Origin of the sequence: Methanobacterium formicicum DSM 3637 (genome assembly GCF_000302455.1) — an archaeon.
Taxonomy (GTDB): domain Archaea; phylum Methanobacteriota; class Methanobacteria; order Methanobacteriales; family Methanobacteriaceae; genus Methanobacterium; species Methanobacterium formicicum_A.
The window spans coordinates 411,029-468,699 of record NZ_AMPO01000001.1; the positions used below are offsets into that span (position 1 = coordinate 411,029).

Annotated in this window: 57 protein-coding genes and 2 tRNA genes (2 of these 59 running past the window's edge); 25 read left to right on the plus strand and 34 right to left on the minus strand. The window is 39.5% G+C overall.

Features of this window, described 5'->3' with window-relative positions; translation table 11 throughout:
- Positions 1–643 carry the start of an O-phosphoserine--tRNA ligase gene (sepS, locus tag A994_RS01950; RefSeq protein ID WP_004029580.1) on the minus strand. The gene continues 1,013 nt to the left of window position 1, outside the view, so the window shows 643 of its 1,656 coding nt (coding positions 1–643); its start codon is at positions 641–643; its stop codon lies beyond the left edge, outside the window.
- Positions 644–771: 128 nt separating this feature from the next.
- Between sepS and tfrA the strand changes: the two genes are divergently transcribed.
- Positions 772–2,418, plus strand: coding sequence for a fumarate reductase (CoM/CoB) subunit TfrA (tfrA, locus tag A994_RS01955; RefSeq protein ID WP_004029581.1), 1,647 nt, complete (start codon positions 772–774; stop codon positions 2,416–2,418).
- Between the two features lie 243 nt (positions 2,419–2,661).
- Here tfrA and A994_RS01960 read toward each other — a convergent pair.
- The 8 genes from A994_RS01960 to cfbD form a co-directional block, all read right to left on the minus strand.
- Positions 2,662–2,733, minus strand: a tRNA-Arg gene (locus tag A994_RS01960).
- 181 nt (positions 2,734–2,914) lie between these two features.
- Positions 2,915–3,382 carry an HIT family protein gene (locus tag A994_RS01965; protein WP_048204032.1) on the minus strand — a complete coding sequence of 156 codons (468 nt, stop codon included), beginning with the start codon at positions 3,380–3,382 and terminating at the stop codon, positions 2,915–2,917.
- 32 nt (positions 3,383–3,414) lie between these two features.
- Positions 3,415–4,020: a phosphatase PAP2 family protein gene (locus tag A994_RS01970; protein WP_004029583.1), complete on the minus strand. Its 606-nt coding sequence runs from the start codon at positions 4,018–4,020 to the stop codon at positions 3,415–3,417.
- 139 nt (positions 4,021–4,159) lie between these two features.
- Entirely contained in the window at positions 4,160–4,591 is a 432-nt protein-coding gene (locus A994_RS01975; RefSeq protein ID WP_004029584.1) for a hypothetical protein, read from the minus strand.
- Positions 4,592–4,800: 209 nt separating this feature from the next.
- On the minus strand, positions 4,801–6,171 hold the full coding sequence (locus A994_RS01980; protein WP_004029585.1) for an AIR synthase-related protein: 1,371 nt from the start codon (positions 6,169–6,171) through the stop codon (positions 4,801–4,803).
- A gap of 70 nt (positions 6,172–6,241) precedes the next feature.
- Positions 6,242–6,853, minus strand: a complete 612-nt coding sequence (hisH, locus tag A994_RS01985) for an imidazole glycerol phosphate synthase subunit HisH (protein ID WP_004029586.1) — start codon at positions 6,851–6,853, stop codon at positions 6,242–6,244.
- Between the two features lie 143 nt (positions 6,854–6,996).
- Positions 6,997–8,004: a sugar phosphate nucleotidyltransferase gene (locus tag A994_RS01990; RefSeq protein ID WP_004029587.1), complete on the minus strand. Its 1,008-nt coding sequence runs from the start codon at positions 8,002–8,004 to the stop codon at positions 6,997–6,999.
- A gap of 197 nt (positions 8,005–8,201) precedes the next feature.
- Complete coding sequence (cfbD, locus tag A994_RS01995) at positions 8,202–9,281, minus strand: Ni-sirohydrochlorin a,c-diamide reductive cyclase catalytic subunit (RefSeq protein WP_004029588.1); 1,080 nt, start codon at positions 9,279–9,281, stop codon at positions 8,202–8,204.
- Between the two features lie 246 nt (positions 9,282–9,527).
- Here cfbD and A994_RS02000 point away from each other — a divergent pair, with 246 nt between their 5' ends.
- Together A994_RS02000 and A994_RS02005 are read left to right on the plus strand one after the other, a co-directional pair.
- Positions 9,528–10,271: a hypothetical protein gene (locus A994_RS02000; protein ID WP_004029589.1), complete on the plus strand. Its 744-nt coding sequence runs from the start codon at positions 9,528–9,530 to the stop codon at positions 10,269–10,271.
- Between the two features lie 156 nt (positions 10,272–10,427).
- On the plus strand, positions 10,428–11,210 hold the full coding sequence (locus tag A994_RS02005; protein ID WP_004029590.1) for a DNA/RNA nuclease SfsA: 783 nt from the start codon (positions 10,428–10,430) through the stop codon (positions 11,208–11,210).
- 128 nt (positions 11,211–11,338) lie between these two features.
- Here A994_RS02005 and A994_RS02010 read toward each other — a convergent pair whose 3' ends face one another.
- The 3 genes from A994_RS02010 to A994_RS02020 all read right to left on the minus strand — a co-directional run bounded on the left by A994_RS02010 (position 11,339) and on the right by A994_RS02020 (position 15,691).
- Entirely contained in the window at positions 11,339–12,352 is a 1,014-nt protein-coding gene (locus A994_RS02010; protein ID WP_004029591.1) for a potassium channel family protein, read from the minus strand.
- Positions 12,353–12,411: 59 nt separating this feature from the next.
- Positions 12,412–12,741, minus strand: a complete 330-nt coding sequence (locus A994_RS02015; protein WP_004029592.1) for a hypothetical protein — start codon at positions 12,739–12,741, stop codon at positions 12,412–12,414.
- 208 nt (positions 12,742–12,949) lie between these two features.
- Positions 12,950–15,691 (minus strand): cation-translocating P-type ATPase, encoded by a 2,742-nt coding sequence (locus A994_RS02020; protein ID WP_004029593.1) that lies wholly within the window; start codon positions 15,689–15,691, stop codon positions 12,950–12,952.
- A 475-nt stretch (positions 15,692–16,166) separates the two neighbouring features.
- Between A994_RS02020 and A994_RS02025 the strand changes: the two genes are divergently transcribed.
- The 4 genes from A994_RS02025 (at position 16,167) to A994_RS02040 (ending at position 20,890) form a co-directional block, all read left to right on the plus strand.
- The gene (locus A994_RS02025; protein ID WP_004029594.1) at positions 16,167–16,718 is read left to right on the plus strand and encodes a LemA family protein; all 552 of its coding nucleotides are present in this window, start codon (positions 16,167–16,169) and stop codon (positions 16,716–16,718) included.
- A gap of 21 nt (positions 16,719–16,739) precedes the next feature.
- On the plus strand, positions 16,740–18,551 hold the full coding sequence (locus tag A994_RS02030) for a DUF2207 domain-containing protein (protein WP_004029595.1): 1,812 nt from the start codon (positions 16,740–16,742) through the stop codon (positions 18,549–18,551).
- A gap of 219 nt (positions 18,552–18,770) precedes the next feature.
- Entirely contained in the window at positions 18,771–20,561 is a 1,791-nt protein-coding gene (locus A994_RS02035; protein WP_237739678.1) for a DUF2207 domain-containing protein, read from the plus strand.
- Between the two features lie 255 nt (positions 20,562–20,816).
- Positions 20,817–20,890: transfer RNA gene (locus A994_RS02040), tRNA-Gly, on the plus strand.
- A 223-nt stretch (positions 20,891–21,113) separates the two neighbouring features.
- Here A994_RS02040 and A994_RS02045 read toward each other — a convergent pair.
- Positions 21,114–22,301 carry a redox-regulated ATPase YchF gene (locus A994_RS02045; RefSeq protein WP_004029597.1) on the minus strand — a complete coding sequence of 396 codons (1,188 nt, stop codon included), beginning with the start codon at positions 22,299–22,301 and terminating at the stop codon, positions 21,114–21,116.
- 241 nt (positions 22,302–22,542) lie between these two features.
- On the opposite strand from A994_RS02045, the gene cbiE reads away from it, so the two are divergent.
- Positions 22,543–23,175, plus strand: a complete 633-nt coding sequence (gene cbiE / locus A994_RS02050; protein WP_004029598.1) for a precorrin-6y C5,15-methyltransferase (decarboxylating) subunit CbiE — start codon at positions 22,543–22,545, stop codon at positions 23,173–23,175.
- Between the two features lie 186 nt (positions 23,176–23,361).
- Here cbiE and A994_RS02055 read toward each other — a convergent pair whose 3' ends face one another.
- The 3 genes from A994_RS02055 to A994_RS02060 all read right to left on the minus strand — a co-directional run bounded on the left by A994_RS02055 (position 23,362) and on the right by A994_RS02060 (position 24,801).
- The gene (locus A994_RS02055; RefSeq protein ID WP_048203995.1) at positions 23,362–23,730 is read right to left on the minus strand and encodes a cupin domain-containing protein; all 369 of its coding nucleotides are present in this window, start codon (positions 23,728–23,730) and stop codon (positions 23,362–23,364) included.
- 118 nt (positions 23,731–23,848) lie between these two features.
- Positions 23,849–23,989: a hypothetical protein gene (locus tag A994_RS13215; RefSeq protein ID WP_157787246.1), complete on the minus strand. Its 141-nt coding sequence runs from the start codon at positions 23,987–23,989 to the stop codon at positions 23,849–23,851.
- A gap of 83 nt (positions 23,990–24,072) precedes the next feature.
- Complete coding sequence (locus tag A994_RS02060; protein WP_004029600.1) at positions 24,073–24,801, minus strand: hypothetical protein; 729 nt, start codon at positions 24,799–24,801, stop codon at positions 24,073–24,075.
- 271 nt (positions 24,802–25,072) lie between these two features.
- Between A994_RS02060 and A994_RS02065 the strand changes: the two genes are divergently transcribed.
- The 3 genes from A994_RS02065 (at position 25,073) to A994_RS02075 (ending at position 26,597) form a co-directional block, all read left to right on the plus strand.
- Complete coding sequence (locus tag A994_RS02065) at positions 25,073–25,663, plus strand: zinc dependent phospholipase C family protein (protein WP_004029601.1); 591 nt, start codon at positions 25,073–25,075, stop codon at positions 25,661–25,663.
- A 387-nt stretch (positions 25,664–26,050) separates the two neighbouring features.
- Positions 26,051–26,317 carry a TetR/AcrR family transcriptional regulator gene (locus A994_RS02070; RefSeq protein WP_004029602.1) on the plus strand — a complete coding sequence of 89 codons (267 nt, stop codon included), beginning with the start codon at positions 26,051–26,053 and terminating at the stop codon, positions 26,315–26,317.
- Positions 26,289–26,597, plus strand: a complete 309-nt coding sequence (locus A994_RS02075) for a hypothetical protein (protein WP_004029603.1) — start codon at positions 26,289–26,291, stop codon at positions 26,595–26,597. The genes A994_RS02070 and A994_RS02075 overlap by 29 nt, the downstream gene beginning before the upstream one ends.
- A 170-nt stretch (positions 26,598–26,767) precedes the next feature.
- Here A994_RS02075 and A994_RS02080 read toward each other — a convergent pair whose 3' ends face one another.
- On the minus strand, positions 26,768–27,745 hold the full coding sequence (locus A994_RS02080) for a TRC40/GET3/ArsA family transport-energizing ATPase (protein WP_004029604.1): 978 nt from the start codon (positions 27,743–27,745) through the stop codon (positions 26,768–26,770).
- A gap of 340 nt (positions 27,746–28,085) precedes the next feature.
- Between A994_RS02080 and A994_RS02085 the strand changes: the two genes are divergently transcribed.
- The 3 genes from A994_RS02085 (at position 28,086) to leuS (ending at position 32,410) form a co-directional block, all read left to right on the plus strand.
- Positions 28,086–28,895 carry an NAD+ synthase gene (locus A994_RS02085; protein ID WP_004029605.1) on the plus strand — a complete coding sequence of 270 codons (810 nt, stop codon included), beginning with the start codon at positions 28,086–28,088 and terminating at the stop codon, positions 28,893–28,895.
- 142 nt (positions 28,896–29,037) lie between these two features.
- Positions 29,038–29,355 carry a divalent-cation tolerance protein CutA gene (gene cutA / locus A994_RS02090; RefSeq protein WP_004029606.1) on the plus strand — a complete coding sequence of 106 codons (318 nt, stop codon included), beginning with the start codon at positions 29,038–29,040 and terminating at the stop codon, positions 29,353–29,355.
- Between the two features lie 199 nt (positions 29,356–29,554).
- On the plus strand, positions 29,555–32,410 hold the full coding sequence (gene leuS / locus A994_RS02095; protein WP_004029607.1) for a leucine--tRNA ligase: 2,856 nt from the start codon (positions 29,555–29,557) through the stop codon (positions 32,408–32,410).
- A 320-nt stretch (positions 32,411–32,730) separates the two neighbouring features.
- Here the strand turns inward: leuS and A994_RS02100 are convergent, their stop codons facing one another.
- Both A994_RS02100 and hisG read right to left on the minus strand, forming a co-directional pair.
- Positions 32,731–33,507 carry a fumarylacetoacetate hydrolase family protein gene (locus A994_RS02100; protein WP_004029608.1) on the minus strand — a complete coding sequence of 259 codons (777 nt, stop codon included), beginning with the start codon at positions 33,505–33,507 and terminating at the stop codon, positions 32,731–32,733.
- Positions 33,508–33,616: 109 nt separating this feature from the next.
- Positions 33,617–34,477 (minus strand): ATP phosphoribosyltransferase, encoded by an 861-nt coding sequence (hisG, locus tag A994_RS02105; protein ID WP_004029609.1) that lies wholly within the window; start codon positions 34,475–34,477, stop codon positions 33,617–33,619.
- Between the two features lie 173 nt (positions 34,478–34,650).
- Between hisG and A994_RS02110 the strand changes: the two genes are divergently transcribed.
- Together A994_RS02110 and A994_RS02115 are read left to right on the plus strand one after the other, a co-directional pair.
- Complete coding sequence (locus tag A994_RS02110; protein ID WP_004029610.1) at positions 34,651–35,943, plus strand: amidohydrolase family protein; 1,293 nt, start codon at positions 34,651–34,653, stop codon at positions 35,941–35,943.
- Between the two features lie 118 nt (positions 35,944–36,061).
- Entirely contained in the window at positions 36,062–36,748 is a 687-nt protein-coding gene (locus A994_RS02115; RefSeq protein WP_004029612.1) for an HAD family hydrolase, read from the plus strand.
- 48 nt (positions 36,749–36,796) lie between these two features.
- On the opposite strand, the gene A994_RS02120 is transcribed toward A994_RS02115, so the two are convergent.
- The 4 genes from A994_RS02120 to A994_RS02135 form a co-directional block, all read right to left on the minus strand.
- The gene (locus tag A994_RS02120; RefSeq protein WP_004029613.1) at positions 36,797–37,000 is read right to left on the minus strand and encodes a hypothetical protein; all 204 of its coding nucleotides are present in this window, start codon (positions 36,998–37,000) and stop codon (positions 36,797–36,799) included.
- A gap of 353 nt (positions 37,001–37,353) precedes the next feature.
- A complete protein-coding gene (locus A994_RS02125) occupies positions 37,354–38,100 on the minus strand; it encodes an ABC transporter ATP-binding protein (RefSeq protein ID WP_048203996.1) in 747 nt (248 codons plus the stop codon).
- The gene (locus tag A994_RS02130) at positions 38,094–38,831 is read right to left on the minus strand and encodes an ABC transporter permease (RefSeq protein ID WP_004029615.1); all 738 of its coding nucleotides are present in this window, start codon (positions 38,829–38,831) and stop codon (positions 38,094–38,096) included. Before A994_RS02130 ends, A994_RS02125 begins: the two co-directional genes overlap by 7 nt.
- 19 nt (positions 38,832–38,850) lie before the next feature.
- Complete coding sequence (locus A994_RS02135) at positions 38,851–39,810, minus strand: ABC transporter substrate-binding protein (protein ID WP_004029616.1); 960 nt, start codon at positions 39,808–39,810, stop codon at positions 38,851–38,853.
- A gap of 277 nt (positions 39,811–40,087) precedes the next feature.
- Here A994_RS02135 and A994_RS13515 point away from each other — a divergent pair, with 277 nt between their 5' ends.
- Positions 40,088–40,411 carry a hypothetical protein gene (locus tag A994_RS13515; RefSeq protein ID WP_237739679.1) on the plus strand — a complete coding sequence of 108 codons (324 nt, stop codon included), beginning with the start codon at positions 40,088–40,090 and terminating at the stop codon, positions 40,409–40,411.
- Complete coding sequence (gene ftsA / locus A994_RS02140) at positions 40,399–41,427, plus strand: coenzyme F390 synthetase (RefSeq protein WP_237739685.1); 1,029 nt, start codon at positions 40,399–40,401, stop codon at positions 41,425–41,427. Before A994_RS13515 ends, ftsA begins: the two co-directional genes overlap by 13 nt.
- Positions 41,428–41,702: 275 nt before the next feature.
- Here the strand turns inward: ftsA and A994_RS02145 are convergent, their stop codons facing one another.
- Together A994_RS02145 and A994_RS02150 are read right to left on the minus strand one after the other, a co-directional pair.
- Complete coding sequence (locus tag A994_RS02145) at positions 41,703–42,167, minus strand: helix-turn-helix domain-containing protein (protein ID WP_004029617.1); 465 nt, start codon at positions 42,165–42,167, stop codon at positions 41,703–41,705.
- Between the two features lie 90 nt (positions 42,168–42,257).
- Positions 42,258–43,040, minus strand: a complete 783-nt coding sequence (locus A994_RS02150; protein ID WP_004029618.1) for a hypothetical protein — start codon at positions 43,038–43,040, stop codon at positions 42,258–42,260.
- A 375-nt stretch (positions 43,041–43,415) separates the two neighbouring features.
- On the opposite strand from A994_RS02150, the gene truD reads away from it, so the two are divergent.
- On the plus strand, positions 43,416–44,669 hold the full coding sequence (gene truD, locus A994_RS02155; RefSeq protein ID WP_004029619.1) for a tRNA pseudouridine(13) synthase TruD: 1,254 nt from the start codon (positions 43,416–43,418) through the stop codon (positions 44,667–44,669).
- A gap of 643 nt (positions 44,670–45,312) precedes the next feature.
- Here truD and A994_RS13600 read toward each other — a convergent pair.
- The 4 genes from A994_RS13600 to A994_RS02165 form a co-directional block, all read right to left on the minus strand.
- Complete coding sequence (locus tag A994_RS13600) at positions 45,313–45,438, minus strand: hypothetical protein (protein WP_272942726.1); 126 nt, start codon at positions 45,436–45,438, stop codon at positions 45,313–45,315.
- A 59-nt stretch (positions 45,439–45,497) separates the two neighbouring features.
- Positions 45,498–45,644: a YHS domain-containing protein gene (locus tag A994_RS13015; RefSeq protein ID WP_004029620.1), complete on the minus strand. Its 147-nt coding sequence runs from the start codon at positions 45,642–45,644 to the stop codon at positions 45,498–45,500.
- A gap of 159 nt (positions 45,645–45,803) precedes the next feature.
- Complete coding sequence (locus tag A994_RS02160; RefSeq protein WP_004029621.1) at positions 45,804–48,266, minus strand: heavy metal translocating P-type ATPase; 2,463 nt, start codon at positions 48,264–48,266, stop codon at positions 45,804–45,806.
- Positions 48,267–48,288: 22 nt separating this feature from the next.
- The gene (locus A994_RS02165) at positions 48,289–49,527 is read right to left on the minus strand and encodes a metal-dependent hydrolase family protein (protein ID WP_004029622.1); all 1,239 of its coding nucleotides are present in this window, start codon (positions 49,525–49,527) and stop codon (positions 48,289–48,291) included.
- A 344-nt stretch (positions 49,528–49,871) separates the two neighbouring features.
- Between A994_RS02165 and A994_RS02170 the strand changes: the two genes are divergently transcribed.
- The 5 genes from A994_RS02170 to A994_RS02190 all read left to right on the plus strand — a co-directional run bounded on the left by A994_RS02170 (position 49,872) and on the right by A994_RS02190 (position 52,086).
- Positions 49,872–50,090, plus strand: a complete 219-nt coding sequence (locus tag A994_RS02170) for a hypothetical protein (RefSeq protein ID WP_004029623.1) — start codon at positions 49,872–49,874, stop codon at positions 50,088–50,090.
- Between the two features lie 25 nt (positions 50,091–50,115).
- Positions 50,116–50,466, plus strand: coding sequence for a DUF5518 domain-containing protein (locus A994_RS02175; RefSeq protein ID WP_237739680.1), 351 nt, complete (start codon positions 50,116–50,118; stop codon positions 50,464–50,466).
- A 43-nt stretch (positions 50,467–50,509) separates the two neighbouring features.
- Positions 50,510–50,872, plus strand: coding sequence for a DUF5518 domain-containing protein (locus A994_RS02180; RefSeq protein WP_004029625.1), 363 nt, complete (start codon positions 50,510–50,512; stop codon positions 50,870–50,872).
- A gap of 172 nt (positions 50,873–51,044) precedes the next feature.
- Positions 51,045–51,458, plus strand: coding sequence for a DUF5518 domain-containing protein (locus tag A994_RS02185; protein ID WP_004029626.1), 414 nt, complete (start codon positions 51,045–51,047; stop codon positions 51,456–51,458).
- A gap of 235 nt (positions 51,459–51,693) precedes the next feature.
- Positions 51,694–52,086 (plus strand): DUF5518 domain-containing protein, encoded by a 393-nt coding sequence (locus A994_RS02190; RefSeq protein WP_004029627.1) that lies wholly within the window; start codon positions 51,694–51,696, stop codon positions 52,084–52,086.
- A 183-nt stretch (positions 52,087–52,269) separates the two neighbouring features.
- Here A994_RS02190 and A994_RS02195 read toward each other — a convergent pair whose 3' ends face one another.
- The 5 genes from A994_RS02195 to A994_RS02215 form a co-directional block, all read right to left on the minus strand.
- Positions 52,270–52,680: a DUF126 domain-containing protein gene (locus A994_RS02195; RefSeq protein WP_004029628.1), complete on the minus strand. Its 411-nt coding sequence runs from the start codon at positions 52,678–52,680 to the stop codon at positions 52,270–52,272.
- 111 nt (positions 52,681–52,791) lie between these two features.
- Positions 52,792–53,694 (minus strand): hypothetical protein, encoded by a 903-nt coding sequence (locus A994_RS02200; RefSeq protein WP_048203997.1) that lies wholly within the window; start codon positions 53,692–53,694, stop codon positions 52,792–52,794.
- A gap of 315 nt (positions 53,695–54,009) precedes the next feature.
- Complete coding sequence (locus tag A994_RS02205) at positions 54,010–54,927, minus strand: hypothetical protein (protein ID WP_048203998.1); 918 nt, start codon at positions 54,925–54,927, stop codon at positions 54,010–54,012.
- 157 nt (positions 54,928–55,084) lie between these two features.
- A complete protein-coding gene (purB, locus tag A994_RS02210; protein ID WP_004029631.1) occupies positions 55,085–56,434 on the minus strand; it encodes an adenylosuccinate lyase in 1,350 nt (449 codons plus the stop codon).
- Positions 56,435–56,764: 330 nt separating this feature from the next.
- Positions 56,765–56,926 (minus strand): preprotein translocase subunit Sec61beta, encoded by a 162-nt coding sequence (locus A994_RS02215; RefSeq protein WP_004029632.1) that lies wholly within the window; start codon positions 56,924–56,926, stop codon positions 56,765–56,767.
- A gap of 428 nt (positions 56,927–57,354) precedes the next feature.
- Here A994_RS02215 and polC point away from each other — a divergent pair, with 428 nt between their 5' ends.
- A protein-coding gene (polC, locus tag A994_RS02220; protein WP_004029633.1) for a DNA polymerase II large subunit crosses the window boundary here: on the plus strand, positions 57,355–57,671 show its 5' end (the start). The gene runs 3,007 nt beyond the window's last position; 317 of the gene's 3,324 nt are visible here — the first part of the coding sequence; it begins with the start codon at positions 57,355–57,357; the stop codon falls past the right edge of the window.

The window sequence follows — 57,671 nt, forward strand, 5'->3', positions numbered from 1 at the left end:
AGCAGCGATCAATGGAGAATAATTTAACAGGTAATGGGCTATTTTGGTGCAGGGATTCCAGGGTTATGAACCATCCTGAGGTCATATGTGAACGTAAAGTGGTTTTACTGGAGATGGGAGTTAATTCTTTGAGTTCAGGGAATACTCTCTCCATCACTCGCAGCCCAGTTTCATCAAGTACTTCCAGTGCACTGGATACATCGTGCACCAGGTCATCTCCACTGGTATCTCCCTTTTTGTAACTTCTGAAAACATCTTTAATGCCTCTGATTTTATCCTCGTCAAGTGAAACACCCATACTCTCAATCTGGGCGATTTTCTCCATACTGATTCCTATATCTGGTCGGGGGAGTCCTGCCAGGTAGAAGCAACGGTCCAGAACTGCAGGGGCCTCTGGTCCAAACTGGCGGTAAACATGTTCTTCCTCTATAAACAGAGGATTAAGTGTTTCCTCAAATCCCAGGAGTAAGTAGGCCTGCCTGAGCTGGGCCATTGTGTCTGAAAGTGGATGGGTCCTGCCGGGCTGGAAGTGCAGGCGGGGATACTCATCATCGTGGTGTGGATTTTTCAAGCTTTTACCTGTTTCCACCCAGGCCTTTTCAAAATCCCTTTTTGCCAGTTTTAATATCTCCTTTTTCTTCACTGCACATCCTCCTATAGGTTAAAGATAATCTTGAATTGTTTTACCATATTTTTATATTTGTTCATACCCTTAAACTTCTCTCCACCCTACTTAAAAAACTTAAATAAAACCATGTTCAATTTTATACCATGGAAAGGGAGACTTACCAGGCTGATGTACTGGTCATTGGATCCGGAGGAGCCGGATCAAGAGCAGCCATAGAGGCCAAAAAGCATGGTTTAGATGTAATTATAGTATCCAAAGGATTATCATTCAAATCAGGGTGCACCACCCTGGCAGAGGGAGGTTACAATGCTGCCTTTGCCTATGTGGATGTTGATGACAGCACCCAGGCGCACCTGGAGGACACACTCAAAGGAGGAGGCTACCTCAACGACCCGGAACTGGCACGTATACTGGTGGAAGAAGCACCAGAAAGACTCACAGAACTGGAAAGTTACGGTGCCCTCTTTGACAGGCAGGAATCTGGGAAACTCAACCAGCGGCCATTTGGGGGTCAGACCTATCGTCGGACCTGTTTCCAGGGGGACCGCACCGGTCATGAGATGATGACTGCCCTTAAAGAGGAGATCATCCGACAGGATATTCAGACTGTGGATGAAGTCATGATCACTACACTCTTAAAGGATTCTGAAGGCAGGATTGGAGGGGCCTGTGGAATATCATTATCTGATACAAAATTCATGGTCTTTCTGGCTAAATCAACCATTGTAACCACTGGGGGGGCAGGATGGATTTACCCGGTAACCTCCAATGTCCTGCAAAAAACAGGGGATGGTTATGCAATGGCCTGGAAGGCTGGAGCAGACCTCCTGGACATGGAACAGGTTCAATTTCACCCAACTGGGATGCTGTACCCTGACTCCCGTCGGGGGGTTCTGGTGACTGAGGCTGTTCGTGGAGAAGGAGGAAGACTCATAAACTCTCAGGGGGAACGTTTCATGGCTAACTACGACCTCAGGGGGGAACTAGCCACCCGGGATGTTGTAGCCCGGGCCATTTACAATGAAATCATGGAAGGAAGGGGTACTCCAAGTGGTGGGGTTTACCTGGACGTAACTCACCTTCCTCCAGAGGTAATTGAGGAAAAATTGGAAACCATGCTCCTGCAATTCCAGGACGTGGGAGTGGATATCCGAAAAGAACCAATGGAAGTAGCACCCACTGCCCATCACTTTATGGGAGGAGCCAGGATAAACCCACAGTGTGAAACTAGCATCCCAAATCTCTATGTGGCCGGTGAAGCTGCAGGCGGAGTTCACGGGGCGAACCGTCTTGGAGGAAATGCCCTGGCTGAAACTCAGGTTTTTGGAAGGCGTGCTGGTGAATCAGCTGCTAAAAACGTGTTTAAATCTAATTTTGAACTGGAATCTGCCTCTTTGGATAGAGAAGAGGAAAGAATTGGAAAACTATTCCAAGATGGGGATTACCCTCCATTCCAACTTAAAAAAGAGTTACAGGAAGTCATGTGGAATAATGTGGCTATTATTCGCCGGGAAAAACGCCTTAAATCGGCATTAAAAGAAATAGCTGCTATTAAAGATAAAATGGAAAGAATGATAGTGCCTGATGGTAGTGGTTATAATCAGCACCTACTGGATGCTCTGGAACTGGAGAACATGGTTTTAATAGCAGAATTAGTTACTAAATCTGCCCTCATACGGGAGGAAAGCAGGGGAGCTCACTACCGTGCAGACTATCCTGATACAAAGGATGAATGGAAGAAGAGTATTGTTTTGAATAAGGATAAGAGAATGGGTTATGTGCAAAGATAAAATCGTAAGCAGTGCATCTGATTTTATAAATCCATATTCTTTATTTAAATAGCTCTTTTTTAACTTTTTTTAACTTTTTTAATATTTTTCAAAAATTTTTAAAATAAAAATTGGAGTTTCCATTTTTCTGGAAGTGTCGATCTTAGGAGAATACTATTTCAGTTACAGAAATTAATACCATTCATTTCTTAGAACTACTATCCAATTTAATAAGAGGTAAATAAGTCAAAAAGTAGTAAAATATGCCCTGACCGGGACTTGAACCCGGGTTATAGGATCCGCAATCCTAAGTGATATCCACTACACTATCAGGGCAATAATAAAACAGTAGTTTTTATTCCCAACACATTTGTTGGAACTTATACTCAATTGATTTTTTATCTATTTAAGTTTTGTTTTAGATTTTCATTGAAGATACTCTTGAAAGTCAGTTTATGTTATGTAAATGTGAAGGTCATCCATTCCAGTGATGGGATGTATTATACTTTAGAAAGATTTAAATTTCCAGGTTTTCCCGAATTTTGTCTTTAATATGCTTTTTCAGTTCATCTGGAATTGGAATTGATTTCCTGCGATCATGCATGGTGCTCATTCCGAAACAAGGATCATCAAATGTTCTATCTTCAAATTCAACCGAGTCCCTGTAACGGGGGATGAAATGCCAGTGCAGATGGGGGCAGGGAGGCACTTCACGGTAGGAAGAGTTCATCAAACAGCCCCAGTTGAACATGGTGGCATGGAAGGACTTTCTAATTGCAGATTCTAATTTTTTAACCACCAGTGCTAGGTCGGCCCATTCTTCACAACTTAAAGCAGAAAGCTCTGTTTCATCTCTTTTAAGGGCCACAACACAGGTTCCCAGGTTTCTCTGATCAGGGGCCAGGATGATGAGCCAGTGTTCAGTTTCAGCCAGCAACTCACCGAACTGGTGATCCTTTAACCTTTCAAAATATTCACATTCCATGGGAATTCCATCCATATACTAATCCTTAAAAATTAGATTAACAGGTAAATCTGTACTGCTGTTAAAAAGTAACCCAACACTGTGCCTACAATTAACTGTGCCGGGGTGTGTCTTTTAAGGTACAATCTACTCCACAGTACCAGGGGCACCAGTAAACTGAATAAAACCCCATACCACCCGAAAAGGTAGATGATCGCAGTTGCTGGACCGGCAATGCCCATGGCGTGTATACTGATCTTCCAGTAAAGGCTGAATAAGAGAACGATAATGGTGTTGTTAAGATAGCAGATCATTAAAACCGTGGTGAGTGGGGGTGCTCCCAGAATATAGAGTACAGCAACACCAGTAATATATGATGCAATTACCAGTAAAAGAGGATAAATCCTATCCTGCCTTCGGGGCATGTCTACTTCCAGGTTTTTCTTTTTTATCCATAATGAACTGGTAATTATGGGTAAAATACTCACAAAAAAGATGCTAATTGCTGAAAACCATAACCAGTCCCCTCCATAAAGTAAGGTGTAATTAATAATCAAAAAAACTGGAATGGCAACAAAAGGGGGATTGCTGACCGTGGATATGAAATTGGCCAGTGTTTCGTGGGAAGAAGTGTTTTGATTAGGGAGATTAATGGGCATTTATGTCCATCCAGCACATTTTTATAAGAAGATGAGAAGTTTTAGCGGCTATATTCTCTTTAAAAATAATAGCTAATAAAATCTTTCATTTAAATGAGTTGGGATCAGTATTTCAAGAGTCAGGTAAGAATTTATGGTTTTATCTCACGTAAATACGGAAAGTGTAGTTACCACAGTTGCGGGAGGCGGTGGCTATATTGTCTGTATTTTTCAGTTCCATCTTCCCGGCCAGTTTCTTCCCACCCAACTGTTTTTCTTCGATTAGGAGATATTCACTTCCCGCCATGTTTTTATCCAGAAAATTAGAGGCAATTTCTCCTGCGCTATCGATACTGGTCTGGCTATGGTTACCCTGGGTAAGAATGGTTGAAACACGCTCTAAAACAGACTGGTCATTTCCGTCACAGTAGTTGACCATTAAATCCATGGTATCATGGGCTTTATGGGATGAATGGATCCCCAGGGGTAATTCAGGGGATGCAGAAAAATTACTAATTCCAAAAAGAACGATTATAATTGGAATCAGGGCTAGCACCGCATCCATTGTGTAAGCAAATCCTTTTTCATCCATATGAATTCACATAGATTCGTTAACCCCATCCTTCAATCATGGTAAATCTTCTAATATGGTAATTCGATTGATTAGGCGTTTGGCTTGATTTTATACCATTAAACTTAATTTATTAAGATTTTCCTCGCTTATACTTTTGATCTTAAAGTTTATTTAATGCTAAGATGGATTGGATCCCGTTTGGTTAGTTAAATGTTTAATTCAATTATTTAATTATCATATTTTTCCTTTATCCGGGCCACCACTTCGTCTTTCTTGGCAATGGCTTCCAGTGCTGATCTTTCCACTTTCTGCTTCATTTCGTCAAAATCTTCTGGCTGCAGATCCCCAACCATCTTTTTGACCTTGGTATACGCTGCCTCACGGAATAAGGGTTTAAGTTCTTTTTCTCCTTGATCGGTGATTAGACGAGGAATTCCAGTATCATCCACTTCTCCTATTCTACCAATCCTGACTCCAGCACCTGAAACAGCCTTCTCCACCTGGCTTGCCACATCTTCAGTGGCTATTATCATGAGTGAATCCACTGAAACACCCAGATGGTCAATATCCAGGCTTTCCAGCATATTCAGTACTTTAGGGTTAACCAGTTGTCTGATTTCCTCTTCCCAGAATGCAAGTCCCAACCCTGTGGTCTGTGATATCTCATGGGCATCCCCTCTGAGTCCTCCGTTGGTCACATCGGTCATGGCGTGTACTTTGGGGAGGAGTCCGGCCTTTAGTATGGCCTCCGATGCCTGGATGAAGCTGATGTCCATGGTCTCCCACACCACATCGAAGAGTCCGTGATAGAGGGCGGTGGTGGTTATGGTCCCTCCACCTGATCCTTCAGTTAGGAGGATCACATCTCCGGGTTCGGCTCGTTTACGGGCGGTGGGGGGATGGGGGGATATTCCCACCGCACCCACGGCGCTGACCAGCCGGTCTCCCAAGACCATATCTCCTCCCACACGTAGGGTACTACCGGCTACTAAGGGGACTCCAGTGAGTTCTGAAACCGCGCATACTCCTGCAGTGTAGTCGAAGAGCTTAGCTACTTCTCCATCGTCTGCCAGGTGAAGGTCGCTTAAGAGTGCTACTGGCTGGGAACCCATAACACAAACGTCCCGCATGGATGCCCTGGCCACGTGGAAACCGCCCAGGAATGGGTATTCACTTAGACGGGAGTGTATTCCATCCACGGCTGTGGTGATGTACACTTCATCAGCTCCGGCCGCTGCTTTTACCACGCCTCCGTCGTCCTGGGCGGTGGGGTTGATGAATGCGTTGGTGTGGCTGCTTTTAACGATTTCTGCGATTTGACGATGTACAAAGAAGTCCCCTGCACCACGGGAACCTACACCCATCTGGCCCATTCCTACTCCTGATTTGGGGTATTCTATTAACTTTTTAAGGGATTCATCAGGGTGGTCTTCGATTTTTAGGGTGTATTTGACTTCTTCCAGGACTGCTTCTGCCATCTGGTTGGCCTGTTCTGGGCTGATGTCTTTAAATTCCAGGATCTTTTCCTGGAGACTTTTTTGTACAGATTCTTCGTCATGATCTACCAGGGCGCGCCTGGCGAAACCTTCTATATCCACACTAACACCTTCTATAGTATTACTAATATTTAAATTTTTCTTACTTCATTGATGTGGGATTTAAAAATAATCATAAAACATTTCTAAGGAAGTTTTTGAGTATTTCCAGACCAATTTCTCCACTTTTTTCAGGGTGAAACTGGGTGGCGTATACATTGTCCTGGGCCACCACTGCTGGAACTTCCACACCATAATCCACAGTGGCCATTACTACTTCCTCATTATCCGGACGAACGTAGTAAGAGTGGACAAAGTACATGTAATCACTGCCTATTCCTTCAAGTAATGGAGAATTCTGCTTGATATTTAGGTTGTTCCATCCCATATGGGGGATTTTAAGACCATCATTTAGCAGGGTATCTGGGAAACGAACCACTTTACCTGAAAAAACGTCCAGTCCCCTGATCATGGGACTTTCTTCACTCTCACTGAACAATACTTGCAAACCTAAACAGACACCCAGAAAGGGTTTATCATCTTTGATGTGCTGATGGATGATATCCTCATATTTTTTGAGGTTTTCCATTGCAGTTCCAAAGGCACCTACACCCGGGAGGATCATCACATCTGCCTTTTTTAACTCTTCTTTATCCCGAGTTACCAGTACTTCCGCACCAACATGATGGAATCCGTTTCTGATGCTTTTTAGGTTCCCGCTGCCGTAATCAATAATGGTTATCATGATCTTATAGGTAATGAACACTTTCGGTTAGTAATAAACACGTTTTGCTATAAATTTAAAATTCAATTTACTTGAATTAAATTTTTATCTCATAACCTGTATTTTTTTAAATTATAATTCCTTTTTTATAAAAAAGAAATTAATCACCTGACATCGTAGTAGTCTTTGACTCTTACGGTATCGTTAGGGTGTGGTGTTGATATTTCATGGAGAACAGTATTTTCCATGGCTACGATAGTGTGGTTTTCCATAGGTTTAATACGGATAGTGTCATTTTTCCCGAAGTACTCTTTGTGGTCTTCAAATTCTATGTATCCGGCTCCACTTAGGATGTACATGGTTTCATCCTTTTGGGGGTGGTGGTGATATGAGGTCTGGTATCCTTCCCTGATGAATAACTCTTTGGTTAAGTATTTTTCAGTGTTTATCAGGATTTTTTCGTATCCCCATGGTTTATCTTCCCGGTTCTGGTACTCTTTACGGATTTCCTCCAGTTCTTTGGAGGTGTCAATTGCCATCCAGAACAGACCGTCTTCCTGGTAGTAACCTAACTGGTTATTCTTGGCGTACATGGGGAACACGGTTTTTTCAATATCTCCCACATCAAAGTCACCGAAATCAATTTCTCCCTTGGAGAAGTAAACTCCTCCGTTAATATAATAATCCAGGACTGGTTTTTCCTTGAATGAAACCAGACGATCTCCGCTGATCTCTACTATACCATAGGGGGAGACCATCCTGGTAATGAAGAGTGATAGGGGGTGGTCTGATTTTTCACCATTTTCCACCATTTTTTTAATATTTAAATCAGCCACAACATCTCCGTTACGTATAATGCACTGTTTGCCTGGACCAACAGCTTCCATTCCTAGTTTTATGGCGTTAAGGGTCCCCAGTGGTTTGTCTTCTTCCACGTATTCTATTTTCACACCCATGTAATTATCGCCGAATCTTTCCCTGATCTTGTCACTTAAAAATCCGGTTAAGAGGAAAACCTGGTTAATACCTGCATTTTTAAAGTCAAAGAGCTGTTTATCCAGAATGGTGTAATCATCCTTAATTTCAATGAGGGGCTTGGGCACTCTTTCAGTGAGGGGCCTTAATCGTTTTCCAAATCCTCCGCAGAGTATCATACCTACTGTACTGGTCATAGTTATCACCACTATTTTTTATCTATTTAACTCAAGTTTCTGTTATCTTAATCAAATTCATCGGAATGTTACAATACTTCTCGATCATTATCTCAATATAAATCCGTTTATTTATTGCCTATATTATAAGCCAGTTATATATAAAATTCACCAACAGGATATGATCCATGAAAGTAAACCTATGGGCTACTGGTTTGTTATCTTTTTTCATCAATTTTTACCCTTAAAACAGTTCCAAAATCAGATTCAACTATTTTATCAGTTCCTAGTGTTTTCGCATGGGCATCCAGCTCGGTAACCACCCAATTATATCCTAGTTTTTTCAGTGGCTCCACCAGGCGGGGACCATCAGTAATGGCAACAGATTGAATGTTTAATTTTTCAATGGGCAGAGCATGGGGCACTCCAGCCACCACTACTAGATCGTAATCTTCTTTTTCCAGATATTCAACTGCATTATCGCCAGTTATTGGATATTCATCCAGTCCTCCTGTTATAAAATCTATCTGTAATCTGTTTTCATTCAACTCTTCCTGGATATTCTGGGCATGTTGCCGGATACGGGGAAGACCAGTTTCCAGATCAAGGTTGGCAATGATTAAGGGTTTATTTTCAGGGTAAATCTCCTGGAAAGGTATTTTTAGAAGGTCAGCGAAGAGGTATGATGTCTCCTTCTTAGCGTTGAGTACAAATGCAATTTTATCTCCCTTTTCAAAGGCTTCAAGGAGTAAGCTGGCTACTTTTTCTTTATCATCCCCGTAGGATGGAGCTATATATTTTCCCTGAGCCATACCCCTGGTTTTTTCAATCTCTGTAGCTTTTTTAAGCATTCTACTCTGTCTTTCAGTTTCTTCAGGTGGGATTACTCCTTCAAGCTGGGCAGCTTCTAAGACAGCAATGGCTCCTTCAGTGTTATCACCTTCACTCAAACCACCATGGGACTCCACAGTCAGAACCTTGGCAGGGATTCCTGCGTTGTTAACTGCTTCCCTCATGTCTTCACCGATGATCATGCTGGCACAGGTTCCCACCACACCTACCAGTTGGGGATGGAACAGTTCATCTGCTTCACGCAGTGTTTCCTCCAGTTTGGCTGATGCACCAAATATGAAGTCATTTTCAGACATGGCAGTGGTTACCACCCTCACTCCATCATTTTCAAGAAGACGACCAGTACGGAAACAACAACCGTGGGGTCCGTGGAGGATAATAACATCGGCGTTTAAATCTCGGAGAGTGTAAAGGGATGCGGCAATGGGACTGGGTCTGGGATGCAAGATATTTCACCTCTATTTTTTTCAGATGATTATTTGGTATAGATATTATTATTTAGTATAAGATCATTATTGGGGTTTCATTAAATCATTATCGACTTTTCATTAACATTAACCATTATAACTAATGTCACTATAATAAACTTAAATCTGGGTATGATCTTTTTCTATAGTTTTTCTATAGATGTGTTGATTTCTATAAATTTGTTAATTTATAAGATAAACAATTATGTATTGCGGAGACAGGATATGGGCAGTATGAGTAGAGAACAATGGTTTTTAATGGTTTTAATATTAATTGTGATAGTTTTGGGAATAGTTACCAGTTTCAACGCTTTCAATTATAATTTTAACAGTACTGATAATTCTACTCCGGTTGTGGCTAATAATACTATACCCACAGTTAAATTTCTGGGTGAATGTGATCATGGGTTTGTGGTTCGTTACGGGCCTTATGGTAATATTAACTCTCCAGTTAAGGTGGCCTACGTGGTGGGGGTTCATCCCATGGAAATTCAGGCACATCAGGCAATGATGACTGAAATAACAAGTGATCAATCTTTAAAGCACTGTTATTATATTTATCAAATCACTGTAACCAAAAATAGAGATGATTATACTCAGGGAAGGATCAATGGTCAAGAATTAGCTCGTGATTATGCAGTACCGGATATTAAAAAGGGAAAATATAATATGGTGGTTGATGTGCACTCCACCAAAGGAGACTACCCTGAAACACGTTTCATATCGGTACCCTCAGATGATGCTCGCTCTCTACTTCTGGCCCATTTAATTGTCCAAAAGATCCCATGGCTTGTTTTCTATGTTCCTCCATTTGATGGTGGTCCTACCAGTGGCCCCTATGTGACTATACCAATTATACAGTCTGGAACACCTGCAATGGTCTACGAAACCTACACTTATGCTCCGTTTAACGAAACACTGGAACATGCAATGGAATTTGCCCGAGTGGTTGATGGACTATCTTTATAACGATTTAAGTTTCTGGAAGTAGGTTATTAAAAGAACGATGATGAATTTAAGGATGATAATGGATATTGAATTAGAATTTAAATCAAATTATCTAAGCTGGCTTTGATTTATTTGATTTAGATATTTTAAACTTTATTATCTGTTAGTGGAACTAAAATGAAAATATTAAATTTAATGGAAGGAATATTCCGAGATAGGCCCAATCGTTTCACAGTAGAGTTTGAAACATCTTCCGGGATCGAAAAAGCACATTTAAGAGACCCGGGTAGATTAAAGGAACTCTTAATCCCCGGGGTGGAACTACTTTTGCGCCCGGCCCTTAACCCGGAATCACGTAAAACCAAATATGATGTAATCGCAGTTTGGAGTGAAGGAATCTGGGTGCTCATCAATTCTGGTTTTCACAGTGATCTTGCAGCTGAAATGATTAAATCTAAAATTGTACTTGAATTATCAGATTACACTGTAAAAAAAAGAGAATACACCTTTGGGAAGAGTAGGCTTGATTTTCTTTTAACTAAAATGGATAAATTAATTAAAATGGATAAAAGAGGAAAAAAAGAGTCTAAAAGGGTCAGTAAAAAAAATTCACTGGAAGTGGATCATGACCTGCTAATGGAAGTAAAAGGATGCACCCTGGTTGAAGAGGGTCATGCCAGGTTTCCTGATGCGCCTACCATCCGGGGAAAAAGACACCTGGAAGAACTTATAAAAGCTAAAAAAGAGGGAATGGAATCTGCAGTGCTTTTTTTGATTCCAAGAGAGGATGCTAAAGTATTTTCACCCAACTGGGAGATGGATCCTGATTTTTCCAAGACACTAAAACAGGCAGAACACGAAAATGTCAAGATAATTGCCTATTCTTTCACACTCGACTACCATAAAAAAGAATTGGAATTAAAACCATTAAAAAAGATAAAAGTAAAAGTTAAACCTTAATTTAGCTTGAATTCACTTTTTAACTTTAATCATTTCTTTAGCTTGAATCCCTTTTTAACTTATTCATTCTTTAACTTGAATTCACTCTAATTTAATTTTGATTCTTTATTTTAAATTGGATTCATGTATCAGGTTAACTTAATGTTTTCCAGTTTTTCGAACTCTTCCACTTTTCCAATGCCCAGAATTACATCTCCAGTTTTTAGGATGTAATCACGTGGTGGATCAATGATAAGGTCTCCGTCACGGCCCACTCCAACAACCACTACTCCAGTTCTTTCGTGAATATCAGCCTCTAAAAGACTTAAACCGTTGAATTGGCTTTCAGGGTTGATTTTAACTTCCCTCATTTCTCTGCTGGTGTGTTCTGCCAGAACATCCTGAACGAACATGGCCTCGTATCCATCGTCGATACTTTTATGCATGAGACGTCCGGATATTACGAAGGGTGAGACTACCTGGTTGGCACCAGCCAGCTTAATCTGTTCAATATTTTCATAACGCTGGACTTCAGCTACCACTCTAACCTTCTTGTCTACTTTACGTATGCTCAGGATGGCATGGATGGTTCTAGAATCAGATTCCATATCTACAATAACTGCCTGAGCTCCTTTAACATTAGCCTTCTCCAGGTCTTTGATGCGAGTGGGATCCCCATGAACGAAGTTAGCACCATTTTTTAGGGCATTTTTCTGCACCTGTTCATTTTCATCAAGAACGAAAATTTCTGCTGTTTTCCCAATTTCCTTAATGCATTCCACTGTACTTTCGGTCCATCCACATATAACCACGTGTTTTGATCTTTCCACGTTTATCAGCCCCATAAGTTTCATTTGTTGTCTTTTGAAGATTAGGTTTACCAGGGACTCTACTGCCAGGGCAAAGGTTCCAATACCTAAAATAATTAGGCTGATGGTGAAAAACATTCCTAAAGGGCTTTTAGGACTGTAATCTCCATATCCGACTGTTCCTATGGTTACGAAGGTCCAGTAAAAAGACACGATCCATGATTGTCCTTCAATGAAGTGAAACCCAATAGTTCCATAGGCAATTATACAGAGAACCAGGATTAAAATCCAGGTCAATCTCTGTTTAGCAACCATAGGTAAGCTTTTCCTGAGTACCCTTAAAATTACAAACATTTGGGCCTCCAATTCTTACTTTAATATCATGCTTTCCTCAGTAAGCGAGGAAATGGTTCCTATCGAAGGAAAAGATACCAGATTATCAATCCTATTACTCCCAGAATGATTACTACTATAATAATGATCAGCCACCATGGGAACCCCCCACTGGAATCATCAGTAGTGTTATCCTCATCATCATCTCCATCTTTTACTTTAGTTTTACTGGAAGAGCTGGAACTGCTACTTTTACTACTGCTACTTTTCATTAATGGGGTGATACTGGCGGCACTTGATGTGCTTATCTGAGAATTAGATTCTCCTGCAGGATTTTCATTTGCCCAAACCGCCGAAAATGACATAGAAATAAAAACTATTAATGAAAACATTATAATTTGCCATTTCACTTTTATTCCTCCTTTTAGCATTTCAAATTTGAAAATATTATGTTGTTGTAATTCGTTTTTTTATTTCTATTTAATATGATTTATCATGAAGTATTCTCATCATGGGGTATTCTCATCATGGGGTATTCTCATATTACTAACGTGATAATCACTCTTACAAATGAGCTGTTTGATGATTGATTGAGTATATTCTGGGCTTAAAGGCTTTTTATGGGATGGTCCTGTTTTTTCGAACCATGTACTTGCGAAGTTCATCTGCCAGGAACATTATGGGCACAAATGTGAGTAAATATAGCCATTCATAAAGTCCAAGGGCGATGGTGCCGAATATTCCCTGCAATGGTGGAATGTAAATAATGGCCAGGAGCACTGCCACTGAGAATGCAATCCCCCTTATAATCCACCTGTTTTTAAAGATTCCCACTTCCAGTACCGAGGTTCTGTTGGTCTGACAGCCCAGGAGGTTGCCCATCTGGGCCAGAACAATTCCTGCAAAAACCATACTGGTTGCCTTCAAGTAAACCGGATCAGTGAATGAAAGCTGCTGGCCCCAGGTCCATCCGCTGCTTAGTAAGACCCAGAAAAAGCCAGACATCACCAAGGCAGCTTCAATTATCCCTAAAAAAATATAACCTCTGAATATAACTCCAAAGTTCAGGAGGCGTTCTTTACGTGGACGTGGGGGTCTGTTCATCACATCTGACTCAGAAGGGCCGACCCCCAGGGCCAGGGCAGGCACAGTATCTGTTCCCAGATCAATGGCCAGGATCTGCATAACTGTAATTGGTAGAGGGATCCTGAAAAGAACCATCATAACAAAAGGGACGATTTCGGCGGTTTCGTGGGAGAAAATGTAGGTGATGAATTTACGAATGTTTTCGTAGATGGTACGACCTTCTTTAATGGCTTCCACAATGGTAGCGAAGTTATCATCGGTTAAAATCATATCTGCGGCTTCTTTAGCAACATCAGTGCCAGTAATGCCCATAGCCACACCTATGTCTGCTTTACGGAGGGCAGGGGCATCGTTAACCCCATCACCAGTCATGGCCACAATTTCATCCATACTCTCCAGGATGCTGGCAATACGCATCTTGTGCTCGGGCACGGCCCTTGCAAAAATAACGTTGCATTCTCCCTTCAGAACTTCCTTCACTTCTTCATCACTCATCTGGTCAAGTTCATTACCCTTAACAATGCGACAATCCTCACTCACTATTCCTACTTCCTTGGCTATGGCCTGAGCTGTCAAACCATAGTCACCGGTAATCATAATAATACGTATACCAGCTTTATGGCAGTCACCAACAGCAGGTTTCACTTCTGGACGTGGAGGATCCTGCATGGCCATCATACCCAGAAATACCAGATCTCGTTCAACATTCTCGGTCTGGTAATCATCAAAATCAGGGGGTAAGTCACGATATGCCATGGCCAGTATACGCAACCCAGAAGCCGCCAGTTTATCATGGATCTTAATCACTTTCACCTTTTCCTCATCAGTGAAGGGTCTTACAACACCATCATCAGAGATCATGGGGGAAAGGCTGATGATTTTTTTAGGAGCACCTTTAACATAGGCCACCTGTCCATGGTTTTCCTGGTGGATGCTGGTCATGGATTTCCGCTGGGAATCAAAGGGAAGTTCTAATATTCGTGGATTCTTTTCTATCTCTTCTTCCCAGTTGAAACCATTTTTCCGGGCAGCTACCAGGAGGGAAGCTTCAGTGGGGTCGCCAATTATTTTCCATTTATCTTGCGGGGTTTCAGCTTCAATAAGTTTGGAATCATTACAGAAGGTTGCTGATCTTAAGAGTAACTTGAGTTCCCGGATTTCTCGATGATCAATTGGTGATCCTTTATGTAGAAATTCTCCCTCTGGAGAGTAACCTGCACCTGTAACCTCAATGATCTCACAGGGAAGCCAGACTTTACGTACAGTCATCTCATTTTGGGTTATGGTTCCTGTCTTGTCGGTGCAGATGATATTGGTTGATCCCAGGGTTTCCACACTGGACAAACGTTTTATAAGGGCATTCTTCCGGACCATCTTCTGCACCGAGGCAGCCAGTGCCAGTGTAACTGTTGGTAGCAGTCCTTCAGGGACATTGGCAACTGTAAGTCCAATAGCAAAAATGAAAGCAACTTGTAATGGAAGTTTAACCACCCACAGGTTCACTGCAAAAAGGGTTACTCCCAGTAGTATGGCGATAAGTGCTATGATACGGGTTACCCTTGCCAGCTCCTTTTGTAGGGGACTGGGCTCCTGACTCACTTCCTGGGTTAAACTGGCTATCTGGTTGAACTCAGTTTCTCGGCCAGTGGCAAATACCACAGCCTTTCCAGACCCAGAAGCCACACTGGTCCCTGCAAATACCAGGTTACCCATCTCTACAAAGGCATGTTCTGCTTCTGGAACCTCATGGGCAAATTTACGGACCGGTTTAGACTCACCAGTAAGGGTTGAACTGTCCACTTTCATCTGACTGGTTTCCACCAGCCGAGCATCGGCAGAGATGTTGTCCCCCTCGTCCAGCACTAAAAAATCCCCTGGAACTAACTGGGAGGATAATACCTCTTTCTTCTCATTATCGCGGATTACTTTGGCCCTGGAAGGAAGTATCTTCTTTAAAGCTTCCAGGGCCTGTTCTGCCTTGTACTCCTGCCAGAAACTGAAAATTGCATTTATAATTATAACTGCAATAATGGCAAACCCTAACTGGGGTGTACCACTTAAAAAAGCAAGTCCACTGGCTGCCCAGAGTAATAATGCCAGAAGCTGGTAAAGATTTGCTAAAAACTTAAAAATAACCGGTTTTTTCTTAACTTCCTCAATCTGATTGGGCCCATATTTTTCAAGCCTCTTTTTGGCCTTTACATTGGTTAATCCCGTTTCAGAAGTTTTTAATTCATCATAAACTTCTTCAGGAGGGAGTTCATTGATCTTCATTTTTACACTTGAAACTTACCTCTGTCTGTGGGGTGTTTTCCAATGATCTTAAGATCAGAAAGTTTGAGTAGATAAACATCAATTACCAATTAATTTAATCATATAGAATTTTCATTAATTTTAAACCAGATAAAATTCTCAATTTACATTTAATCCATAATTTTTTTCTTGAAGTTCATATTAATATTTAATGTAAGTGGCATAAATGTGATTCTATTATTTTCATACAATTTCAAGGGATTAATGGTCATTTATGGGCTTTTCAAAGTGTTTAATTTGTTATTATGGTATTTTTATAAATAACGATTATTCCTATGTTTTTTTTAGATTTTACATGGTTTGGATTGGTCCACGCATATTTTGAAACTATGATTTAGCTAATTATATTAATGATAATTGTACAGGAATTAATAGGAATAATCTGAAATAGGATTAATTTGAATAGAGAATATTTGAATTTAAACAGGTGAATGGAATGCTAATCGAACTAATAATATTAATTATCATAATTCTGGTAGTAATAGTATTTGTATACCTTTATAACAGTCTGATTCAGCTTAGGAACAGGGTTAAAAATGCATGGTCTCAGATTGATGTTCAGCTGAACCGTCGTGCTGACCTCATACCTAACTTGGTGGAAACTGTGAAGGGATATGCTAAACACGAAAAAACCGTCTTTGAAAAGGTAACTGAAGCAAGATCGGGGTTAATGAATGCTAAAACAGTTCAAGAAACTGCAGAAGCAAATAACATGTTAACTGATACCTTAAAAAGTCTATTTGCAGTGGCGGAGAATTACCCCGAGCTGAAGGCCAATGAAAACTTTTTAAAGTTACAAAGCCAGTTAGAGGAAACTGAAAATAAAATAGCATACTCCAGACAGTTTTACAATGACACAGTGTTGATGTACAACAACAAATGCCAGATGTTTCCCAGCAATCTCTTAGCAAACTCCTTTAACTTCAAGGAAGCAGAGTTCTTTGAAATAGAAGAAACCAAAAGGGAAGTCCCTAAAGTTGAGTTTTAATATTTGGATAGGGGACTAACAATGGACAAAAAGCGTTCTATTCTTTTAATAGTTACACTATCCATTTTCCTACTTTCATTTATGGGATCAGCTTGTGCTGAAGAAGATAGGAGCTATTCAATACCCTCCATCAATATGGATATGTTCCTTCAAAATGATGGTTCAATCCATGTTACAGAAACCATTCATTACTCCTTTTCAGGAACCTACAATGGAGTATACCGGGATATACCATTAAAAAATGGTCAAATTCTGGAAAATGTGAAGGTTTCAACTCAGGGGGCTTATTCCAGTCAGGAAGTGATTGATCAAGGTACCAACCAGCGGGTTAAAATATATTTATACTCCGATGCAGCAAAAACCAATCCCATATCCAATAAAGATGTGGCTGTGACCATTGAATATGACTTAGTTCATGTGCTGCGGTTTTACAATGATATAGTTCAATTACAGTATAAACTGGTGGGTGAAGGATGGGATGTGCCCATTGAACAGCTTAATGCCAAAATCCATGTCCCCTCCAGTGATGGTGTGAAGTACTGGTTGAATCCACCATACTACGCTAAAAATTCCAGCTGGCAGGGTAACACCCTGGAGGTAAACAGCGAAAGTATTCCTTCAGGTGATTACTTCGAAATCAGGATGGTTCTACCTAAAAGTCAATTCTCATCCAATCCCACCAACGGGACAATCATAAATCAAGACGCCTTAAATCAGATAGAACAGATTCAAACTGCTTACCAAAATCAACTGAACTTTAACAGCATGTTATATTCAATTTTGGCAGTATTAATGATCCTATCTCTCTTTGTGCCTTTAATTATTTATTACAGGTACGGAAGGGAGCCAAAAATAGATTACCGGGCAGAATACGAACGGGATATTCCTACCGATGATCCACCGGCCCTGGTAAATGCCATCTGTGGTCCAGGATTCTCCAAAAAAATAGGAGAACCAGATATGGATGGATTTAAAGCCACCATAATGGACTTAATCGACAGAAAATATCTTTTAATGGAAAAAGAACCATCAGAAAAACAGGGCTATGGGATAGATGATTCAATGTTCCTTAAAATAAACCCTGAAAAGGATAAATCAGCCCTCAAAGAATTTGAACTGGACATATTAAACTTCCTGGGAGAATTCGAACAGGATGGATTAATATCTCTGGACCAGATCTCCGCGGATTTATCGGATCGGGAAACTGCAAAATCCTTCCGAGACACCTACAACAACTGGAAAGATGATATAAAGGACAGATTCCTCAGTGATGACCAGATGGATAAGATCTTCATCAAGAAGGGAGACACCTACTTAAAGATTTTCGGAGTGGCTGGAATCATAGTGGCTGCAATTGTGTTCTTTGTAACCATCACAGACTCTTTACCTGCTGCTAAGTTCGCATTAGTTGCATCAATAGCCCTGGGAGTGGTATCTGTCATTTCCCTTATTCTCCCCCAGAAGATCGCAGGCCAGTGGACCACCTATGGTGAAGAGTACGATGCCAAATGGCATAACTTCAAGAAGTACATCCAGGATTTCAGTCTCATAAAAGAATATCCTCCTGAGTCGGTTACCATCTGGAACAAGTACCTGGTGTACGCCACAGCATTAGGGGCAGCTGAAGCAGTAAGAAAGGCAATGGAGCTCTATGTGCCCAACGAGCAACTGGAAGGCAGTGATATCTACATGTTCCATTATTACGGGGGATACGCCCTTCTTGCTTCATCCCTGGACAATGGTATTTCCACAGCTTCTGCAGGATCTGGTGATTTTGGAGGAGTGGGGGATATTGGTGGAGGAGATATTGGAGGTGGAGGAGGTGCTTTTTAATCAAAAACCTCTCCCTTTTTTTATTTTTACAGTTCAAAGAAATTTACAGACATAAAAATTAAACACGCGTGTATATTCATGAAATAACAATGATTTAAGGTATAAATAGGATTTATATGCATAAAAAATCGTATAAATCCATTAAACTGGGATATGAACTGAATATCAGGGCTTAATAAATAACAGGTTTTGATAGGTTAATAAAATTCTGGTGGTCCGGTGGAAAATAAACTTTGTTTGGGCATTATAACAATTATAATATCTTTATTTCTTTTCACAGGAATAACAACATCTTCTGCTGTTGATAGAACTTATTCAATTCCTTCTATAGGCATAGATCTTTTCCTGATGGATGATGGAACTGTTCATGTTACCGAAACATTACACTACTCATTCAGTGGAACTTCAAATGAAATTTACAGGAATATCCCCATAAAAGACCCGGTTAAACTTGAAAAGCTTAAAATTTCCACTCCAGGTGCTTATTCTAATTACACAATCAATGATAAAGCAAGTTCCAAGCATATTACTATTGACTTATACTCTAATCCATCTAAAACAATCCCTATTTCTGGTAGAGATGTTGATGTTATCATTGAATACGATCTTTTAGATTTGGTAAAATTTTACAATGATCTGGCCCAACTCCACTATGATGTGGTGGATGGGGGATTGGCTGATGATGTAGGTCAGGTAAATGCCAGGATACATCTTGCATCGAGTGAGGGAGTGAAATACGTGTTTAAATCTCAGGATAATAGTTTAAATTCCACCTGGGATGGGAATACGCTGGAATTTACCGGCAAAAATGTCATCCCTGGCCGCTTGGAGTTAATGATGGTTATCCCTAAATCTCAATTCACAGAAGATCCTCCCAACGTGGTTAAAGTCAATCAGGATATTTTACCAGAATTAGATAAAATGCAGAAGGAATACCAGGACCTGGTGAATTATAAAACAAATGCTTATTCCATGATAGCAATACTATTGCTTTTGGCTTGTTTTACTCCATTAATCATTTACCTAATCTATGGTAGAGATCCTGAAATTGATTACAACGATGAATACGAAATGGACCTTCCTACTGATGATCCTCCTGCAATTGTAAATGCCATATCTGGGAATTTGTGGGGTAAAGAAGTGGGAGAACCAGATATGGATGGTTTCAGGGCAACAATAATGGATTTAATATATCGTGGCTACCTGGTCATGGATGATATCTCCCCTGAAAATGCTGATGTTAATTTGCGATCTATTACATTCCGAATTAATGAGGATAAAGATTTAAACGAGCTTCAAACTTTCGAAAGTGACATCATTAACATGTTCAGTTACTTTGAAGGAGAGGATGGTTTAATCTATCTGGATGACATTAAAAAGAATTTAAACAGTGGAATTGTCATATCTGGAAATACCGGAAGCCTGAAAGATGATGAATTCATAACATTCAGGGAAGTTTATAACGGGTGGAAGAATGATTTAATAAGCAAATTTTTAGATGAAGATGCCATGTCTCGTGTTTTTCAAAAAAGAGGAGATAAATACCTTAAAATTTTTGCAGTAATCTCAATTGTCACAGGCATTGTCGGTGCATTTACTGCAGTGGTGGATCCATTACCTGCTGCCAGATATGTCTCATATTCATCATTTATTCTTTTAATGGTAGGCCTGGTTTCATTTATAATGCCTCAAAAAATAGCTGGACAGTGGACTACTTATGGTGAGGAATATGATGCAAAATGGCATAATTTTGCAAAATATATCCAGGATTTCAGCCTCATAAAGGACCAACCACCTGAATCCATTGAAATATGGGACAAATACCTGGTATATGCCAGTGCACTGGGAATTGCCACTAAAGTCCGTAAATCCATGGAAATGATACTTCCCCCTGATGTAACAGGGGGTAAGGCTTATCAGTTCCATTCTTCAGGTGGGTACTGTGAGCTTTCCAAAAGTCTGGATGCGGGTATTGCTGGTAATAACCAAAAAAATTCGCGGTCACGTTAAAAAATATAATAATATATTTAGAAATCTTTATTTTCGAGAATTAATAACTTAAACACATTTATTTTACAGTTTAAGAGTATTTTAGCAGTTAAAAGCTATTTTAGCACTTTAAGATATATTTTAACAGTTCATAGATTTATTATAACAGTTTATGTATTTGATCATTAAATGTAATTTACAGTGTGAATTAAATTACTCAAACCATAAAAATTTTAAAATAATAAGAAATGAAAATCATAAGTGAAATCTTGCTTAGCGACGTTAGTCCAGCCTGGTTAAGACTTGGGCTTCCCAAGCCTACAACCCGGGTTCGAATCCCGGACGTCGCATTATTTTTATTAGAGATTAAAGTGTTATTTGTTATTTTTTTTCTTGAAATTATAGATACGTCTATTTTTTACTTTTAACTCTTTAAAAAACCTTCTATTCCCTAATAACTGGTAAAAGCATAAACTGGTTAAAAATAATGATAGGGGGGCTACTTCAAACTAGATTCCTATTTCAAAACCTGTAAACAAGGGGGGGATAACATAATTTCCGTTAAACTTCTTTTTAACGTGTAACTATGCTAATTATGTCTCCATCTTCCAGTTCATGGTCACTGGCCACCCTACGGCAACTCCTGGCATCAATAGCATGCATGAAACCTTCTCCAATATCAGTATGGATGAGGAATGCCATATCCTTTGGTTTGGAGCCACTGGGTATCAGTAATGCATCGGGGAGCACGTTACCTTTTTGATCAGAAAGTTTGTGTTCATCTTCAACAGGATAGACCACGATCATGTTCAACAGACTGAATATGGCTTGGTTCAGGGCTTCCTGCACTCCAGTACCTCCGTACTTTTGGAGAACATTTTCCCGTATGTATTCCAGGGCATTTATCTGCTGAGTGCTCAGTTTGTCATTTTGGAGGATTTCAAAGTCAGATTCTCCGGATATATATTTAATAAGTCCGGCTTCTGCTGCTCTGGTTAATGCCAGTTCTGCCTCTGCTGAAGCAGGCACCACATTATCATATTTTTCCCGAAGCCTCTTTATGTTCTCTTCTGCATGGGGCAGGTCTGCCTTGTTGGCCACAATTAACATTGGCTTGGCAATTTTAAGGAGATTATCGAGCAAGTTTATGATATCGTCGTCTTCCCAGTCCTTGTACTCCTTGGTAACAGTTCTCTTGGCTTCCAGCACATCTTCTACCAGAATCCCGGCTCCACTGAGCTGCTCTGCTATTACCTTGGCAATATCCAGTTTCTCAGAAAGTGCCTTACGAACCAGCCTGTTCCAGTTCTTGTTGAGGATTCCGAAGAGCCACATGGTTATTTCGTGCTGCAGGAAATCAACATCCTCCATAGGGTCATGTGATCCTGCCTCACAGGGTCTACCTTCCTCATCAGTGGATCCTGAGGCATCAATGACGTGGATGAATGCCCTGGCCTGGCGTAGATCATCCAGGAACTTGTTACCCAATCCGCGACCTTCATGGGCTCCTGGAACAAGTCCAGCAACATCCAGTAACTCCACTGGGATCAGCCTCTGACCATCCCTGCACTGTGAGTTTCGAGGGTTACATTCAACTTCTAATTCACGGCAGGGGCATGGTTTAACCACATGGGCCACTGCCTTGTTAACATCGATGGTGGTGAATGGATAACCTGCCACTTCAACTTCTGATAAGGTTGCTGCGTTGAAAAAAGATGATTTGCCCACGTTGGGCTTTCCGGTAACTGCAATCTGGAGCATAATAAATCACTACTAGTCTTTTTACCTCCCAGGTTATTAAAGATTTTAGGGAAATATCCAATAATGAACAATATCAATTTATTCTAGATAATGGAAAATATTTAGATAATGGAAATTTAATCAATTAATTAATCCAATAATTAACCATCCTTAATCAAATCATTAATTAATCATAATTCAAGATTTAAATTAATCATTATCAAAAGCATGCACTTTAAATAAAGAAACAGGAGTAATTAACATGTCAAAACTTTATCTGGTGGGGATCGGACCGGGGTCTAGTGATTATTTAACTGCAGCAGCCATAAACACGGCAGGATCGGTTGATGTGCTTGTGGGGAGTCAGAGGGCTCTGGATCTGTTCCCAGGATTTGAGGGGCAAACTCTTATTCTCAGGGCACGGAACATGGATGAAATGATGAAAAAATCAATTTATCTGGTTGATGAAGGTAAAAACGTGGCCATTCTCTCCACAGGCGATCCGGGATTTTCAGGAGTACTCAATCCAATATTAAAACTGCGTGATGACTTGGACTTGGAGGTAATTCCTGGAATTAGTTCCCTGCAACTTGCAGCTGCCAGACTACAAATACCCTGGGATCAGGTTAACCTGCTCACTCTTCATGGGAAAGGAAATTCCAAGATAATACTGGATTTCATGGATAATGGAAAACCAACCATTGTTTTACCCGACTTTAAGGTGGAAAAACTGGCGCAATTCCTCCTGGAAAATGGTGTTGACCAGGATAGAAAAGTTGCAGTGTGCGAAAGACTCAGCTACCCAGATGAGAGAATAGTTAATGGAACTTTAAAAGAAATAGCAGCTATGGATTTCACTTATCTCTGTGTGGTAATCATCTATGAAACTTTTTAATTTGCAGGATTAGTAATTTTACAGATAAGATATGTAAATTAAATATACTCTTAAATTAATTATAAACTCTTAATCTAAAAGTAAATCTAAGTTTCATCTAGTAAACTTAGTTTCATCAAGTTAAACTTAGTTTTACCCATTAATCTTAATTTTATTCTAATAAACTTAGTTTTATCTAATAAAATCTCAATCTACACACAACTCTTCATCTTTTCCCTGCCATGGGGGTGTTACAACACATAGAAACTCTAAGTTGGATTTACCAATGTTTTCAATGAATTGCACAGATCCAGGCGGGATGTAAATTATCTCACCGGGTTCCACATTGGAAGATTCATCATTGATGTGAATTTTCCCACTACCCTTAGTGATGTAATAAATCTCCACAGAACTGTTCAGCTTATGAGGCAGGGAGGCCTTACCCTTCTCAAGGAGGGCATGGGCCACACTGCAACCCATTTCAATGTTTTCATTTTTAGGATGCAGGAGTTCACAGAGAACAGTTTCATCGGCTACCTGGAAATATTCACAATTTTTAATGGATTTTATCAACATTAAATCACCAACAGTTTCCAATGGCTTGGAAAACTTTTTTTATTTTAATTGAACCTGTTTTATTAATCAAATTATCAAATCTATTTTTAATCATGCCTACTTTTAGTTAAATCTATTTTTAATCCGACATTATTTCAAAGATCTTAAAGGCAATTACAGAACCGCAGATCCAGGAAAAGATTTTAATAGGTCCGGTGGGAGATTTTTCTCCTGTAAAATCAGCCAAAAGTCTGAAAATTAATACTATTGCTACGAACACCAGAAAAGCCACTAAAATACTGAGGATTCTTTTATTATCTATTTTACCACGACCCCTAGTTATTCTTTAAGGATATTGGTTGCTTATTCTTCTTTTTCTCCTTTTCCTTCTCTTTCTCCGTTTCCTGAAGCCAGAGTCTCCAAATCATCCAGCATTTCCAGTTCTCTTCCTTCCTTTTCTTCTTTTTTGATCAGAATTATTCCTATAGCAGCCCCCAGTATACCTCCCAAGGTGTCCACAAACAAATCTTCTATGGTGTCGGCCAGGGGGGATGCTACCATAGACCCTTGGGTGAGTCCTGTGGGCAAATAATGTCCAATTAAAGGGTACAGGGCCTGATCATAGAAATATTCGGCCATTTCAAGACCGGCTCCCAAGCCCATGGTAATCAAAACGATAAGTGCAAACATCACTCCTGTACTGGCCTGAAGCTTTCCCAAGGCGTAGAATGTGTAAATAATTACCATTCCTACCAGTCCAATGATGAAGGATACTAGTAAATGCATGAATTTATCATAATAATGAACCCGGCTGTATAAACTATAAGCATCGGCCATAATCAACTCAAAGAAGACTACAATTAAAAAAAGTATCTCAATATCGATGGGAACCACACATATTCTGTTTTTGGTAAAAAACCATGGTGTTAACAGTATTACCAGTGCTAAAATTGCTAAAAAACCGAAAAAAACTTCTCCCAGAATGATCTGGTAAAGTGCATTAATCAGAATTATTAACCTTAAAAATAATCTCAAATATCTCTTCCAGGATGGTACTTTACTGAAATGGATGGGGCATGATTTTTTATACATTTTAATATCACCTGGAATAAGTCATATGGAACATTATATTCAATTTAATATCATTTTATTTCATTTAATATAATTTAATTTAGTTTTAGTCTTACATATTAAAGAAATAGGAATGAAGTAGATTTATGGATTTTTATAAACTCATCCATCCAACTCATCACATACGTTTAAATATGAGTACTCACTACACATTTTTAAACTCAGTTTTTCAAGGCTCAATTTTATCTTAAATTTCCCATGTTCACTTTAAAAAAACCATGTTCGAGGAACCATGAAAAAACCCTTTGTAATGATTTTTATCACTTTAACAGCATTTTTGGCGTTAGTTCAACCAGTATCTGCATGGGCAGCTCCCAATCATTATGAAATTGCCGAGGAAGTATATTATTCTCTTCCTGCTGATGCACAGAATAACCTGGACCTTTCAAAAATGCTTGACGGTGCCGATGATCCAGATTATAAGTTTTTTGACTACGAATATCACAGGTACCCTGCCAGTGAGGAAAAAATCAATTACTGGCTCCTGGAAGGCAGAGAATATTATCAGGAGGGAGATTATAAACAGGCCAGTTACTGTTTTGGGGTGGCAACCCATTACATTTCAGATAGTGTATGCCCTCCCCATTCAGGGAGTGGTCATTCCGGTTATGAACACACCAAATGCGAGTTACAGGCCATGCTCCTAGAACCACACATCACTGATAAAACAGGAAACTGGGATAATGAATTAACTGCAGATAACCAGATGAGTGCTAATGCATGGGAGCAGTGGTTAAAAACAGATGATGATGAATATATTCAGGAATGCCTTAATAAAGCCGCTGATCTGTCTTATCAAGCTGTAAACAGTGCTGTTTCTTAATTAGATTTTAAAATTAATCTAAACTAATCTTTTCATATTTTCCGGGGTTTAAATTCACTAGGCAATGATGATACAAAGTGAATTGAGAATATTAACACTAAACTTTAATAATTACTTAAAAAACAAAGATAACTGGATAATGCTGGTGCATAAGTTCAGAAACTCTATATATTTTGAAAGAGTATAATTTTTAACAGAGTATAACCAAATATGCTTAGTACGTACTAATTGAAATTTCTATTGTAACTCCTTTTTGGAATTATATCTATAGAAAATTACGTAAGATAACTTGAATTTTCAATATAGCTTGAATTTTCAAAAGATCTCAATGAATTCCAAATGAAATATTTCACTAGATTTAAGTTGATTTAATGGTTGCATGTGAACATGGTCAGTAAAACAGAACAGAAATTTTTAGACGTGGCTTTAGAAATATTTGCTGAAAAAGGATATAAGGGTGCTACAACTAGACTTATAGCACAAAAAGCGGGTTTCAGTGAATTAACTTTGTTTAGAAAATTCAAAACAAAAGAAAATCTTTTTAACAAGGTTTTAACTCAGAATGTAGCAAAAGTTAAGGAAGATTTAGCTAAATCACTTGCTGATAATGTTTCTGACTCTCCTAATGTTTTTTTTAAGAACCTTAATAACTGATATGGCCAGAATTGCTGATGATAATTACGAATTTATTTTCCTGTCCAACACTCAAAAAACTGACAATATTGATCCTATGCGGGCAGAATTCGTTAAATATGTGGGTAAACATCTAGAAGAGAACCTTCCTGGTCGGGAAATAGATTACAAGGCATTCGCGCTTTCCATATATTCTTACACATTCATGATCAGCAGAACCAAACATTATGAGCAGGGCTTTTTTAACTATGATGAAGCGCTTGAAGGATTCGTTAAGAACGCGTTGAAGCTTTTCAGCTAGTTTTGAATTTTTCACCTAAATATTGAAATATCAATGGAAAAAAGAGTAATTAAGTGAACTTAAAGAATAATCAGGTGAAATGTAAAATAAGGGAAATAGGGTAATTAGGGATATTAATCAACGGGATATTAATAAAAAGAGAATTGTAGTTTAAATAATAAAGTAAAATTTTAGGAAGCTACTTCAGGCTCCCCGTATAAAATCTTACCAACTTCTCGCAGTTTTTCAGTACCCTTAACTTCCTCACGGAATAATGGTATCTCGGCAACTACCTGTCCACCGAATTTTTGACGGATACTTTCCATTCTTTTTTGTTGAATGTTACGTCGAGCACGGCAGAATTCACAGTCTGCCTCTTCAGGCTGGATCTGATTCACTATAACTGCATCTGTGTTCATGTTATTCTTATGCAGGGCTTCCATTGCTCTTTCAGATTCGTAGATAGACATCTCCTCAGGGATGACCACCATCTTAAAGGATGTTCTTTCCGGGTCAGCCATAACTTCCCTAGCCACTTTGATCTGTTTTTTAGTGGCTTCCATGTCTTCCATGGCACGGTCCTCTTCTTCTTCATCTCCCATGAAGGGCATGATGTTCTTGAAGGCCTTGGCCATGCTACCTACCTGTCTTCGGATTTTGATCATTTTTCCCACCCAGCTATCCATCATTTCAGGGAAGGATAACAGTCTCAGGGTGTGACCGGTAGGTGCAGTGTCGAACACCACAATATCGTACTCATCAGTGGTCATGTACTGGAGAAATTTATCAAAAGCAGCTGCTTCGTCGATTCCAGGGGCCATGGAAGCCATTTCCATCTGATCCTCCATCATACCCATGTCCATGCCAGGGTTCAGGGCCTGCTGTTCCTTCATCTTAACCTGATAGTCCTGCATTGCCACTTCGGGGTCGATTTCAGCAGCCCACAGGTTTTCACCGATAGGTGTGGGGTCATGTCCCAGGTTCCTTTCTAAGGAGTCAGAAAGTGAGTGAGCTGGATCTGTTGAGATTACCAGGGTTTTTTTACCCTCATCAGCTAACCATAGTGCAGTTGCTGCGGATATGGTAGTTTTACCTACTCCTCCTTTCCCTCCAATAAACACGAATGTTGTTTTTCCTTTTTTAAAATGGAAAAGGTCTCTAATTGCCATTATTGTGTGCCTCCATTATTTATTCTAGATCGCTATAATCCTAAAATAAATTTCAATACTAAACCTCAATCTTTCCAAGTTAAATAGTTTTTATTAGATTATGTTATTAAATTCTGTGAGCATATAAAAATTATGCAAAAAATCCATATTTAATAAAGACCCCAATATAAAAATAGTGAGAATATTTTAAAAATGTAGAGTTTTTTAAAATCCATGGGCTTCGAGGGATAGAAGGATAAAGTACCTTGAAAGGGGTTAGAAAAGGCCATATTCAGGATTTAAATTTGATATTAATTTGTTATGGATCAATCTGGATTAAATAATAATCATGGTGTATGATATGGTGGACAATAATGGAATTTTACCAGTTTTAGATGTAGAACGTGTTTCAAGGGACATATCAAATTTTATTGAAAGTTCATTAATAGAATCAAATGCCCAGGGCCTGGTTATAGGTCTTAGTGGTGGTTTGGATTCTGCTACAACTGCCAAACTATGTGCCCAGGTTGTGAATACTGATAAAATTTTGGGATTGATTTTGCCCAGTCAGAGTACCAATCAGGAAGATGTCGATGATGCAGTAAGTTTGGCTGAGGAAATAGGGATAAAATATAAAATCATACCAATCGACCCACTTATTGAACCAGTTCAAGATATTTGCAGCCGTTCAGAGACTAATGAAAACTATAAACTTGCCGGAGCAAATCTTAAGGCACGTATGAGGATGATAATTCTTTATTATCATGCTAACGCCCTTAATCGTTTGGTGGTTGGTACTGGTAACCGAACTGAACTTTTAATTGGCTATTTCACCAAATACGGTGATGGTGGAGTGGATATACTCCCTATAGGGGAACTGTACAAAACAGATGTTCGCCGGGTGGCTAAATATCTTGGTGTTAGTGACAGTATTCTGTATAAAGCCCCTACTGCTGGTTTATGGCAGGGTCAGACCGATGAGGATGATCTGGGAATTAAATACGAACTTTTAGATGAAATTCTATACTTGACGACGGAAAAAGAAATGGAAGAGGATGAACTGGCCTTAAAACTTAATATAAAACTGGATGAAGTGATAAGGGTCAAGGCAATGATGCGAAGAGCTGAACACAAAACCAGAATGCCACTCATGCCATCAATAATCAGATAAAATTTATTTAAACACTTATTAATGAGCTAAATGTTGTTCAGTTAGGTAATAATGATTGAACTTCATTAAATAGTTTTAAAATTAGATATTCAAAGGAAACATATTCAGTTGAGGGAGAAAGTTAAACAAGAGATGTTTTTGAATGTATTCTATGGTTTATGTCACAGCTTCTGGAGTAGAAGAAGCCAAAAAAATAGCACGAAACTTATTAGAAGATAAATTAGTAGCCTGTGCTAATATAATCCCTAAAATGGAATCTATTTACTGGTGGGAAGGAAATTTGGAGGAAGATGTTGAATCAATCCTACTTTTAAAGACTCATTCAGAATCAGTGGATAAAGTTATAGATAGGGTTAAAGAAATCCACAGCTACCAGACACCATGTGCACTGGAAATTCAGATCAAAAGTGGATCCAGTGAATACCTGGATTGGCTGGATAAATCACTAAAAAAGCATTAAAACTTTAATTGTCAGATTTAATTCAATTATAGATTTAATATAATAATTGTTAGATTTAATCAAATACAGATTTAATATTAATTTGATTAATTAATTCGATACAATCTGTAGATATAACTTAAATATTGATGAAATTAGTGTTAATTAAATTATTAAATTAGTTTTTACCAAATTAAACTCAGATCATGGCGGTGATGTAGTGACAGATATTAAAATTGAGGAGAAATGGCAGAAAAAATGGCAGAAATCAAAATTATTCCAATCAAACCCTGATAATCGTGAAAAACTTTTCTTGACCGTGGCCTATCCATACCCCAGTGGAGCAATGCACGTGGGACACGGCCGTACCTACACTGTACCTGATGTCTATGCTCGTTTTAAAAGGATGCAGGGATACAACGTGCTATTCCCCATGGGTTGGCACGTAACCGGGGCTCCAGTTATCGGAATAGCCAAACGTATCAGTAGAAGAGACCCCTGGACTCTCGATATATATAAAAACATCCACAAAGTACCTGAAGAAGAGCTTAATAAATTCACAGACCCTCATTACATTGTTAAATACTTCAGTGGGGAATACCATCAGGTGATGAGTCAACTGGGTTTTTCCATAGACTGGAGACGTGAATTCACCACCATCGATCCCCACTACCAGAAATTCATCACCTGGCAGTTTAAAAAACTCAAAGACAAAGAACTGGTGCGAAGAGGAGAACATCCCGTTAAGTACTGTCCTGATGATGAGAATCCAGTGGGAGACCATGACCTCCTTGAAGGAGAAGGTGTGACCATCAACGAATTGACCCTCATCAAGTTTAAAATGGGGGAAACCTATCTGGTCGCCGCTACTTTCCGACCAGAAACCCTCTTCGGAGCCACCAATCTATGGTTAAATCCAGATGAAGAATACGTTAAGATCAAAAGTGCTGGAGAAGAATGGATCGTAAGTAAAAAAGCTTACACAAACCTTTTAAACCAGAAAACAGACCTGGAACTGGTGGATCAAGTCGATGCACCAGGATTAATAGGACAGTACGTGGAAAACCCGTTAACCGGTGAAAAACACATAATTTTACCTGCTTCATTCGTAGATCCTGGTTATGCTACTGGGGTGGTTTACTCCGTACCAGCACACGCACCAGCAGATTACATAGCCCTGGCTGACCTTAAAAAGGATACTGAGACCCTGGAAAAATATGGTATAGCTCGTGAAGTGGAGAAAATCCAGCCAATAGGACTCATACGCCTTAAAGAGTTTGGAGAACACCCTGCAGTGGAGATGATTGAGAAGATGGGTGTTAAAAGCCAGGAAGACCCTAAACTCAAGGAAGCCACCAATGAAATGTACAAACTGGAACACGCCAAGGGAGTTATGGATGAACACGTAACTGGATATTCCGGTTTACGGGTCCCGGAGGCCAGAGATGCAATTAAAGAAACCCTCTTAGAAGCAGATAAAGGGGAATTAATGTACGAATTTTCTGAAAAACCGGTGATCTGCCGCTGCGGTACCGAGTGTGTGGTTAAAATCCTGGACAACCAGTGGTTCCTCAAGTACTCTGATGAAGAATGGACCGAAGCCACCCAGAACACTCTCTCGAAGATGAAAACCGTGCCTGCAGAGATAAGGCCCAACTTCGAATACTACCTCAACTGGCTCCATGACTGGGCCTGCGCCCGTAGAATAGGTCTCGGAACACCCCTACCCTGGGACCCTCAGTGGTTAATCGAGCCACTCAGTGATTCCACCATCTATATGAGTTATTATGCCATAGCACCCTACCTGAAGGATATTGATCCAGAGGAACTGGATGAAGAGTTCTTCGACCACATATTCTTGGACAAACCAACCACTAAAACCAACATTCCAGCGGGTATGAGGGAAGAATTCAACTACTGGTATCCTCTTGACTGGAGATTATCCGCCAAGGACCTGGTGGGAAACCACCTTTCATTCCACATATTCCACCACACAGCCATATACCCTGAGGAAAAAAGACCACGTGGAGTGGTGGTCTTCGGAATGGGATTACTGGAGGGAAATAAAATGTCATCATCCAAGGGAAACATCATCCTCCTGGAAGATGCCATCAAAATCCACGGAGCAGACGTGGTAAGATTATTCCTCATGTCATCTGCAGAGCCATGGCAGGACTTTGACTGGAGAGAAAAAGAGGTTATTGGAACTAAAAAACGTTTAGAATGGTTTTCAGGATTCGCAACCATGGTGGATGAACTGCACGGCTCACAGATCCAGCTGAGTAACTACACCCAAGCTCCACCAGTTGATAAAGCCATAAACGCCTGGATGATCAGCCAGGTGAACCAGCGCATCCGTGATGCCACCCAGGCACTGGAAGGATTCCAGACACGTAAAGCACTCCAAGAAGCCTTGTTCCTGTTTAAGAAGGATATTGACCATTACCTGCACCGGGTAGACCTTGCACTGAAGAAAGAAGATGATCGTGATGAAATAACCAATGTCCTAGCCTACGTCCTGGGAATATGGATACGGTTAATGGCCCCGTTCACACCCCATGCCTGTGAAGAGCTGTGGAACCGCCATGGAGGACAGGGATTCGTATCAGAAGCACCATGGCCCGAAGCAGATCCAGATCTAATTAATGAGAAAGTGCACAAGGGTGAAGAGATCATCCAGGGATTGGTGGAGGATATTAAGGAGATTCAGAAGATAACCCAGACTCAGGCCGAGAAGGTTCACATTTACCTGGCCCCAGAATGGAAATGGAAGGTTTTCGACATTGCCCGTGAGGTTGGAAAGCCGGATATTGGACGTATAATGGGGCAAGCCATTAAAGCCAATATCCATGATAATAAAAAGGAACTGGCAGGATTCGCCCAGAAAATAGCCAGGGAAATGACCCGAATAAACTATGTAGGGTGGATGGACGAAAAACAGCTCTTAAACGATGCACAGGATTATCTGGTCAGGGAAACCGGTGCTGAAATCATACTCCACCCCGAACCAGACTACGATCCTCAGAATAAGGCCAGGAATGCTCTGCCATATAAACCCGCTTTATTCATTGAATAAACCCCTTTTATTCATTGAATAAACCCTACCAAATCCTTTACTAAGATTGAAATTAATAATATTTTTTGGGTTTATTCTCCTTTTTATTTTAAGAGGCTTTTATTTTCAGGTCTTTTTATTTTCGAGGTCTTTAATTCTCAGGTCTTTTATTTTCAGGCTTATTATTTTAATGTTTTTTTTATTTTTCAGGTAGTATTCTTCGTTTTGTTTTATTTTTATATTATTATGGAAAATCTGGAATAAAAGAAAATTTTAAAATATATAAAAAAAGGATTAAAAGGTTATAAAAATTCATAAACTCTTAAAATGATTTTAATTCTTTAAATAACTGTAACTTCATTTTTTAAAGTTCCAATTCCATCTACTGTCACTTCAACCACATCCCCTACCTTCATGGGTCCCACACCAGGTGGAGTTCCAGTGGCAATAACATCCCCTGGATTAAGGGTCATTATATTGGATATGTATTCCACCAGTTCATCTACAGGGAATATCATATTTTTAGTGTTGGATTTCTGTTTAACTTCATTGTTTAGTTTCAAGGAGATGTTCTGATTAGAGGGGTCCAGTTCAGTTTCCACCCAGGGCCCCAAGGGACAGAATGTGTCGAAACTCTTGGCACGGGTCCACTGACCATCTTTTTGCTGTAAATCACGGGCAGTAATATCATTTAGGATAGTATAACCTGCTATGTAATCAAATGCATCCTCTTGACTAACAAAACGGGCTTCTCGGCCAATTACTACTGCCAGTTCAGCTTCATAGTCTACCTGGTGTGATTGATGGGGGTAAATGATCTTATCCTCGTGGCCTATTACAGTGCTTGGGGGTTTTAAAAATAGTATGGGCTCTTCAGGAAGGTTCATGTTCAACTCTTCAGCATGGTCCCGGTAATTAAGGCCCACACAGACCACCTTACTGGGTTGAACCGGTGGGAGGATTTTAACCTCATCCAATGAGTAAAATTCCTTCCTTTCCAGATCATCAAAGGGGGAGCAGGATGCTTCAATCAGGGGAAGATGTATTTCTACCATCCCCCCATTTATCATAACCCCTGTTTTTTCCTTACCATCCTTTTTGAATCTTAGAATTTTCATAAAATCCACTAAATTTGGTTTTTTTTAGAATGAATACATGATTCCGGTGTTAAATCTCAAATTTTATCATACATTTATCTATCAATATTTATCAGGTAATCCTCTCTTATCAGATAATCCTCTCAATTGGAACCACCAGAATATCCCGAGCACCAATCTTTTTCAGGCGGTTAACTACCTGGAATACTTCATGTTCATTTACCACGGCGTGTACCGCTACTACGCCGCTGTTGGAGAGAACCTGGGAGACAGTAGGGCCAGTCATACCTGGCATGGCACTTTTAACCTCATCCAGAACTTCCTCATCCACGTTCATCATCACCAGCTTCTTACCTTCTGCATCCAGAACACCCTTCACTCCGGTTCGGATTTCTTCAATTTTCTCCCTCTTCTCCTGGTAACTGTCTGGATTGGCTATGAGGTGTACTGAACTTTCCAGGATGGTTTCCACCATCTGGAGATGGTTCATCTTGAGGGTGGTGCCGGTACTGGTCAGATCGGTGATAAGGTCTGAAACGCCAATAAAAGGGGCTATTTCAGTTGATCCGCTGAGTTCAACAATTTTTACGGGGATGTTCTGTGTTTTAAAGTATTTTTCGGTGAGATGGGGGAATTCAGTGGCTACAATGGATCCATCCTTAACATCTGAAAGTTTCTTCACTTCAGAGTCTTCAGGGGCTGCCAGCACCAGTTTGGATCTTCCAAATTTGAGATCTTCTAAGATCTTCACATGGGCCTCTTTCTCTTCTATTAAATCCAGTCCAGTCATTCCCAGGTCTGCGGCACCATCTGCTACAAACTCAGGGATATCTGCTGCCCGGGTGAACATAACACTGATCTGGTCATCATAGGTATCGGAAAACAGTCGACGATTAACTGCATCCTTCAATCCAATACCTGCCTTGGATAAGAGCTTCACTGCAGGGTCGCTTATCCTTCCTTTGGATGGAAGGGCTATTCTTATCTCCATCTAAAAAATCCTCCTATATGAACTTTAGTTAAAAACTTTAATAGGTGCATCTAAACATTATTTAGTAAAAATGATTCAACCTGGTAATAACCTACCGGGTCCGTAGATTTGCACAGTACTAAACTGTAGATATTTATGTTATTTTCCCCAATCTTATATAGATAGGTGGTCCCATGGAAACCCAGACTATTCAAATAAAAAACACAACTATCCTTGCAGATGAAGTCAAGAAAGGATCCGTACTCATAGAAGACGACAAAATCGTTGATATAACTCGCAGTAACTCCAGTAATGGTGCGGATGAAATCATTAATGGGGAAGGAAAATTTCTCATTCCCGGACTGGTGAACACCCACACTCACCTTTCAATGAGTTTAATGAGGGGGTTAGCAGATGATTTGCCTCTGGATGTGTGGTTAAATGACCATATCTGGCCAGTGGAAGCACACCTGGAAGGTGAGCATTGCTATGCTGGGGCCCTTTTATCGGCACTGGAGATGATTAAATCCGGAACCACCACCTGTAATGACATGTACTTTTTCATGGATGATGTGGCCCGTGCCATTGATAAAGCGGGTATGAGGGGATTACTATGCCATGGAATGATCGATCTTTTTGATGGGGAAAAACGGAAAGCAGAATATAAAGAAACCCTGCGTATCATAGAAAAATGCCATAACACTGCAGATGGTAGAATTCAGGTGGCACTGGGGCCCCATACTCCTTACACATGTTCAACTGAACTTTTAAACTGGGTTCGTAAGAAGGCAGATGAAAAGGGACTTAGAATTCACATTCACGTTTCAGAAACTGAAAAGGAAGTTGAAGACAGTTTAAATGATCGGTTAAAGAGGCCCTTTGAGTACCTGGAGGATATTAAATTTTTAGGACCTGATGTAACTGCAGCTCACTCGGTATGGCTTTCAGGGGCGGAAATATCTTTAATCAAGGATAATAATGTTAAATTGTCTCACAATCCTCTGAGCAACATGAAACTAGCTTCAGGAATATCTCCAGTTTCGGATTTACTGGCCAATGATGTATGTGTATCTCTGGGAACTGACGGAGCTGCGTCTAATAACAACCTTGATCTATTCCAGGAGATGAAAACATCCAGCCTCCTTCAAAAGGTACGTAAACTTGATCCTACGGTTCTGCCTGCTGGTAAAGTTCTTGAAATGGCCACCATAAATGGTGCAACTGCCCTGGGTATGGAGAAGGAGATAGGAACTATTGAAGTTGGAAAGAAAGCGGATATGGTCCTGGTGGACATGAAAGCACCTCACCTGACTCCTTACAGGAACCCTGTTTCACATCTGGTTTACTCGGCAGAAGGTGCAGATGTGAATACAGTTATATGTAACGGGCAGATTTTAATGCGCGAAAGGGAAGTCCTGGTCATGGATGAGGTTGAAGTTATGGAACTGGCTGAAAACGCTGCAGAAGACCTTTTATCACGAATTTGAGGGCTTTAATCAATTATTTTTTTTCCATTTATACTGTTTAATGCCTAAAATTTACTAATGGGCACTCAATGAATTAATTCTAAAATAAGAGGATATTTCTAAAAATAAGGCGATATTCATGGATAATGAAATTTTAACACTATTTGATATTGACGGCACACTGGTTAGGGGCGCTCGCTGCCACTACATGGCATTTGTGCACTCAGTCAGCAAGTTCTATGGAATGGAAGAGGATATAAGTGGCATAAACTACGCTGGAAAGACAGACCCTCAAATACTCCGGGAAGTTCTGGAGATGGGGGAAATACCAGAGGAAACCATTGAACGAAATTTCCAGGCCTGTTTGGATTACATGGTTGATTATTACCTGGCCAATGTACACCAGGAAAATGTCATGGCTTTGGGTGGTGTTAAAGAGCTTTTAGACGAACTTCAAACAGATAAAGTGCTTATAGGACTTACCACTGGAAACCTGGAACGCATTGCCCATGCAAAGTTAGGCCGTGCTGGTATTGACAACTATTTTTCATTTGGTGGATTTGGCAGCGACAGTCCAAAAAGGCCATGTCTGGTTAAAAAAGCCCTGGAACGCGCCCGGGATTTATATGGGTACCAGGGGGATCAGGTGTTCGTTATTGGGGATACTCCTCGTGATGTGGAAGCAGCCAGACCATTTAACCTTCACACCATAGCTGTGGCTACTGGAAGGTATTCTACTCATGATCTGGGGGAAACTGGCGCCGATTTTGTCCTGGAAAGTTTGGAGAACGTTGATAAGATCAGGGAAATTATAGGATTGGGTTAAATCAGGAATCCAATTTAATCCAATTTAATCGGATTAATCTTCAAAAAGTTAATCTTCATAAATTATTTCAGATTCAATTTTTTCTCTTTTTTCCCGGGCTGCAATGCACCCTTTTTCAAATCCCAACTTAAAACCTTCTTTAAAGAGTTCTAAAGAGAATTCTCTTAGTCTCTCATTCTCTTTTTGATAGTTTTCATTTTCTTTCTTATACTGCTGCATTTCGGAAAGTTCAATGAGGTTTAATCTCTCCATATGATCCCTCTAACTAATTCTTAATTTTAACTAATTTTTTAAGGGAGAAAACCGTGGGGTGCACCTTTTGTTCTGGTTTTTTGTGTTTCTCTCTCACTTGAAGATGGGTTGAAACCATATTTAAATATTGCTATTTAGGTTTTAAAATTCCTATTTAGTGATATAATTGGGGGTGTGATAATCAATTAAGGGAATTTTAAAAGGATGTGATAAACCATTTAAGGGAATTTTAAAAAATGGAATTTTTAAAAAAATAATTTAAACTGGAATTTAAACTTGGAATTTTTGGAACCAATAAAAAAGACCTAATAAAAAACTACCTCCTGGCCCAGGTAATTCTTGGTCTCATGTGTTTACCATTCATAATCCAGGAAACTGGTAATTTCTTTTTTAAGTTCCAAAAACTGGGAGGATGACCTGTCTCGAAGCCGCTCAAGTTTAACTTGGAAACTCTTAATGACTTTGCCCGGGTTTCGACTTAATACCACCACCCGATCAGCCAGGAAAATTGCTTCATCCACATTATGGGTTACAAAAATGATTGTTTTTTGTTCTTCTTTCCAGATGCGGACCAGTTCCTCCTGGAGTTTGTGTCGGGTCTGCACATCCAGTGCAGAGAATGGTTCATCCATTAAAAGAACATGGGGATCGTTAACCAGTGAACGGGCAATGGCCACCCTCTGTTTCATTCCTCCGGATAGTTCCCGGGGATAACTGGTCTCTGCCTGGGATAAACCAACCATTTTCAGGTATTCTCTGGCTTTTTGTAGCCTTTCATCTTCTTTCATCTCTTTTAATTCCAGTCCAAAGGTCACATTTTCCAGTACATTTAGCCAGGGGAATAGGGAGTACTGCTGGAACACGTAACCCCTTTCTATACTTGGGTGGGATATTTCAACGTCTTCTTCCAGTATACGGCCACTGGTAGGGAAGTCCAGTCCAGCTATCATCCTGAGCAGTGTGGTTTTCCCACAACCCGATGGTCCTACTATGCACAGGAATTCTCCTTTATTAACATCAAGATTAATATCCTGGAGAACTACCTGGTCCTGCCCTTCATGGTTGAAACTTTTTGTAATGTTTTCAAGGGTTATCACCAGCTCACCTCCTTCTCAATCCTATTAAAGAGATAATCCGCACCTAATCCAATCACTCCAATGGTCAGCATTCCTACAATAGCACTACCAGTATCTAACATACTGGTTGAGGTGAATATGAGGTATCCGAGGCCGTTGTTTGATCCTATCATCTCTGCTGCTACGGTACACATTAAAGCAACTCCCACACCTACTTTCAATCCAGTGACAATGCTTGGTAAAGATGCTGGAACCACTACTTTCCGTAGAGTCTGCATATGACTTGCTCCCAGAGTGTAAGCTGATTCTAAAAGGACTTTATCCACTCTTTTAACTCCATCCATGGTGCTGATTAGTATGGGGAAAACACTACCCACGAATATAATGAAAATTGCTGATTCCATTCCCACACCAAACCATAAAATCGCGAATGGTATCCAGGCGATGGGTGGAATTGGTCTCAAAAGACCAATGGTCAGACTGGTAAAATCATTAAATGTTTTTGACCATCCCATCAAAATCCCCAGGGGAATACCCACCAGTGCCGAGACTATGAGTCCCAGTACAACTCGCAGTAAAGTTAAAGAAGTATCTGCAATGAGTTGTCCATTCATTAAAAGTGCTGTGAATGATTGAAAAACAGCAGATGGGCTGGGAAGGAAATAAGATGGTATTAACCCTGTGAATGTGGTTAGCAACGCCCAGATTACAACAACTGAAACCGGTAAAATTAATGAAAACCATATTTTGCGCATTTTCTATACCCCCATAAAGTTAACCGCCTAAAAATTGAGTATCAAATATTTGATCCGATGTAAGGTTCGATTTAAGGTATCCCATTTTGATTTCAATGTTCATGAAGTTTAAAACGTTATCCTGATATGCTTTATCCACAGAGTAAACGAATCTGATGTGCTGAAGAGACATATCTTCCAGTTCTTCATTGGTGGTTAATTCCTGAGTAAGGATATATGCAGTGTCGTTAAGATGTGTGTTGACGTATTCGGTTGAGTTCTTATGGATCTGGAGGAATGTATTCAGTTCTTGAGGATGCTGCTCAATGAAATCTTCCCTGGTGATAATCACGCAGCAGGGATGATCTTCCAGAATATCATCAGAGTAGATTAACACCTGACCTATACCTCGATAGGGAGCCATTGACACAAATGGTTCATAGGAGATATAAGCATCTACTTTTTTGGCTGCAAGTGATGATGGAATATTAAAAACATTAATTGAGAGTAGATCCACATCTTTTTGAGTGATATTATATTTTTGTAGTTCATAAACTAATAATACCTGTTGTATAGAGCTAACTCCAGGTGTGGCTATCTTTTTATCCTTTAAATCCGCGGGACTGGTTATGGTGGAGTTGGGTTGGACCACGATTCCACTTCCAACCATGTTAACTGATCCCACAACCTTAATGGGAACTCCTTTACTTATCCCCTGCATGGCTGGAGTAATCCCCACATAACCAATATCAACATCGCCACTAGCCACTGCATCTACAATATTAGATCCAGTGCTTATTTGAACGGTTTTAACATTTAAACCATTATTTTCGTAGGTTTTATTGTATTTGGCTACCAGTAGTGCGGCGCTATGATCAGTGGGTAAGTAAGCTACTTTAATCGTCTTTTGATCATTGAAATTATTGGAGTAATACTCTAAAGAAGCCCCTATAACCACAAAAACAGCTAATAATATGATTAAAACAGTATAAAGTTTCATAAATCTCCCCATTCCCTTTTAAGTAATCCCCAATTTGTTATTAACTCATTTTTTTAATAATTCATGATTTAACCTGTTTTATCCCCTTTCGAAATTTTTCCTAATACTTTTAATCTATTTTTAAGGACTGATCTTTTAAGTATTGTTCTTTTTAATTTTCCCGTGGTTGATTTGAAGATTCGTAATTATTATTACTTTGGGAGTTTATATTTAATTAAGGGATATTAAGACACACGGAATACTCAGTAGTGGTTTAATAGGAGTGAGGGGGATTTAAATGGATTATTATAGGGAAGAAATTGAAACCATGCCTCGGGATGAGTTGGATGCTTTGGTTGATGAGAGAATTCGTTATACTGTGAAATATGCTGCGGAAAAATCCTTATTTTATCGAAAATGGTTCAGGCAGAATAATATCAATCCAGGGGATATCCGGGAACATGAGGATCTGCGTGAACTGCCCATTATCAGTGGAAAGATAATGAGAAAACAGCAGCCACCTGAAACTGAAGAATTTGAGTTCAAATGTATTGATTGGGACCAGATTTACACCATCCACGAGACCAGTGGTACCAGTGGCACACCTAAATCCTTTTTTTAACCTGGGAAGATTGGAATCGTTATGCTGAAAAATACGCTCGTGCTTTTGTTTCCCAGAATTTTGGCACCGGTGATAGGGTGGTGATCTGTGCCAGTTACGGGATGAATGTAGGGGCCAATACCATGACACTGGCCGCCCAAAAAATTGGAATGGCCATCATACCCGAGGGGAAATGTTCTTTTCCAGTGCGTATCATCAACAGTTACCAGCCCACCGGGATAGTGGCCAGTGTATTCAAACTCATCAGATTAGCTCGAAGGATGGAAAAAGAAGGTATAAATCCCCAAGAATCAAGTATAAAACATTTAATTGCGGGAGGGGAAAGTTTCGCTGACGAATCACGGGCATATGTTGAGGAATTGTGGGGGGTTCCAGTTTACAATACCTATGGTAGTACTGAGGGCACCATGTGTGGGGAATGCCATGAAAAAGTGGGTCTGCATGTTCCTGAAGACATGGTACACCTGGATCTATACGATCCATCCATGGAAAACTTCATAGATGAAGGAGAATGTGGTAGGATTGTTTTAACCACTCTTCTACCTCCAGGGGGTAAAACTGGCACATTACTTTTGAATTATGACACTGAAGACACTTCCGTGGTGGTTAGCAGAGATAAATGTCCCTGTGGAAGGACTCATATGAGAATAATGAACCCGGAAAGGGAAGCAGAAACTGCATGGGTGATGGGTGCACCTTTTAACCGGGTAGATATTGAGAGGGGTGTTTTTCAGAGGGAAAACATGGACTACCTAACTGGGGAGTATGAAGCCTTTCTCTACGGTGATGAAGAGGAGGTTACCCTCAGGGTAAGTGTAGAGTGTCAGGATACCAAAAACTGTGCACCGGAGCTGGTCCAGGAAAACTTTTTAAAATCATTCCTGCAATACAAACCTCCCCTACATGAAGCATACCAGGATGGTAACTTTAAAATCCAGTTTAATTTTACTGGACCAGGCGGTCTTGAATTATATAAGATCAGGGGTAGACCTAAACGTTTAATTGATCGTCGCTGAAAGTAAATTGATGGGAAACGGATCTTGTTTATCTGATAGTTATGTTCCGAAGATGAGTCGATCTAAATTAAGAAATATTGCTAAATTTGGAAAAATTTTAAAAAAATATTTTTAAAAAATTGCCAGAAAAATAAAGAATTTAAAATATCAGTAGCAAGCAGGATGAACTAAAATCCTCAAGAGCAAATATCAAATCAGTGGGATGAATAAAAATCTTTGTAGTACGAACTAAGTAGGACGAATTAAGTATGAGAACTAAATAGGATGAACTAAAATCATTTATTGAAATTTTGAACTTCCAAAACCTTTATAGAATTGGTAGGGCAGTTTAACTGACATTCAAGACAGCCACAACATTCATCGGTGTTTATATTACATTTTAAGTCCACGATTGAAATATTCTTCAGGAGACAGGCATCTACGCACACACCGCAGCCAATACAAGTGTCCTTTACTTTGGCCTGAAATTCCTCTTCAATCAGGATACCCACAATGGTCCGGGTGTTATCAAGGTCTCCGGTTAAAGAATAAGTCATGTACAGGAAATCCCGGTTACAGCAATTGGTAATGCTTTCAGCAACTTCTATGGAACTCCAGGACAAATTTCTACCATTTAAGTAATGTGAAACGGTTGATCGGTCCATTCCAAGTTTATCCGCGATATCTTTTTGGAAATAACCCTGTTCTCTGAGCTTCACTGCTGCCAGGTACTTTAATCCGGATGTAATATGTTTGGGCATAAATTCACCATGTGTGTTGATTACACATTTTAATTGTTTAATATTTATAGATTACGACAGTGACAAAATAGGGTGTTTTCCTGATCTAAGTCAATAACAGGAATTTGTCTTTAGATTAAGATTGTCCACACCTGAAACAAACTTCCTGTTCTGTTCTTTAACCATGTTATATGGCTGGTCAGTGAATGATTCATAAACAATAGCTGGGACTCCGCTCTTAATCAAAGGTATGGTGGTATAAGTAGTGCTGCTGGGGTTAGGGGCAGTATAATATGGAACACCTTCAACATTCTGGGTAATGTTATAGGCAATATCCAGAGAAGCACCATTATGGGTAGGGGTGAATATGAAAACTTTTTTGGGGTAAGCTCCATCAGTTCCATGAACATCGATGGCCAGGCAGAACTTTTCCTGGGCAATATCAGGAACTACATATTTCTTGGCGAGTAATTGTCCGTTCATTCTCCCTTTTGAAAAATCAGAGGCGTAATGGGTAACATTAATGTAGTAAAGATAGTAACAGTATTTGAAGGGATTGGAATCTTCTTTAATGATTTCAGATACTGCTCTATGTGCTGGATATTCGCGGGGGTGTTCTCCCAGGATGTATGCTACCTTCACTGGTGAACTGGTGTTACCGTAGGGGCCTTCTTTTATCACATTCCCATAGGATTCATTTCCCAGGGACACCTGGGTTATGGGGATAGTTGTTACAGATTCTTCTGCAGAATAAACATTGTAAATGGGGATCATGATCAGAAAAAGGCAGATAATTGTGGAAATCCCTAAAATTAGTTGATGATGAGGGTGTTCTCGTATTTTGTTAATTAAATTGTCTATCTTCTTTTTTAAAACCTTCAATTTAGCCTTCACTGGATAGCCCCCGGTGGAGGATGTTTAACCCTGACCATATATAAATTATGCATACTTGAATACCGGAGGGTCTAATGGGGTAATTAATTTTTATTTATTCAGACCAAATATTCGCTTGTTTCTATGAAAAAAGCCTTAAAATTAGTTACGGTCAATGATATTGATATGAAAACAGATACGAACTCTATATTTGGATTATTTACAATGTATATCCAAAAAATGAAATAACAGATGGGATAATGCAGAGCCATGATTAGTTCATCAGGGAGTTACAATAAGTACATACAACTAAATAATTACATTACAATATCAATTGCTATTACACTAATTTAGATTACATTACTTACATTTACAATATCAATGTGGTAAATCATCATGTTAAACGCAGAAACATATCTCACCAGCCAGAAAGGAATAAAAGGACAGATTAGAACAAAAAATGAAGATTTTTATGTTGAAGAAATTCCTGAAACTGTTCCCAGTGGTGAAGGACCAAATACCTGGCTTTGGATTGAGAAAAATAGTAGAACCACCCTGGAAGTGGTTTTAGACATTGCCCGGGAGCTTAAAATTAACCGTAAGCAGATGGGATTTGCCGGAATGAAAGACAAAAAAGCGGTAACCCGGCAGTGGATATGTATCAGTAACAAAACACCTGAAGAACTTCAGGGAATTGAAGATAAGCTTCATCATGTTAAAATACTTAAAATCACCCCCAATCAGAAGAAGCTGCGCATGGGGCAACTGGTGGGAAACAAATTCCGGCTGATGGTAAGAAATTTGGAAGATCCAGAATCCGCAGCTCAGGAAGCAGAAGAAATACTCAGCGAGCTAAAGGAAAGAGGGGTGCCTAACTATTATGGATATCAGCGTTTTGGTAAGGACAGACCCAACACGCATCTGGTTGGCAAAGCACTGATCAAAGGCGGTGTTAAAGAGGCAGTGGATCGTTACATTGGTCATCCTTATGACACCGAGCCAAAGCACATCCAGGAAGCACGCAGGTTCTATGACGAAGGGGAACTGGGAGAATCCCTGGCCTCCATGCCCAGTGGGATGCGGTACGAAAAGATGATGTTACACACTCTCATTAAGGAGGAAAAAAAGAGGGGAGAATTGAATGAAAAATCTTACATCCTGGCACTCCGGAGTATCCCTAAACCCTTAAGCAGGATGTTTGTCCACGCATACCAGTCTTATCTTTTCAACAAGGTGGTTAGTGAACGCACCAAGCTGGGTATTGACCAGTACGTGAAGGGAGATATTTTAATTGATAATGAAGAACACCTTATCCATGAATTTAAAGAAGATGAAATAGATGAAGAGATAAGAAATTTCCAGGCCCACCCATCTGCACCTCTTTACGGGAGCAAGGTGCCACTGGCCGGTGGTAAACTGGGGGAAATGGAACAGAAGATCCTGGATGAGGAAAACCTTAAACTGGAAGATTTCACAGTGCCCCAGATGCCCAAACTGGGCAGTCATGGGATACGTCGTGCAATGCGGTTTAAAATATGGGATGTTAATGCAGAAGCAACTGATGAGGGGGTTATGGTTAGTTTTTCCATTCCCAAGGGATGTTACGCCACTGCAGTTTTAAGGGAAGTTATGAAGGTGGATGTTTATTAAAAATGATTCATCTGATGGGGATTTTGGCTGTGAATGTCAGCTGATATAGAGTGGTATGGTTAATGGACAGTAACTAGTTGATATGAGTTTTAATTGGTTGATGGATGTTGTAGTGATATGATGGTAGTTTGTATATGAGGTGAGAATTTGAATCTGGTAAACGCAGTAATAGGAGCTTTTTTAGGAATTATAGCCGCAATGGTGCTTTTAATTATTTATAACAAATTTAATCAGAAAAAAGGATAGAATTATCTGTTAAAATGTAATATAAGTGTTTCAAATCAAGCACCTTAATTGGTTAAGTGCAAGCACAGAATTAAAGGATTTAAATATTCTTTTTAAATTCATTTATAATTCATTTTAAATATTTTTCCATAATTTATTACTTGTCTCATGCTCTTACCAAACCCACATCAGATATCAGGACATAGGTTAGATTGCCCCTCATAATAAGAGGGGTGCCCCCTCAGTTTAATCTTGAATCATAAAAACTAAGATATCCATCTTAAGATATCCATTTTAAGTCAAATCTCTTCTTGATTGGGTCATTTACTTAAATATTTCATGAAAATAGTTAAAAATGAGAATAGTAAATTAATTATAAAATAAAAACTTCAAGAATAAAAAAATTAAAGGGTTAATATTAAATTTTGAAGTGTTTTTTAAGTTCTTTTTTAGCCATTTTCTCTATTTCTTTGCCACCTTTTCCTTTAGCCTGTTTTTGCAGTTCTTTAGTGGCTTTTTTAGTGACTGAATCTAGTAATCCCATGCAATCCCTCCGTTTTCTCTGATTGTTCTTATGTCTTATGAGATGTTTCTCATTGAATGTTATTTTTCTGCATATTTTTCAGGATTTTCATCGAACTCTTTTTTGCATCCTGGAGCGCAGAAGTAGTATTTTTTACCTTTGTATTCGCTAACCCATTTGGCGCTTTTCTCATCAACATCCATTTTACAGATTGGATCTACAGCCATATTTATCACCTTCCCCTTTTTTATACTGTTCTTTTAGCAGTTCATTATTCTTATTTTTTTTAATTATTATTTTTTTTAAGATTCCAGAATTTCATGTTTCATTATCCCCGGCATGCTTCTTACTCTCATTTCTTTTTTCCATCAATTTATTATTAGTTTTCAGTTTAAGTTTTCCTGAGCCACCTCTAACTTCTTGGATGGGGGCATATATCCTTTTAATAGCAGTGAAAGAGTCACAACAGTCACAGAGCTCAGTGCCATGGCCAGTCCAGCGTATTCGGGTTGGAAAGTAATCCCGAAAGTGGGGTAGAGTAGTCCTGCAGCCACCGGTATTAGGATCACGTTGTAGGCGAATGCCCAGAAAAGGTTGAGCTTGATACGTCCCATTACCTTCTCAGATAACTGCACTCCAGCCACAGCATCCATTAAATTGTCCTTGATAAGCACTATCTCTCCACTTTCAATAGCCACATCAGTACCGCTACCAATGGCTATCCCTACGTCGGCCTGAGCCAGTGCCGGAGCATCGTTTATCCCATCACCTACAAACGCCACCACTTCTCCCTGATCCTGAAGTCTTTTAACTTCCTTGGATTTATCCTCGGGCAGCACTCCTGCTGTGACGTGTTCTATGCCAATGCTCGTGGCAATGGCATCTGCAGTTTTTTGATTATCACCGGTGATCATGGCCACATCCAGACCCATTCTCTTAAGTTCACTTATTGCCTGGGGGGTGTTTTCCTTCAATGTATCTGCCACCCCTATAATACCAGAAAAAACATTATTCAATGCAACCAGAATCGCTGTTTTACCCTCTGATTCCAGTTTTGAAATCATTTCTTCGTTTGTATCGGATATTTCAACATCATTTTCCCTGAGAAGTTTCCGGTTTCCTATGATCACCGATCTCATATTAACCGTTGCTGATATTCCTTTTCCTCCGAATGTGTTGAATTCATCACTATCATATAATTTAAGGTCATTATCTTTGGCTTTAGTGACTATTGCATTGGCCAGGGGGTGCTGTGAATTTTTTTCCGCACTGGCAGCAATCTCCAATAAAGTTTTATCATCTGTACTGGTTCCTACGATGTTGGTAACCTCTGGTTTACCCCTGGTCAGGGTTCCGGTTTTATCAAAGAGAATAGTGGTTAATTTTTCTGATATTTCCAGTGCTTCACCATTTTTAACCAGTATACCCAGTTCTGCCCCACGACCAATCCCCACAGTCACTGCAGTGGGTGTGGCCAGGCCCAGGGCACAGGGGCAGGCCACCACCAGGATGGATATGAGGATGGTGAGTCCAAATAGGAGAGTGCTCCCCAGTAGGAAGTACCATACTACGAAGGCCACAATGGCAATGGTAAGAACAGTGGGAATGAAATAGGTAACTGCCTCATCAGCTATCCTCTGAACCGGTGGCTTGGACCCCTGAGCAGATTCCACCAGTTTAATTATCTGTGACAGAACCATTTCCTTTCCAATTTTTTCTGCACGGAATTTTAAAACCCCATTCTGATTTATAGTTCCACCAACCACCTTCGAACCAGCATTTTTCAGGGAAGGTATTGGTTCACCAGTGATCATGGATTCATCAACGTAACTGTCACCCGAAACTACCTTACCATCCACCGGGATCCGTTCACCCGGTTTTACCAGTACAATATCACCAACTAGCACATCTTCCACCGGGACCTGGATTTCAACACCATTTTCATCCCCTTCATCACGAAGAACAGTGGCTGTTTTAGCCTGAAGACCAACTAATTTCTTGATTGCAGTACCAGTACGCCCTTTAGCACGTGCTTCGAGCCACCGGCCGAACATGAGAAAACCGGCAAGCATCAGGGCAGTTTCATAGAACATGAATTCAGGGGTAAGAATGATGTTGAATGTTCCCAGCACACTGGATATAAAAGCCACACCAATACCCATAGAATACATTACATCCATATTCAGCCCATGATTCTGCAGAGAACGATAAGCAGCAGAAAAAATAGGGTAACTCACATAAATAAATGGTAAAATGGTAACAGCCAGCATGAAATAGGCCATTTTAAACGGTAACATCACACCGGAGTACATCAACACCATCAGGGGAATGGAAACTGCAAAGGCCACAATAAATCGGTTCCTTTTACCATTAAGATCCGCTTTTCGCAGTTCTTCCTCTTGATCTATCTGGAACTCTCCTTCTACTCCCAAATATTCATATCCCAGATCTTCAATGGCTTTCCGCATTTCGGCCACACTGGTCATCTGGGGGTTGTAGGTTACATAGGCCTTTTCAGCCGCCAGGTTCACGTTAACTTCACTAACTCCATCGATCTTTTTTAAAACCCCTTCAATGGCCTGGACACACATGGCACATGTCATTCCTCCCACTTTGATAATGACCTTTTCATTCACCACAGCAAAACCAACGTCTTCCACAGATTTCTCCAGATCACGGAGTTCTACCTTATCGGGATGGTATTCCACAGTGGCTTTTTCTGTTCCAAAGTTAACCTGAGCATCTTCAACACCCTCCAACCCCTGCAGGGATTTTTCCACGTTAAGGGCACAGGAAGCACAGTGCATACCTGAAATCTTTATTTCAGCTTTTTTCTTAGTATCTGCCATTATTAACACTGCCTTTCAAGGTTTAAAATGTTCTAATGTCTTTAACTATTTTCCCTTCCTTCATAACCACCAGTATATTGTCCGAATTTCCCATGGATTCCATGTCCTCCAGGGGGTTAATGGCACTGATGACCACGTCAGCCAGTTTACCCTTTTTTATAGTACCTATTTTATCCTGAATTCCAAGAAGTTCCGAGGCGTGCTTGGTACCGGCCTGTATTGCTTCTGAAGGTTCCATGCCCACTTGACATAGGAGCCCTAGTTCTCTAAGGTTCTGCCCATGGGGACCAATACCGCTGTCAGTACCCATAACAATCTTAACCCCTGCTTTTTGAGCTTTTTGAACACTTTTAAGTCCGTTTGTAAATACATTCCGGGTATCTTCCCTGCTAAATTCTGGAAGATCTCCTGCTTCTAATTTGTCCATGTTTATCCGGTGCACCAGCATGGTGGGAACCAGCCAGGCATCTTTTTCAAGTAAAAGAGCAATGCATTCATCATTTAGGTAGGTTCCGTGTTCAATGGATCTGATACCTGCTTGCAGGGCGTTTTTCACACCTGTTGATCCATGGGCATGGGCCATAACTGGCAAACCCCTGAAGGATGCTTCTTCCACCATCACCCTCAACTCTTCTGAGGTGAACTGTGGATGTTCTGGGCTGTCATTGGCACTTATAACTCCACCTGTCACCATAACTTTCACCACATCTGCACCTGATCTTAAAACTTCCCTGACTCTTTTTCGGACTTCTTCCGGTCCGTCACAGACGGGATCTGGAAGTCCAGGATAGGTTGTTTTAATCTGAAGCCCGGATTTATGATGGAAGTCAAAATGCCCCCCAGTTGTGGATAGGGGCATGACACTGATTTGAAGCCGTGGCCCTGTAATCAGCCCTCTTTCTATAGCACGTTTAACTCCAAAATCTGCCAGTCCTGCATCTCGAACAGTGGTTACCCCCGCTTTCAGGGTATTTTTCAGATTTAAAGTGGCTTGATAAAAATAAAGTGATAATGGGGTGAATAAAGGGTCTTCAAAGCGGAATCCATTCCACATCATATGCACGTGACAGTCAATGAAACCAGGGAGTATAAACCCGCCCTGGGCATCAATATAATTGATTTTATCATTCGGAAGTTTCAGTGAGTCTTCAACACCAGAATCAAGAATTATCTGGTCTTTAATTAAAACTGCCGCGCTTTCAAGTGGTTTACAACCTTCACCATCTATAAGTGTCCCATTATGGATGAGCAAGTACACCATTACACCTTCTTCCTGGACTTAATCCTGAAATGATTTATCTTAATTTCTGAATTTTCTTTTATATTAATTCGTAACTGGCACTGTTTATTAACTGATTATTGTAGTTCATTAATCTTATTTTTTACCTGGAATGTGTGCAAAAAATAAATTCGAAGATATAATGGAAAAATAAATATAGATTGGGCGAATTTATGGAATTAATTTACACTTCATGTTGTGTAGATGATACAATCAGTTCAAACTTATTTTTTTAAGTTTATATTCGTTTATGTATTGGGAATAAAAGAAAAAAATATTAAGACTTAAAAGGACATAATCAATATTAAATGATAAGGAGGTTAAACATGGTAAATCCAATGTTAGCTGTGGTAATATCTTTCTTTTTACCGGGTATTGGCAGTGTTTATGCAGGTAAAACCATTAGTGGGATAGTGATTTTCATAGTAGCAGTGCTATTGTTTGCTTCTGTTTATTTTTTAGGGGCTATTGCGTATATATTATATATAATTGTCTGGCTTTATGGTATGTATGATGCATATACTACGGCTAAAACCTTAGTTTAAATAATGATAGTTTCAATTTAAAGACATGAAGGAGGTGAATGGAATGGTAGAAGTTAAATGGACTCCAGTTATAATTGGATTAGTAATTGCAATAATTCTCAGTGTTATCATTTCAATGTTTATAGGATCCCTTGGTGGCCTAATTGCTTACCTTATAGCAACGATATATGTAGGTTATTCTGTTGCAGGAGGTTATCAAAATGGTGCGATCCATGGAGCTCTAGTAGGAATCGTAGCTGGAATCATTGGTGTTATAATTATGATACTTACTGGTGTTGGAATCGGAACGTTAATTTTAATAGAAGCAGTCATAATTGATGCAATTATTGGAGCCATTGGAGGAGCCATCGGAGCCGCAATTAAAGGTGATGCTTAAAAACAATATTTTTTTATTTTTCGGTTAAAAAGAGGTGAAAAAAATGGATATTGATTGGGGAGCAGTAATCATAGGGTTTATATTGTCCATAGTTTTGGGAGCCGTTTTTGGTATAATTATTCCCGCAGTGGGTTCAGTTCTCGGTTTACTCATAGCTGGAATGGTAGTGGGCTACATGGTGGGTGGAACTGCAGGTAATGGTATGGCAAACGGTGCAGTATCTGGTTTGTTTGGTGCCATTGTTCTGTCCATATTAATGCTCATATTCGGTACCCTGATACTGGGGCTTATTGGATTCGCAGCAGCCACTTTGACTTCACTACTACTGTTTATAGCCTTCTTCGGGGTCATGATCCTAATGGCCATTGGAGGAGCTCTTGGTTCTTTGATCAAAGGAGAAGCTTAAAGCTAGCTAAAAATTTAAAATTATTTTTTTTATTTCTTTATTTTTTTTCACATTTTAGAGCAAACTATATTTTTTTAAAACTCCAAAAAGTATAATAGCGTTTAAATTGATTATTTAAAACGAATAATAAAGATTACATTGTTCAATAGAGTGGAGTTATGAAGGTAAAATCATGATCGATCAAAAGAATATTCTCATTGGAACGGTACTGGCAGTGGTACTGGTTGTTGTTTTAGGGATGTTAATCCCATTAATCGGGGGTGTTATTGCCCTGATAGTGGCAGGAATAGTGGTTGGATATCTGGTCAACCAGAGTGTAAAGATGGGGGCAATACACGGAGCTTTAATAGGTCTATTCACAGGGATAATATATGTTATAATAATATACGCAGTTTCTGGATTCTCACAAAAGATAATTGGGGGCTTAATTATCTACTCCTTAGGTTTCATACCAGTATACATTCTCCTGGGCCTCGGTGGTGGAATCATTGGTTATGTGATAAAAGCAAGGCAACATCCTGAAACATTATCGGAAGAAGAGATTCCAGAAGAAATTACTTCTAAAGATAATGATGATGAACTATAACATATAAAAAACCTTTAAAGACTATCCTTATCTTTTTAGGGTTTATCCTTAGTTTTTAGGGTTTATCCTCAGATTTTGGGATTTATCATAGTCTTCAGGATTTATCCCTACTTTTCAGGATTTATTCTTTAACATCTCAAACTTAAATTAAAGACAGGGAAATTAATAAAAACTGGACTTAGAAATAAAAACAGAATAAAACTGGAATAATTCTAATAGATTAGGAGTGATGTAAATGATAGACTGGAAAGCAGTTGGAGTAGGATCGCTTATAAATGCGGTTTTAACCATTGTGTTAACAATTTCTGTTTTTCCCCTGTTCTTCATGGGCCCAATAATAGGGGGCCTGGTGGCAACCTATATTGGACGTGGTGAGAAAAAAGACGCACCAGTGGAAGGTGCATTAACCGGCATTATCGGCGGACTCATAATAGGAATTCTATTCGTTGCCGGGTTTGGAGCTTTAAGTGCAATAATAGGCCTTATATTTGCTAAAGTAGGTTTAGTGGCCGGTGCGATGACTCTGATAGCTGGTCTTTTTATCACAGTATTTTCCATATTCCTGGGCGGAGTTCTGGGCACTGTTGGAGGATTTATCGGTGCTGAAATCAGAGAAAACGGTGGTTGAATTGTTGTAAAAATTAATAGGCAATTGCCTATTGTTTCAACCTACCAATTATTTTTCAACATTTTTTATTGAATATATCAATCCAAAGTATTGGATTTTAAAAATAAACCTGATTTTTTTTAATAATATTTTTTAAGGAACTTCTCTTGGATTTTTTTTAAAAAATTTATTTGGAAATAAGATTTATTTTAGAATTTCAATGATCCCGGTATCTGCATCAACTTCCACCAAGTCACCGTCCTCTAGACTGTCAAGAACATCCTCTTCCGGCTGGTCAACCATGGGGATGCTGGCCATAATGGCTCCAGTGGCGATGATGGGCTCTGCTTCCATGGCAATGATTGCCAGTGGTGCGGTTTTATTTTTAGCCATCTGAAAGATCACGTAGGATCCCACGGTAGAACCCTTCCCTGATGGGATCACCAGTACCTTGCCACTTATATTCTGCTGGTAAAGTTCATGTTCTCGATCAGTGATATTTCCAGTCTGGGGATCAACACCACCCAGGAAACTCAAGGGTTCATGAGAGAGGATCACAGCTCCTTTGGCTTGTCCACGTGAAATTTTACGACATTTGATATGATGGGAAGTCATATAATTAGTTCCTCTTTTTTTATTTATTTATATCTTTAATTATTTTATTTATTTTATTTATTTTTTCATCGTACTTGGACTTATCAGTCCGAATTTATTGTATTAACCATTTTATTCAAGTTTTAACTCGATTCCTCCAACAAATGGCCTTAAATAGTTGTATAACAAGGCCATGATGGCGTATAGTATGAAGATGACTATGAACATACCAATGGTATTTCCTAAGAAGTAACCAAGCCCACCGGGGACATTGCCGGTGGCAAAGTACATAGCCAGTGTTGGTAATGAGAATATGAAGTTCAAAATGGTCATTACCACTGCACTGATAAGAGCCAGGGGAATGGGCTTTATTTTCTTGATTTCAAAGGAGTTATCCTTTATTGTGTTGAATTTTAATCTTATTCCGCCCATCTTTGGGGCCAGGAAATTGTAAACCAGTGCCATGAGGGCGGTGTATATGAAAGTAAACACAAAAACCAGTATGGGAATTCCAATTACCATTACCACAATTCCAATCAATCCAATAGCACCTAAACCTTCTAATCCTACCATAGAATTGCTTGTACTGATTGATGCAAGTGCTGCACCCTGTAAAACCACAACCAGCAATGGGGCAACAATCAATATTATCAGGAAAGTTAAAATGGTATAAATGGAGGATGCCATTAATGATAGAGGGATTACAGGTACTGATCGGATTTCTTTCATTTCGACCATTCCCAGCTTAATACCCCCTATCCTGGGCACCAGTAAATTGTAGATGAAAGCCATGAGGAATGAGGTTAAAACGCTAAACAAAAATGATCCTACAGGTAAAATAATGATAATTGCCACAGATGCAGTCATCAGGAGGCTGCTAATGATGTGGGATTGTGAAGGTAGGAAAACAGCCACTGCTCCCAAAACCAGAATTAGTATTAACGCGTAGATGATGCCCAAAACAGCTGATATCGAGGAAGACATCAGAGTGAAGGGGACAATAGCCACAGACTTTATTTCTTTTAATTCTTCCATGTAATTAACCTCCAATTTATAATCATGATAAATATAATTCATCAAAAATTCATATAATAACTTTAATTCCATCTAAAACTTTATTCCATCAAATTTCTTATTCTAATCTATTAAGTTATTTCTTAAAATAAGTTATTGATTAATAGATTCACCATAAAAATCGTTTGAAAATATGATTAAAACAGTTTTCATCTATGATTCCACTTCATTGATTGAATAATCTCAAATTATAATTAATCTCAGATTATAAAATAATTTCAGATTCTCAATGGATAAAAAGAAATAAAAAAGGGGTTAAAATTAGGTTCATGGCGTTTATTCCAGTACCAGTTTGATTCCGCCGATTCTGGGCTGTAAGAAGTTGTAGAATACTGTGCCCAGTGCTACTATAATGAAGTACATTACAAACCAGGATATGGCGTAGGTTATGAGCCAGATTATTGCTAAAACAATGTCTCCAGTCATTATACCCATTATCAATCCGTATATCGCACCTAAAACTGCCATTACTGCTGATATGGATAGTGCTGCAGGTACCACTGGGATGCTGGTGAGTTCAAAGCCATTGGCTGCTTCGGCGAATATAAGTTTGAGTCCACCGATCTTTGGTATGATGATGTTGTAGAAGACTGCAAATAATGCGTAGGCAATGAAAGTCATGATGAACATTGCTATAGGCATTATTATAATCCAGAACAGTGCCCATATGCCAGAAATAGCTGCCATCATTCCTCCGGTAGGTAAAGTAGCGTTGGTAACATTGGTTGCATCTGCAGCTACATTGGCTGCAATTGGGATTACTCCACTTGCCAGTGAGAATATAGAACTACCAGCCAGTCCAATGTATAGACCAGTTAAGAATGTTATAAGAGCGACTATTACCGAGAGTATCAGGGCGAAAGACACTACTGGGATGGATTTAACTGTTTCTCCTTCCATACCTAGTTTTACACCTCCTAATCTTGGTGCTAAGAGGTTGTAGAGTAATGCCAGAATAAAGGCATACACGATAGTGAAGAAGAACGAGGTTAAAGGCCATAGGATAATTATCGATAATCCTATCACAGTAATGAAACCAGCGAAGGCGCTTACGCCTGGTATAATTGCGGCTATTGTTCCGAAGAATAGGATAACAAGGATTGCTGCGATAAATGCTAAAATAGCGTGTATTGAAGATGTCATTAATGTGAATGGTGCGGCTCGGATGTGTTTAATTTCTTTGATATCGACCATTTTTTCACCTCCCTTTACAATTAGTAAAATATTATTTCTAGTTGGTGATATATTAATTTTTCGTTTTAAAGGAGTTAAAAGCCATTAAAACGAGCAAAAATAGACTAAATGGAATAAATAAAATAAAAATTAGAAAAAGAAGAAATTATTTTGGAATTTAGAACCAGTCTTTAGACTCTTCCAAAACCATTTCCACAATCTGCACTGAAGATCCCAGGTAGGTGTGAGGGTCCATAATATCCTCTACTTCTTCCTGGCTCAGGTAATCAGTTATTGCTTCCTGTTTGAGAACCACATCTTTTAAACTGACTCCTGATTTGTTAGCTTCCAGTGCACACTTCCTGACCAGAGCATAGGCACTTTGTCTTCCCATACCTTTCCTGGTGAGTTCGGCCATGAATCGCTCGGCCATAATCAGGCCACCAGTAAGGTTAAGGTTCCGTTCAATGTTTTCAGGGTAGAAAACCAGTTTTTCCATTAAGCGAATGGTCAAGTTCAGTATGTAATCAGTGAGGATTGATGCTTCTGGGAGCATGATCCGTTCGGATGAGGAGTTGGTGAGGTCCCTTTCATGCCACAGGGCATTGTTCTGAAGAGCAGGGGCAGGATATGCTTTAATAATTCTGGAAACTCCACAGATTCTCTCAGCAGTTATGGGGTTCATCTTGTGGGGCATGGTACTGGATCCTACCTGTTTTTCAGGGTCGAAACTTTCCCCTAATTCTTTGATTTCTGTACGTTGCAGGTTACGGATTTCCAGGGCAATTTTATCAAGTGTACTGGCTAGATTTGACAGATCCAGAATGTACTCTGCATGGTTATCTCTTTGCACCACCTGGTTGGATATCTTAACTGCGGGTAGTCCCAGTATTTCAGAGACCTTGAGGTGTACATTGAGTCCATCTTCACCCAGTGCGGCTGTGGTACCGACTGCTCCGGTCATCATTCCAACACAGAGTCTTCCTTTGCATGCTTCCAGCCGTTCATGCTGTCGGTGGAGTTCATCAGCCCAAATGGCAAATTTCATTCCATAAGTGGTTGGTAGGGCGTGTTGTCCATGGGTTCTTCCTATGCATACTGTTTTTTTATTTTCATCAGCCAGTTTCAGGATGATTTTTGCCAGGCGAGCCACTTTATCCTGTATGATATCAATTGAGTCACGCAGTAAGAGTGATTGTGAACTGTCGATGATATCATTGGAAGTAGCACCAAAATGCACGTATTCCCCTGCATCATTATCGCAAACCTCAGCCAGGGCTTTTACAATGGATGCAATGTCATGGTTGGTTTCTTTTTCTATTTCTGCCACTCGTTCACTGGTAACATACTGGGTACTGGCCTTACTTCTTATTTCCCGGGCAGCCTCTTCAGGAACCAGGCCAATCTGGGCCTCAGCTTCTGCCAGAGCTGCTTCCACTTCCAGCATTTTTTGAAGTTTATTCTCTGCCTCCCAGACACTTTTCATTTCCGGGGTTCCGTAACGAAATTCTATAGGGTGAATAGCCATGTTAAAACTCCTTTAATATTAGTTCCTTAATATTAGTTCTTTGATGTCATTTTCTAAAAAAATTCATTTCTAAAAAAATCTTTTTATTTTTGAAGCTTCATTCAAATAGAGTAACATCCAAATTTTAAAAAAACTTCTTCCTTTCAAAAAAACTATTTAATGATTTTAATTTTTTAAACTTATTTTTTTAATTTCTGCAATGAATTGGTGCTGCTAGATAACTCTTATACTTATAAGTTCCGTCCGATACTCTATATTTTGAGTTTTTACTTTGAATTAATTTTCTAAACTTTCTAAGGTATTGGGGACAGTTAGAAAAAGTAATAGGGTTCAGGAGTACGAAAACCTGAGAGCTATGCAGAAAACAGCCAGAATAACGGTCATGATTATAACCTGTTCTGGACTGAGTTTGGGGCCTTTGGTTTCATCTTCAAAGTATCTTACCAGGCCCGCCCCACTTGGTGGGAGATATTTCTTTTCTTTCTTTGCCAATTGGATCACCATAACAAATTGATCGTGAAATTAATTCACTGATATTTCATTTATCAAAATCATTTGAAATAAACATCGTTTCTGATTTTAGATTTTATTCTAGATATTTATTCATAATCTATATTTTATTATTCATATCCATGATGTTCTATTCATACCTATGTTACGCATTACAACCTTATATTTGTGATGGTATCTGGTCATGATTCAGGTGACATTTGGATACAATTGGATGGAAATATATCTAAGTTTACTGGATTGAAAAACTATAAATTATCTTTAGAACAATAACAATTAGTAGAGCAAGAATAATGTTCGAATGTTATATTGCTTTAATCGTATTTTTACTGGAATATAAGGTTTTAATTTAATTAATAAAGATTATTATAGATTTAATCATTGAATATATAAAAAATCAGGGAATTAACATGGGATACTTTGAAACATTGGAAGAGGGCACTACAAAGGCCTATGAAGTTGCCAAGCAAGCCAGGAAGAAGGGTCATGATATTGAAACTGAACCAGAGATACCCCTGGCTAAAAACCTGGCCGAGCGTGTGGAGGGGCTGGTGGGCCCACCAGGAGTAGCTGCACGTATTAAAAGTATGGAAAATGACATGTCCCGTGAAGAAATCACATTTCAGGTGGCAAAGGAAATAGTCACAGCTGATGAGGTTTTAAAAGCTGATTTGGGGAATAAAGACCAGTATAAGGTAAAGGAAGAGGCAGCTGACCAGGCAGTGAG

What these genes read in the sequence shown, in the direction of transcription:
- tfrA (WP_004029581.1), top strand. Translation starts at nt 772, where the DNA reads ATGGAAAGGGAGACTTACCAGGCTGATGTACTGGTCATTGGATCCGGA.
- A994_RS01965 (WP_048204032.1), bottom strand. Translation starts at nt 3,382, where the DNA reads ATGGAATGTGAATATTTTGAAAGGTTAAAGGATCACCAGTTCGGTGAG.
- A994_RS01970 (WP_004029583.1), bottom strand. Translation starts at nt 4,020, where the DNA reads ATGCCCATTAATCTCCCTAATCAAAACACTTCTTCCCACGAAACACTG.
- A994_RS01975 (WP_004029584.1), bottom strand. Translation starts at nt 4,591, where the DNA reads ATGGATGAAAAAGGATTTGCTTACACAATGGATGCGGTGCTAGCCCTG.
- hisH (WP_004029586.1), bottom strand. Translation starts at nt 6,853, where the DNA reads ATGATAACCATTATTGATTACGGCAGCGGGAACCTAAAAAGCATCAGA.
- A994_RS01990 (WP_004029587.1), bottom strand. Translation starts at nt 8,004, where the DNA reads ATGACCAGTACAGTAGGTATGATACTCTGCGGAGGATTTGGAAAACGA.
- A994_RS02000 (WP_004029589.1), top strand. Translation starts at nt 9,528, where the DNA reads ATGGGCAGTATGAGTAGAGAACAATGGTTTTTAATGGTTTTAATATTA.
- A994_RS02005 (WP_004029590.1), top strand. Translation starts at nt 10,428, where the DNA reads ATGAAAATATTAAATTTAATGGAAGGAATATTCCGAGATAGGCCCAAT.
- A994_RS02010 (WP_004029591.1), bottom strand. Translation starts at nt 12,352, where the DNA reads ATGTTTGTAATTTTAAGGGTACTCAGGAAAAGCTTACCTATGGTTGCT.
- A994_RS02020 (WP_004029593.1), bottom strand. Translation starts at nt 15,691, where the DNA reads ATGAAGATCAATGAACTCCCTCCTGAAGAAGTTTATGATGAATTAAAA.
- A994_RS02025 (WP_004029594.1), top strand. Translation starts at nt 16,167, where the DNA reads ATGCTAATCGAACTAATAATATTAATTATCATAATTCTGGTAGTAATA.
- A994_RS02030 (WP_004029595.1), top strand. Translation starts at nt 16,740, where the DNA reads ATGGACAAAAAGCGTTCTATTCTTTTAATAGTTACACTATCCATTTTC.
- A994_RS02045 (WP_004029597.1), bottom strand. Translation starts at nt 22,301, where the DNA reads ATGCTCCAGATTGCAGTTACCGGAAAGCCCAACGTGGGCAAATCATCT.
- cbiE (WP_004029598.1), top strand. Translation starts at nt 22,543, where the DNA reads ATGTCAAAACTTTATCTGGTGGGGATCGGACCGGGGTCTAGTGATTAT.
- A994_RS02055 (WP_048203995.1), bottom strand. Translation starts at nt 23,730, where the DNA reads ATGTTGATAAAATCCATTAAAAATTGTGAATATTTCCAGGTAGCCGAT.
- A994_RS02060 (WP_004029600.1), bottom strand. Translation starts at nt 24,801, where the DNA reads ATGTATAAAAAATCATGCCCCATCCATTTCAGTAAAGTACCATCCTGG.
- A994_RS02065 (WP_004029601.1), top strand. Translation starts at nt 25,073, where the DNA reads ATGAAAAAACCCTTTGTAATGATTTTTATCACTTTAACAGCATTTTTG.
- A994_RS02070 (WP_004029602.1), top strand. Translation starts at nt 26,051, where the DNA reads ATGGTCAGTAAAACAGAACAGAAATTTTTAGACGTGGCTTTAGAAATA.
- A994_RS02075 (WP_004029603.1), top strand. Translation starts at nt 26,289, where the DNA reads ATGTTTTTTTTAAGAACCTTAATAACTGATATGGCCAGAATTGCTGAT.
- A994_RS02080 (WP_004029604.1), bottom strand. Translation starts at nt 27,745, where the DNA reads ATGGCAATTAGAGACCTTTTCCATTTTAAAAAAGGAAAAACAACATTC.
- A994_RS02085 (WP_004029605.1), top strand. Translation starts at nt 28,086, where the DNA reads ATGGTGGACAATAATGGAATTTTACCAGTTTTAGATGTAGAACGTGTT.
- cutA (WP_004029606.1), top strand. Translation starts at nt 29,038, where the DNA reads ATGTATTCTATGGTTTATGTCACAGCTTCTGGAGTAGAAGAAGCCAAA.
- A994_RS02100 (WP_004029608.1), bottom strand. Translation starts at nt 33,507, where the DNA reads ATGAAAATTCTAAGATTCAAAAAGGATGGTAAGGAAAAAACAGGGGTT.
- hisG (WP_004029609.1), bottom strand. Translation starts at nt 34,477, where the DNA reads ATGGAGATAAGAATAGCCCTTCCATCCAAAGGAAGGATAAGCGACCCT.
- A994_RS02110 (WP_004029610.1), top strand. Translation starts at nt 34,651, where the DNA reads ATGGAAACCCAGACTATTCAAATAAAAAACACAACTATCCTTGCAGAT.
- A994_RS02115 (WP_004029612.1), top strand. Translation starts at nt 36,062, where the DNA reads ATGGATAATGAAATTTTAACACTATTTGATATTGACGGCACACTGGTT.
- A994_RS02120 (WP_004029613.1), bottom strand. Translation starts at nt 37,000, where the DNA reads ATGGAGAGATTAAACCTCATTGAACTTTCCGAAATGCAGCAGTATAAG.
- A994_RS02130 (WP_004029615.1), bottom strand. Translation starts at nt 38,831, where the DNA reads ATGCGCAAAATATGGTTTTCATTAATTTTACCGGTTTCAGTTGTTGTA.
- A994_RS02135 (WP_004029616.1), bottom strand. Translation starts at nt 39,810, where the DNA reads ATGAAACTTTATACTGTTTTAATCATATTATTAGCTGTTTTTGTGGTT.
- A994_RS13515 (WP_237739679.1), top strand. Translation starts at nt 40,088, where the DNA reads ATGGATTATTATAGGGAAGAAATTGAAACCATGCCTCGGGATGAGTTG.
- A994_RS02145 (WP_004029617.1), bottom strand. Translation starts at nt 42,167, where the DNA reads ATGCCCAAACATATTACATCCGGATTAAAGTACCTGGCAGCAGTGAAG.
- truD (WP_004029619.1), top strand. Translation starts at nt 43,416, where the DNA reads ATGTTAAACGCAGAAACATATCTCACCAGCCAGAAAGGAATAAAAGGA.
- A994_RS13600 (WP_272942726.1), bottom strand. Translation starts at nt 45,438, where the DNA reads ATGGGATTACTAGATTCAGTCACTAAAAAAGCCACTAAAGAACTGCAA.
- A994_RS13015 (WP_004029620.1), bottom strand. Translation starts at nt 45,644, where the DNA reads ATGGCTGTAGATCCAATCTGTAAAATGGATGTTGATGAGAAAAGCGCC.
- A994_RS02160 (WP_004029621.1), bottom strand. Translation starts at nt 48,266, where the DNA reads ATGGCAGATACTAAGAAAAAAGCTGAAATAAAGATTTCAGGTATGCAC.
- A994_RS02165 (WP_004029622.1), bottom strand. Translation starts at nt 49,527, where the DNA reads ATGGTGTACTTGCTCATCCATAATGGGACACTTATAGATGGTGAAGGT.
- A994_RS02170 (WP_004029623.1), top strand. Translation starts at nt 49,872, where the DNA reads ATGGTAAATCCAATGTTAGCTGTGGTAATATCTTTCTTTTTACCGGGT.
- A994_RS02175 (WP_237739680.1), top strand. Translation starts at nt 50,116, where the DNA reads ATGAAGGAGGTGAATGGAATGGTAGAAGTTAAATGGACTCCAGTTATA.
- A994_RS02180 (WP_004029625.1), top strand. Translation starts at nt 50,510, where the DNA reads ATGGATATTGATTGGGGAGCAGTAATCATAGGGTTTATATTGTCCATA.
- A994_RS02185 (WP_004029626.1), top strand. Translation starts at nt 51,045, where the DNA reads ATGATCGATCAAAAGAATATTCTCATTGGAACGGTACTGGCAGTGGTA.
- A994_RS02190 (WP_004029627.1), top strand. Translation starts at nt 51,694, where the DNA reads ATGATAGACTGGAAAGCAGTTGGAGTAGGATCGCTTATAAATGCGGTT.
- A994_RS02195 (WP_004029628.1), bottom strand. Translation starts at nt 52,680, where the DNA reads ATGACTTCCCATCATATCAAATGTCGTAAAATTTCACGTGGACAAGCC.
- A994_RS02200 (WP_048203997.1), bottom strand. Translation starts at nt 53,694, where the DNA reads ATGGAAGAATTAAAAGAAATAAAGTCTGTGGCTATTGTCCCCTTCACT.
- A994_RS02205 (WP_048203998.1), bottom strand. Translation starts at nt 54,927, where the DNA reads ATGGTCGATATCAAAGAAATTAAACACATCCGAGCCGCACCATTCACA.
- purB (WP_004029631.1), bottom strand. Translation starts at nt 56,434, where the DNA reads ATGGCTATTCACCCTATAGAATTTCGTTACGGAACCCCGGAAATGAAA.